Annotated in this window: 49 protein-coding genes and 2 pseudogenes (1 of these 51 cut by a window edge); 19 read left to right on the top strand and 32 right to left on the bottom strand. The window is 72.3% G+C overall.

All coding sequences use genetic code 11. The features are described 5' to 3' along the window. The 4 genes from ABD198_RS08860 to pgfA form a co-directional block, all read right to left on the bottom strand. Positions 1-4,302, bottom strand: a 4,302-nt coding sequence (locus ABD198_RS08860) for a DUF3367 domain-containing protein (protein ID WP_343999182.1), incomplete at its 3' end; no start/stop codon positions are given. Next, positions 4,299-5,069: a class I SAM-dependent methyltransferase gene (locus tag ABD198_RS08865; protein WP_425580441.1), complete on the bottom strand. Its 771-nt coding sequence runs from the start codon at positions 5,067-5,069 to the stop codon at positions 4,299-4,301. The genes ABD198_RS08865 and ABD198_RS08860, both read right to left, overlap by 4 nt. A gap of 41 nt (positions 5,070-5,110) precedes the next feature. Next, positions 5,111-6,262 (bottom strand): glycosyltransferase family 4 protein, encoded by a 1,152-nt coding sequence (locus ABD198_RS08870; protein ID WP_343999184.1) that lies wholly within the window; start codon positions 6,260-6,262, stop codon positions 5,111-5,113. A 205-nt stretch (positions 6,263-6,467) separates the two neighbouring features. Continuing rightward, positions 6,468-7,463: a cell envelope lipid trafficking protein PgfA gene (gene pgfA / locus ABD198_RS08875; RefSeq protein WP_343999186.1), complete on the bottom strand. Its 996-nt coding sequence runs from the start codon at positions 7,461-7,463 to the stop codon at positions 6,468-6,470. A 203-nt stretch (positions 7,464-7,666) separates the two neighbouring features. Between pgfA and ABD198_RS08880 the strand changes: the two genes are divergently transcribed. From ABD198_RS08880 to ABD198_RS08895, 4 genes are all read left to right on the top strand, one after another. Then, complete coding sequence (locus ABD198_RS08880) at positions 7,667-7,819, top strand: hypothetical protein (RefSeq protein WP_343999188.1); 153 nt, start codon at positions 7,667-7,669, stop codon at positions 7,817-7,819. Positions 7,820-7,822: 3 nt separating this feature from the next. Continuing rightward, the gene (locus ABD198_RS08885) at positions 7,823-9,055 is read left to right on the top strand and encodes a PucR-like N-terminal domain-containing protein (protein WP_343999190.1); all 1,233 of its coding nucleotides are present in this window, start codon (positions 7,823-7,825) and stop codon (positions 9,053-9,055) included. Between the two features lie 182 nt (positions 9,056-9,237). Further along, complete coding sequence (locus tag ABD198_RS08890; RefSeq protein WP_343999192.1) at positions 9,238-10,011, top strand: IclR family transcriptional regulator; 774 nt, start codon at positions 9,238-9,240, stop codon at positions 10,009-10,011. Then, entirely contained in the window at positions 10,008-10,877 is an 870-nt protein-coding gene (locus tag ABD198_RS08895; protein WP_343999193.1) for an SMP-30/gluconolactonase/LRE family protein, read from the top strand. Before ABD198_RS08890 ends, ABD198_RS08895 begins: the two co-directional genes overlap by 4 nt. A gap of 186 nt (positions 10,878-11,063) precedes the next feature. Here the strand turns inward: ABD198_RS08895 and ABD198_RS08900 are convergent, their stop codons facing one another. The 5 genes from ABD198_RS08900 to ABD198_RS08920 form a co-directional block, all read right to left on the bottom strand. Then, positions 11,064-12,467 carry an NAD(P)/FAD-dependent oxidoreductase gene (locus tag ABD198_RS08900; protein ID WP_343999195.1) on the bottom strand — a complete coding sequence of 468 codons (1,404 nt, stop codon included), beginning with the start codon at positions 12,465-12,467 and terminating at the stop codon, positions 11,064-11,066. Next, positions 12,457-13,665 carry an MAB_1171c family putative transporter gene (locus ABD198_RS08905; RefSeq protein ID WP_343999197.1) on the bottom strand — a complete coding sequence of 403 codons (1,209 nt, stop codon included), beginning with the start codon at positions 13,663-13,665 and terminating at the stop codon, positions 12,457-12,459. Before ABD198_RS08905 ends, ABD198_RS08900 begins: the two co-directional genes overlap by 11 nt. A 49-nt stretch (positions 13,666-13,714) precedes the next feature. Then, positions 13,715-14,971, bottom strand: a complete 1,257-nt coding sequence (locus ABD198_RS08910; RefSeq protein WP_343999199.1) for an MAB_1171c family putative transporter — start codon at positions 14,969-14,971, stop codon at positions 13,715-13,717. Then, the gene (locus ABD198_RS08915; protein ID WP_343999201.1) at positions 14,968-15,477 is read right to left on the bottom strand and encodes a toxin; all 510 of its coding nucleotides are present in this window, start codon (positions 15,475-15,477) and stop codon (positions 14,968-14,970) included. Before ABD198_RS08915 ends, ABD198_RS08910 begins: the two co-directional genes overlap by 4 nt. A 109-nt stretch (positions 15,478-15,586) precedes the next feature. Further along, positions 15,587-16,822: an MAB_1171c family putative transporter gene (locus ABD198_RS08920; RefSeq protein ID WP_343999204.1), complete on the bottom strand. Its 1,236-nt coding sequence runs from the start codon at positions 16,820-16,822 to the stop codon at positions 15,587-15,589. A 228-nt stretch (positions 16,823-17,050) separates the two neighbouring features. Between ABD198_RS08920 and arfA the strand changes: the two genes are divergently transcribed. Beyond that, a complete protein-coding gene (gene arfA, locus ABD198_RS08925) occupies positions 17,051-18,559 on the top strand; it encodes an arabinosylfuranosidase ArfA (RefSeq protein WP_343999206.1) in 1,509 nt (502 codons plus the stop codon). A gap of 41 nt (positions 18,560-18,600) precedes the next feature. On the opposite strand, the gene ABD198_RS08930 is transcribed toward arfA, so the two are convergent. After that, positions 18,601-21,528, bottom strand: a complete 2,928-nt coding sequence (locus ABD198_RS08930; RefSeq protein WP_343999208.1) for a glycoside hydrolase family 35 protein — start codon at positions 21,526-21,528, stop codon at positions 18,601-18,603. A 269-nt stretch (positions 21,529-21,797) separates the two neighbouring features. On the opposite strand from ABD198_RS08930, the gene ABD198_RS08935 reads away from it, so the two are divergent. The 3 genes from ABD198_RS08935 (at position 21,798) to ABD198_RS08945 (ending at position 24,312) form a co-directional block, all read left to right on the top strand. Beyond that, positions 21,798-22,454, top strand: coding sequence for a DUF4360 domain-containing protein (locus ABD198_RS08935; RefSeq protein WP_343999210.1), 657 nt, complete (start codon positions 21,798-21,800; stop codon positions 22,452-22,454). A 124-nt stretch (positions 22,455-22,578) separates the two neighbouring features. Continuing rightward, entirely contained in the window at positions 22,579-23,058 is a 480-nt protein-coding gene (locus ABD198_RS08940) for a hypothetical protein (protein ID WP_343999212.1), read from the top strand. Positions 23,059-23,262: 204 nt separating this feature from the next. Beyond that, positions 23,263-24,312 carry a hypothetical protein gene (locus tag ABD198_RS08945; protein WP_343999214.1) on the top strand — a complete coding sequence of 350 codons (1,050 nt, stop codon included), beginning with the start codon at positions 23,263-23,265 and terminating at the stop codon, positions 24,310-24,312. Between the two features lie 136 nt (positions 24,313-24,448). Here ABD198_RS08945 and ABD198_RS08950 read toward each other — a convergent pair whose 3' ends face one another. From ABD198_RS08950 to ABD198_RS08985, 8 genes are all read right to left on the bottom strand, one after another. Beyond that, complete coding sequence (locus ABD198_RS08950; protein ID WP_343999216.1) at positions 24,449-26,212, bottom strand: pyridoxal phosphate-dependent aminotransferase; 1,764 nt, start codon at positions 26,210-26,212, stop codon at positions 24,449-24,451. A 207-nt stretch (positions 26,213-26,419) separates the two neighbouring features. Beyond that, complete coding sequence (locus ABD198_RS08955; RefSeq protein WP_343999218.1) at positions 26,420-27,568, bottom strand: aldose epimerase family protein; 1,149 nt, start codon at positions 27,566-27,568, stop codon at positions 26,420-26,422. Positions 27,569-27,674: 106 nt separating this feature from the next. Continuing rightward, positions 27,675-28,919, bottom strand: a complete 1,245-nt coding sequence (gene mmsB, locus ABD198_RS08960; protein WP_343999220.1) for a multiple monosaccharide ABC transporter permease — start codon at positions 28,917-28,919, stop codon at positions 27,675-27,677. Next, positions 28,916-30,466 (bottom strand): multiple monosaccharide ABC transporter ATP-binding protein, encoded by a 1,551-nt coding sequence (gene mmsA, locus ABD198_RS08965; RefSeq protein WP_343999222.1) that lies wholly within the window; start codon positions 30,464-30,466, stop codon positions 28,916-28,918. Before mmsA ends, mmsB begins: the two co-directional genes overlap by 4 nt. Positions 30,467-30,516: 50 nt before the next feature. Further along, entirely contained in the window at positions 30,517-31,629 is a 1,113-nt protein-coding gene (gene chvE / locus ABD198_RS08970; protein WP_425580440.1) for a multiple monosaccharide ABC transporter substrate-binding protein, read from the bottom strand. A gap of 88 nt (positions 31,630-31,717) precedes the next feature. Next, entirely contained in the window at positions 31,718-32,686 is a 969-nt protein-coding gene (locus ABD198_RS08975; RefSeq protein ID WP_343999226.1) for a hypothetical protein, read from the bottom strand. A gap of 110 nt (positions 32,687-32,796) precedes the next feature. Further along, complete coding sequence (locus ABD198_RS08980) at positions 32,797-33,804, bottom strand: zinc-dependent alcohol dehydrogenase (RefSeq protein WP_343999228.1); 1,008 nt, start codon at positions 33,802-33,804, stop codon at positions 32,797-32,799. Then, entirely contained in the window at positions 33,801-34,964 is a 1,164-nt protein-coding gene (locus tag ABD198_RS08985) for a mandelate racemase/muconate lactonizing enzyme family protein (RefSeq protein ID WP_343999232.1), read from the bottom strand. The genes ABD198_RS08980 and ABD198_RS08985 overlap by 4 nt, the downstream gene beginning before the upstream one ends. A 173-nt stretch (positions 34,965-35,137) precedes the next feature. Here ABD198_RS08985 and ABD198_RS08990 point away from each other — a divergent pair, with 173 nt between their 5' ends. Then, positions 35,138-35,944 (top strand): SCO2400 family protein, encoded by an 807-nt coding sequence (locus ABD198_RS08990; protein ID WP_343999235.1) that lies wholly within the window; start codon positions 35,138-35,140, stop codon positions 35,942-35,944. Between the two features lie 137 nt (positions 35,945-36,081). On the opposite strand, the gene ABD198_RS08995 is transcribed toward ABD198_RS08990, so the two are convergent. Beyond that, on the bottom strand, positions 36,082-36,513 hold the full coding sequence (locus ABD198_RS08995; protein ID WP_343999237.1) for a MarR family winged helix-turn-helix transcriptional regulator: 432 nt from the start codon (positions 36,511-36,513) through the stop codon (positions 36,082-36,084). Positions 36,514-36,613: 100 nt separating this feature from the next. On the opposite strand from ABD198_RS08995, the gene ABD198_RS09000 reads away from it, so the two are divergent. Both ABD198_RS09000 and ABD198_RS09005 read left to right on the top strand, forming a co-directional pair. After that, complete coding sequence (locus ABD198_RS09000) at positions 36,614-37,636, top strand: NADP-dependent oxidoreductase (protein ID WP_343999239.1); 1,023 nt, start codon at positions 36,614-36,616, stop codon at positions 37,634-37,636. A 93-nt stretch (positions 37,637-37,729) separates the two neighbouring features. Further along, a complete protein-coding gene (locus tag ABD198_RS09005) occupies positions 37,730-38,149 on the top strand; it encodes an organic hydroperoxide resistance protein (protein ID WP_343999241.1) in 420 nt (139 codons plus the stop codon). A 98-nt stretch (positions 38,150-38,247) separates the two neighbouring features. Here the strand turns inward: ABD198_RS09005 and ABD198_RS09010 are convergent, their stop codons facing one another. After that, positions 38,248-39,420, bottom strand: coding sequence for a serine hydrolase domain-containing protein (locus ABD198_RS09010; RefSeq protein WP_343999243.1), 1,173 nt, complete (start codon positions 39,418-39,420; stop codon positions 38,248-38,250). Between the two features lie 71 nt (positions 39,421-39,491). Between ABD198_RS09010 and ABD198_RS09015 the strand changes: the two genes are divergently transcribed. Continuing rightward, complete coding sequence (locus ABD198_RS09015) at positions 39,492-40,292, top strand: EI24 domain-containing protein (RefSeq protein ID WP_343999245.1); 801 nt, start codon at positions 39,492-39,494, stop codon at positions 40,290-40,292. Further along, a complete protein-coding gene (locus ABD198_RS09020) occupies positions 40,289-40,903 on the top strand; it encodes a LysE family translocator (RefSeq protein ID WP_343999247.1) in 615 nt (204 codons plus the stop codon). Before ABD198_RS09015 ends, ABD198_RS09020 begins: the two co-directional genes overlap by 4 nt. Here the strand turns inward: ABD198_RS09020 and ABD198_RS09025 are convergent. Together ABD198_RS09025 and ABD198_RS09030 are read right to left on the bottom strand one after the other, a co-directional pair. Further along, positions 40,875-42,131: a pyroglutamyl-peptidase I gene (locus tag ABD198_RS09025; protein WP_343999250.1), complete on the bottom strand. Its 1,257-nt coding sequence runs from the start codon at positions 42,129-42,131 to the stop codon at positions 40,875-40,877. The two genes, ABD198_RS09020 and ABD198_RS09025, sit on opposite strands and share 29 nt — an antisense overlap. A 304-nt stretch (positions 42,132-42,435) precedes the next feature. Then, positions 42,436-43,299: an SGNH/GDSL hydrolase family protein gene (locus ABD198_RS09030; protein WP_343999252.1), complete on the bottom strand. Its 864-nt coding sequence runs from the start codon at positions 43,297-43,299 to the stop codon at positions 42,436-42,438. A 304-nt stretch (positions 43,300-43,603) separates the two neighbouring features. On the opposite strand from ABD198_RS09030, the gene ABD198_RS09035 reads away from it, so the two are divergent. Then, complete coding sequence (locus ABD198_RS09035; RefSeq protein WP_343999254.1) at positions 43,604-44,098, top strand: DUF3145 domain-containing protein; 495 nt, start codon at positions 43,604-43,606, stop codon at positions 44,096-44,098. Positions 44,099-44,215: 117 nt separating this feature from the next. Here the strand turns inward: ABD198_RS09035 and fabF are convergent, their stop codons facing one another. From fabF to fasR, 5 genes are all read right to left on the bottom strand, one after another. After that, positions 44,216-45,487 (bottom strand): beta-ketoacyl-ACP synthase II, encoded by a 1,272-nt coding sequence (gene fabF, locus ABD198_RS09040; RefSeq protein ID WP_343999256.1) that lies wholly within the window; start codon positions 45,485-45,487, stop codon positions 44,216-44,218. A gap of 134 nt (positions 45,488-45,621) precedes the next feature. Beyond that, positions 45,622-45,870 (bottom strand): acyl carrier protein, encoded by a 249-nt coding sequence (locus tag ABD198_RS09045; RefSeq protein WP_004988657.1) that lies wholly within the window; start codon positions 45,868-45,870, stop codon positions 45,622-45,624. A gap of 78 nt (positions 45,871-45,948) precedes the next feature. After that, complete coding sequence (locus ABD198_RS09050) at positions 45,949-46,950, bottom strand: ketoacyl-ACP synthase III (RefSeq protein ID WP_343999258.1); 1,002 nt, start codon at positions 46,948-46,950, stop codon at positions 45,949-45,951. A gap of 21 nt (positions 46,951-46,971) precedes the next feature. Then, on the bottom strand, positions 46,972-47,886 hold the full coding sequence (locus tag ABD198_RS09055; protein WP_343999259.1) for an ACP S-malonyltransferase: 915 nt from the start codon (positions 47,884-47,886) through the stop codon (positions 46,972-46,974). 89 nt (positions 47,887-47,975) lie between these two features. After that, complete coding sequence (gene fasR / locus ABD198_RS09060; RefSeq protein ID WP_343999262.1) at positions 47,976-49,181, bottom strand: fatty acid biosynthesis transcriptional regulator FasR; 1,206 nt, start codon at positions 49,179-49,181, stop codon at positions 47,976-47,978. 161 nt (positions 49,182-49,342) lie between these two features. Between fasR and ABD198_RS09065 the strand changes: the two genes are divergently transcribed. Further along, entirely contained in the window at positions 49,343-50,053 is a 711-nt protein-coding gene (locus ABD198_RS09065) for a pirin family protein (protein WP_343999293.1), read from the top strand. On the opposite strand, the gene ABD198_RS09070 is transcribed toward ABD198_RS09065, so the two are convergent. Next, positions 50,016-50,840 carry a serine hydrolase domain-containing protein gene (locus ABD198_RS09070; protein WP_343999264.1) on the bottom strand — a complete coding sequence of 275 codons (825 nt, stop codon included), beginning with the start codon at positions 50,838-50,840 and terminating at the stop codon, positions 50,016-50,018. The genes ABD198_RS09065 and ABD198_RS09070 overlap by 38 nt on opposite strands. Before the next feature lie 128 nt (positions 50,841-50,968). Here ABD198_RS09070 and ABD198_RS09075 point away from each other — a divergent pair, with 128 nt between their 5' ends. Together ABD198_RS09075 and ABD198_RS09080 are read left to right on the top strand one after the other, a co-directional pair. Continuing rightward, entirely contained in the window at positions 50,969-51,436 is a 468-nt protein-coding gene (locus ABD198_RS09075) for a MerR family transcriptional regulator (protein ID WP_343999266.1), read from the top strand. Beyond that, on the top strand, positions 51,433-52,449 hold the full coding sequence (locus ABD198_RS09080) for an aldo/keto reductase (RefSeq protein ID WP_343999268.1): 1,017 nt from the start codon (positions 51,433-51,435) through the stop codon (positions 52,447-52,449). The genes ABD198_RS09075 and ABD198_RS09080 overlap by 4 nt, the downstream gene beginning before the upstream one ends. A gap of 112 nt (positions 52,450-52,561) precedes the next feature. On the opposite strand, the gene ABD198_RS09085 is transcribed toward ABD198_RS09080, so the two are convergent. The 3 genes and pseudogenes from ABD198_RS09085 to ABD198_RS09095 form a co-directional block, all read right to left on the bottom strand. After that, on the bottom strand, positions 52,562-53,410 hold the full coding sequence (locus ABD198_RS09085) for a DUF4429 domain-containing protein (protein ID WP_343999270.1): 849 nt from the start codon (positions 53,408-53,410) through the stop codon (positions 52,562-52,564). A gap of 66 nt (positions 53,411-53,476) precedes the next feature. After that, the gene (locus ABD198_RS09090) at positions 53,477-54,694 is read right to left on the bottom strand and encodes an alpha/beta hydrolase (RefSeq protein WP_343999272.1); all 1,218 of its coding nucleotides are present in this window, start codon (positions 54,692-54,694) and stop codon (positions 53,477-53,479) included. Between the two features lie 127 nt (positions 54,695-54,821). Further along, positions 54,822-54,989, bottom strand: a pseudogene (locus ABD198_RS09095) (TetR family transcriptional regulator); the annotation flags it as partial. A 2-nt stretch (positions 54,990-54,991) separates the two neighbouring features. Here ABD198_RS09095 and ABD198_RS09100 point away from each other — a divergent pair. Together ABD198_RS09100 and ABD198_RS09105 are read left to right on the top strand one after the other, a co-directional pair. Next, positions 54,992-55,455, top strand: a pseudogene (locus ABD198_RS09100) (MFS transporter); the annotation flags it as partial. A gap of 270 nt (positions 55,456-55,725) precedes the next feature. Then, positions 55,726-56,034 (top strand): small hydrophobic protein, encoded by a 309-nt coding sequence (locus ABD198_RS09105; protein ID WP_343999275.1) that lies wholly within the window; start codon positions 55,726-55,728, stop codon positions 56,032-56,034. A 107-nt stretch (positions 56,035-56,141) separates the two neighbouring features. Here the strand turns inward: ABD198_RS09105 and aceE are convergent, their stop codons facing one another. Further along, positions 56,142-57,032, bottom strand: the end of a protein-coding gene (aceE, locus tag ABD198_RS09110; RefSeq protein ID WP_343999277.1) for a pyruvate dehydrogenase (acetyl-transferring), homodimeric type. The gene runs 1,857 nt beyond the window's last position; only the last 891 of its 2,748 coding nucleotides appear in the window; its start codon lies beyond the right edge, outside the window — the gene reads right to left on this strand; its stop codon occupies positions 56,142-56,144.

The following is a 57,032-nucleotide window of genomic DNA, read 5'->3' on the forward strand; positions in this document are numbered from 1 at the left end:
GGTACGCGGCGGCGGTGAGGTGTCCGGCGGCGGTGAGGTGCGCGGGGGCGCGCCGGCCGGCGGGAAGCCCGGCGGGTGCGGTCCCGCGGCCGGGGCGGGAGCCGGCGCCACCGGCGGCAGCACCGCCGTCGCACCGGGGTCCCCGTCGTCCGCCTCCGCTCGCCCGTCCCGCACGCGCGGCTCGCCGATGCTCACCAACGCCGCGAACAGGCCGATCAGCGCCAGCACTTGGGCCAGATGCCCGAAGGCGCCCTCGCCCGCGCGCACCGGCTCGCCCGCGCCCGTCGCCGTCACCACTCCGGCCGCGGCGAGGGACACGAACGCGACCGGCGCGAGAACGCCCGGACGCCGCACGGCCAGCAGGGCCAGCGCCGGGACCAGCAGCGCCCACCAGCCCGCGACGACCACGCCGACCAGCGTCAGCGCCACCGCGCCCAGCCACAGGCCCGGCGCCGGGGCGGCCGGCTGCGGCTCGTCGGGGTTCCCGGCCCTGCGACGCCACAGCGCCAGCCCGATCAGCACCGCGATCCCGGCCCCGCTGCCGATCAGCGCCGCGTCGTACGTCGTGGCCGGCTCGTAGCTCAGCTTCACCGTGCCGCCCGTGCCGGCCGGGATCCGCCAGCCCTGCTGCCAGCCGTCCAGGCGCAGCGGGGTGAGCTTCTCGCCGTTCAGGGTGGCGGTCCAGCCCTCGTTGTAGTTCTCGAACGTGGTCAGGTACGAGGCCGCGCCGGAGCCGACGCTCACCTCGCGGCGGTCGCCCAGCCAGTCCCGGATCCGCAGCTCACGCCCGGACGCCGCGGCCTCCTGGAGAGAACCGCGGGTCAGGGTCACCTCGGTGAGCGCCAGCGGGCCGGCGTCGCCGCCCTCGACCCGGTGACCGCCCGCCGTCAGCTCCAGCTGCCGGTCGGCGCGGCCCTCCTGGCACAGCGTCATCTCCACCGGGCGCCGCTCCCTGAGGTCCCGGACGGTGCCCTTGACGCCCGTCTGGTACAGCTCGCCGTCGACCACCAGGTCCGGGCCCTTGCCGCACGGCAGCGAGAATGTCCGGGTCTCGGACGGCTGCGGGGTGCGGTACTGCTCGAGCGCCGGGATGTACGCCTCGGTCAGCCCCACCGGCAGCTGCAGGTCCTCGTCGACGACGGGGTTGTGCAGGGTGAGCGGCGCGGTCCGGGTGATGGTGATGTCCAGCCGGTCGGTGGTGATCGGCGGGAAGCGGACGATGCCGTTCTTGTCGGCCTCGGCGATGGCCGCGCCGTCCGGGGAGGAGATGTGCACCTCGGCGGCGCGGGCGGACAGGCCGCCCGCCGGGGCCAGCACGATCTCGCCGACCGACTGCTTGCCCTGCCAGGTGAGATGGATGGTGGGCCGGCCGCCCGCGATCCACGCCGTGGTCAGGTCGCCGTCGGTGAGGTTGCGCGCGGACAGGCCCGCACCCAGCCGTGCCACGGAGTCGGCGGTGGCGACGATCCGGTCGCGCTGCCGGGGCGCCACCTCGTACAGCAGCCGGTCCAGGGCCTCGCCGGGCACCGCCACCGCCTTCGCCCGGATCTCGAACGTGCCGCCCGCGGCCGTGGTGAACCGCCGGTGCAGCCCGTTCTCGGTGCCGGTGGCGGACAGTCCGGTGGGGTCGGCCGCCCGGTGCAGCGAGAAGACCTGGGTGGGGGAGGTGGAGTTCTCCGCGTCGGTGGGCAGCCGCAGCAGCCGGGTCACCTGCACCCGCGGCAGCTCCACCTCGGCGAAGCCCGCTCCGCCCAGCTTGGAGGTCCGGGCCTCGGAGTCGACGATGGTGAGCTTCATCCACCGCGTCTGCCCCTCGGGCGCCTTGACGCGCTGCTTGCTGCCGTCGGCCCGCAGGAAGCTGGTCTCGGAGCCGTTCTCGGTCTCCACCCGCACCTTGACCGGCGCGGCCCGCACGCCCTCCTGCGGCAGCGGGATGACGGAGAACGAGCCGGGCATGTCGTAGCGGCCGTTGAACTCGATCCGCAGCCACTGCCCGTCCGGCGAGGTCGCGGACCCTTCCGTCCACGCGGTCCCCGGGGCGCCGTCGAAGGCGTTGACCGGGTCGAACTGCGGCAGATGGAACAGCCAGTTGCCGTAGGAGGAGGCCGTCACCGAGCGGGCGCCGCGCAGTTCGGCCACCGTCTGGTGCACCTGGCCCTTCACCGGCAGGATCTGGTGCGGTCCCTCGCCGGCGTTCTGCGCGGCGTCCGGCGCGTTGCGCTCGTCGGCGGTATACGTGTACGAGGTGTTGGCGTTGACCAGCCCGAACCGGGTGTCCGCGCGCCGCATCCCGTCGCCGGTCACCTGCACCGGCGGGGTGCCAAGGCCGGGGTGGTGGTCGCCGGTCAGCACGGCGGGCCGCCCGCGCAGCCGGTCCGCCAGCGGCAGCAGCGCCTCGGGCCCGCCGGAGACCACGGCGGTCTCGGCGACCGGTGCCAGCCGGGCCTGGCCGGGCCGCGGAACGTTCTCACCCACCGGACGGTAGATCTCCACCGCCCGCTGCCGCGGATACAGCCCCTCCACCTGGAACGGCGTGCCGTCGGCGATCCGCCCGCCGGTCATCACCGGCCCGAGCCCGGTCACCCGCTGGTACCCGGACTGCTCCAGGGTCCGCTTGACCGTGGTCGTCGGCACATGCCCGATCTGGTCCGGGTCCAGGTCGTTGCGGACCACCACGTAGTACACGCCGGCCCGGCTCAGGTAGTCGGCCAGGCCCGGCACGGCGGCGCCGGTCATCAGCGCCTGCTCGACCGCGTCCATCGCCCGCCGGTTGCCCGGCGTGCCGAACGGCACGTAGTCGCGCTGCGCCCACCGTGACTGCGCCACCACGTCCAGCGGCTGGTCGATCGTGGAGCCCCAGGTGTGGATGCCGTGCGCGGTGGCCGGCACCACCAGGGCACGCGAGTCGGGGGAGTACTTCTCCAGCCAGTCGGCGGTGGCCTTCCAGTACTTGGGGATCTCCCGGAACGAACCGGGGCTGAGGACCGAGCCGTTGAGGTACGGCCAGGCCAGCCCCGGCAGGATCAGCACCGCGGCCACCAGCGGCGCCAGCCGCCGGCCCCGCCGCGCACGGTTCGTGAGCCGCCCGGCGCCGCCCGGCTCCCGCTGGGCCGGGCCCACCAGATGGGCCAGTCCGAGGACGAGCGCCAGCGCCAGACCGGTCTGGAACTTGTAGATGTTGCGGAACGGCGCCAGCCAGCCGTCCAGCCAGTCCTGCACCACCGAGTGGAACGGCGCCCCGAACGCGCCCCCGTACCCGGCGAGCAGGATCAGCGCCGCCACCAGCACCGTCAGCACCAGCCAGCGCCGCTCGGGCAGGTCCCGGCGGGCCAGTCCGGCGAGACCCAGCCCGGCCGCGAGGGCCGAGCAGACGATCACGATCACCGAGGCCGCCACCGCCCAGCCGGCCGGCAGCCACGCCTCACCGAAGTGCAGATACGCCACCCAGTTGCCGGCGCCGCGCAGCGCCTCGGTCGCCGCCATGGTGTCGGTGGTGGTCCGCGCGCTCTCGATGTACGGCAGGAAGTTCTCGCCGTAGATGCCGAGCAGCAGCAGCGGTATCCACCACCAGGCGGTGGCCACGATCACGGCCGGCACCCACCAGGCGATCAGCTTGCGCTGCCGCGGCCCCGGCGGCCGGGACAGCAGATACAGCCCCACCGGCAGCAGCGAGGCCAGCGTCGAGGCGGCGTTGACCCCGCCCATGCACGCCACCAGCAGCGCCGACCGCACGGCGGCCACCCGGGCCGAGTAGCGCTCGTCGGTCAGCGGCAGCAGCACCCACGGCAGCAGCGCGCCGGGCAGCGCGGCGGCCGAGGTGGAGCCGACCACGGTGGTGAACACCGGCCACAGGGCGTAGGCGACGGCGGCGAGCAGCCGCGAGCCCCGGCTGCCTGCGTTCAGCCGTTCGGCCAGCCGCAGCGCGCCCCAGAACGCCACCGACACGATCAGCGACATCCACAGCCGTTCGGCGACCCACACCGGCAGCTGGACCAGGTCGCACAGCCAGTAGAACGGCAGCATCGGCCACAGGTAGCCGATGTACTGGTCGGAGATCCCGCCGAAGGAGCCCCGGTCCTGCCACAGCTGCCCCAGGTCGGCCAGGAACTGGCCCGGGTCGGTGGTGACTCCGAGCTTGGTGTCGAAGGTCTGCCGCCCCGGCTCCGCCGCGACGAACAGCACGAACACCACGGCCCAGAACCCCACGAGCCAGCGCCGCGACCGCGGGCCCTCGGGAGGGCCGGAGGCGGTCGCGGTGAGGGGGACGGCTGCCGGAGGAGGAGCCTGGACCGTGGTCGTCATACGGGACACCGCCGGAGGATGAGGAGGAGGTTCCAGGTGGCGAACTCACGCAGGACCGGCGCCTTGACGACGGTCTCGGTGAGGAAGGGCCAGTAGCGGGAGCGCGCCGAGACGATCCGCACGTCGTCGCGGGCGCGCACCTGCCGCAGCGTGGTGCCGATGTGCACGGGGAAGAGGTTCACGCCGAGGGTGTGCTTGGCGTCCTTGCCGGTGCGCCGCTCGTAGCGGGCGCGGGCCCGCTCGGCGCCGAGGTAGTGCCAGGGGGCCCACTCGTGGCCGCCCCACGGGGAGAGCCAGTTGGTGAACGACACATAGATCAGCCCGCCGGGCCGGGTCACCCGGACCAGTTCGCTCAGGAAGGTCTGCGGGTCGCAGACGTGCTCCAGCACGTTGGAGGAGAAGGTGACGTCCGCGACGGCGTCGGCCAGCGGCAGCAGATACCCGTCGGCGACGACGGCGCCGTCCGGCGGCTTCTCGCCGAGTTCGCGCAGGTCGGGCTCGAAGAGGCAGGCGAGGGCGCCGCGTCTGCGGAACTCCTCGGTGAAGCAGCCGCTGCCGCCGCCGACGTCCACCACCACCCGCCCGGCCACCGGGCCGCCGTACGCCTCGACCTGGTCGGCGGCGTCCCGGGCGAGCAGCGAGTAGCAGCTCTGAGGATCGTCCTGCTCGCGCAGGAAGGCCTTGAAGAGCGCCAGGGACCGCGCGAACGAGGGGTCCTTGAAGGAGGTTCCGGTGCGCGGGGCGCGGTCCGGCCGGCCGCGGCGCACCGGCAGCCGCGGAAGAGCCGCCCGGACCCGGCCGAGGGGCGTCACGGCCGCCGGCTCCGCACCGCTTCGGCGGCCACCGCCCTGAACTGCCGCACCGTCCGGTCCCAGCGGTAGCGGGCCGCCCGGTCCCGCGCGGCCTTGCCCATCGCCTCCCGCCGCTCGGCGGACAGCGCCAGCGTGCACCAGGCCGCGGCGAACGAGGACTCGCCCCGCGCCAGCACCCCGGTCTCCCCGTCCACCACGGAGTCGCGCAGCCCCGGCACGTCGAAGGCGATCGCCGGTGTCTCCCGGGCCGCCGCCTCGGTGACGACCAGCCCCCAGCCCTCGACCGCGGAGGGGTGCAGCAGCAGCCACGCCGCGCACAGCAGCCGGTGCTTCTCCGCCTCCGAGACATGCCCGGCGAAGTCGACGTCAGGACCGGCCATCCGCTCCAGCCGCTCCCGCTCCGGCCCGTCCCCGACGATCACCAGCCGGCCGCCGGTGACCGGCCGCACCCGCTCCCACAGCCGCAGCAGCAGATCGATCCGCTTGTACTCGACCAGCCGCCCCACCGCCACGAACAGCGGCTCGGGTGACCGGCCGGTGAACGGACCCGGCTCCTCGACCCCGTTGTGCACGATCCGGATCCGCTCGCGTGCCACCCCGATGCCGCGCAGCGCCTGGGCCGTCGACGGGGAGACGGCGACCATCAGCCCGCCCGGCCGCGCGGCGCCCAGCGCCCAGTGCTCGAGTCTTCGCCCGAGCCGGGCCGCCGGCGCCAGCGGCCCGCCGAAGCGCATGCCCCACAGATCGGTGTGCACATGGTTGACCAGGCAGAGCGTGGGCCCGTGATGCCACAGCGAGGCCAGGTACGGCACCCCGTTGCAGACCTCCACCAGCAGATCGCAGTCGCCGACCTGCCGGGCGAAGGCGGAGCGGGCGCGCAGGTAGTGGCCGTAGGTGCCGCCCGCCGACACCACCCGGTAGTCGCGGAAGGCGGCCGGCCCCCCGCACAGCAGGGTGACCTGGTGCCCGAGCCTGGTCAGCCCGTCGGCGAGCCGGTCGACCAGCAGTTCGGAGCCGCCGGCGGAGGGATTCCCCAGGTCCCGGTGGGCGAGAAAGACGATCCTGCGCGGATGCGGGGGAGCCGCCGGGGGCTGCTGCGGCGCGCTGGGGGACGCGGGGCGCAGCATGGACGGAACGTGCTGGGGCATCGGTGCTCCAACTCGTGTCAGGGTGCGGAACTCAGCGTGGGGACACAGCCTGGGGTCGGTGTGGGTGGGGGGTGGGTTTCAGACCGGTGAGGGTGAGGTGGGGGCACTGTGTGCTCGGGTGGGGATTGGACAGTTTTCGCCCACACGTTCCCCACGGCTACTCACCGGGGTGACAAAATCCCGCTTTGTTCTGCCTGACGTTGTGTCATTTCGTGAGGGTCGGCTGGGGCACATCCGGCGTTCCGGATGTATCGGGTGTTCCGTCTCCCTTCCGTCCACGTGCCACCAGAACCCCGCCGGCCACCGCCAGCACGAATCCCGCCACCGCCGCCCCGATCGGCACCGTCACGCCGACCAGCCGCAGCTGCCCGCTGTCCCGCTTCGCCTGGCGCACGGCCTCCTTCTGCGTCTCGGTGGTGAACGCGATCCTCCCGGCGTCCAGCAGCACCGCCGCGTCCTTCTCCCCGCCCGGGGCGCGCAGGGTGCGCCTGGGGCCGGTCTGCGCGTAGATCACCCGGCCCGTGGCCTGGTCGACGACCAGCTCCACGCCGTGGTTGGCGTACCACTCCTCGGCCAGCACCTGCGGCCGGTCCGGCTGCCCGACGATGCTGCCGGGCACCAGCCGGGTCCCGGTCTTCGTCGGCGGCACGCTCCCGGTGAACTTGTAGCCGGTGTAGCCCTGGACCTTCTCCGTCCCCCGGTAGCGCAGCACCACCGTGTTGCCGAGCGTGTTGTCCCACCACCGGTAGGAGCGTTTCTGCACGTCGAAGGGGAACTTCAGGTACGCCTCGCCCTGGATGTAGGGCTTCTCCTCGCAGCAGTGCACCGGCTCGGTGCTCCTGCGGTCCAGCACCCAGCGGTGCACGTTCAGGTCCAGCGCGTCGTGCGGGTCGGCGGCCGGCAGGGACTTGTCCGTGTCGACCGAGGTGACCACGTCCCACACGGCGTTCCCGCTGCGCTCGGAGTCCGCGACGTCACCGCGCACCCGCTGGGTGACGGTGATCCTCTGGTCCGGGACCGTCTCGATCTTCTCGGTGTCGAAGACACTGCCGCGGCCGGTGTAGACCGCGGTGGTGTCGATGTCGATGGGGTTCACCGCGGCACGCGGTTTCACGTACCACGCCAGCAGGGGCGCCAGCACCAGCAGAAACGTGCCGAGACCCAGTATGAGCAGGGAGAATGGAGAAGCTGTACGGCGCATCCGGGCACTCCAGAGGCTTGGGACGGCGCGACGGGTCAGGTCGGTGCCGTGGAGGGGAAAGTGCGCATGCGGTATGGGGCGGGAACCGTAAGCGCCCCTTGACGGGGTGTCAATGTCATGCCGACACTGTTGGGCACGACTGGCAGAGGTGAGGGCACAGTGCCGGGGGTGGGGAACCTCCCGACAGAGAGGCTGACCCTGCGATGTCCAGACTGTTAGCCGCGGCGCTCGCCGTGGCGCTCGGCGCGGCCCTGGCCGTGGCCGCCGCGCTCGGCGCGGTGGCGCTGCTCGAGGCCACGCCCGACCAGCCCGACACACCCCTGATCACCTACGAGCAGGCGGGGCAGGGGAGCTGAGCCGTGCCCCCCTCCCGCACCCTGACCAGCCGGTCCGCCTGGAACGAGGTACCGCGCTACCAGGTGCGCCGGTTCGCCGAGATCGCCATGGCCGAGGCGCCCGGCCTCGCCGAGGAGATCATGAGCGAGATCCAGCGCGAGTACCCGCACCTGCCCGTGGTCCTCGACGACTCCGGCGAACCCATGGCCCTGGTCGGCATCCGCCGCGCCATCGAGGTGTTCGTCGAGCACCTGGAGAACAGCGAGGGCCGGCCCACCGTGCCGCCCGGGGTGTTCCAGGAGTTCGGGCGCGGCGAGGGACTCCACGGCCGCTCCCTGGACTCGCTGCAGGCGATCTACCGGATGGGGGTGCGCCTGGCCTGGCGCCGCTTCGCCGAGATCGGCCAGCGCGTCGACATCCCGCCGCCCGCCATGTACGAGCTGGTCGACGCCGGCTACGAGTACCTCGACGGGCTGGTCGACCAGTCGGTGCGCGGCTACGCGGAGGCCGCCGCCCGGCAGGCCGGGGAACGGCTGCGGCTGCAGCGCAAGCTGATCGAGCTGCTGCTCGCCGAGCACCACCGGGGCGATCCGGCCGACGCGCTCGCCGAGCGGGCCGCCCGGATCGGCTGGCCGCTGCCCGAGAAGGTCGCCGCCGGAGTGCTGCTGCGCCCGGCGCGCGAGGCCATGGCCCCCGCCGTCGGCCAGGGCGTACTGCTCGACATGGAGTACGAGCAGCCCCGCATGGTCGTGCCCGAACCGGACGCCGCCGGCCGCCCCGAGCTGCTGCACCGGGCGCTCACCGGCTGGTCCGGCGCGATCGGCCCGCCGGTGCCGCTCGCCGACGCGGCCAAGTCGCTGCGCTGGGCGGAGGCCGCGGTACGGCTGATGGAGCGGGGCCTGCTGCCGTCCGGGGAGGTGCTGCACTGCACCGAGCACACCGAGGCGCTGGTCCTGCTCCAGCCCGAGGAACTCATCGACGACCTGGCCCGCAGATGCCTCGCCCCGCTGGCCCACTGCGGCCCCACCCACGGCCGGCGCCTGGCGGAGACCCTGCTGGCCTGGCTGGAGACCCGCGGCGGCGCCCCCGAGGTCGCGGCCCGCCTGGGCGTCCACCCGCAGACCGTCCGCTACCGCCTGCGTCAGATCCGCGAGCTGTGGGGCGACGAGATCGACGACCCGGACCGCCGCTTCGAACTGGAACTGGTGCTGCGCGCCCAGCGCCTGCGCGGCGCCCTCGGCGACGACCGCCGCTGAGCCGCCCGGCCCGCCGGGTCACCGCCACCACCGATACCGACTCCGACACTCGTTGCCCGGTACCAACTCCGACACCCGTTGCCCGGCCGACGCGGCCTGGTTAGCCTGTGTTCGCCATTCCGACCGCCTGTTGATATTTCGAACGCATCGAAACGCAGGCCGAACACAGGAGGGGGCCGGTCGTGGGACGCCTCGTACCAGCCGTGACCCGGGCGCTCGACATACTCGAGCTCTTCCTCGACGGGGACGGCACGCTCTCCGCCCCCGAGATCGTGCGCAAGCTGCAGCTGCCGCGCACCACCGTGCACGAACTGGTGACCACGCTCGCCGCCCGCAAGTACCTCGTCCCGGTCAGCGACCAGCCCGGCCGCTACCGGCTCGGCGTGCGCCCCTACCAGCTCGGCGCCCGCTACGCCGAGCAGCTGGACCTCGCCGCCGAGGGCCGGCAGGTCGCCCAGGCCGTCGCCGAGACCTGCGACGAGACGGTTCATGTGGCCATCCTCGAGGACACCGACGTCATCTACATCGCCAAGGTGGACTCCACCCACGCCGTGCGCATGGTCTCCGCGGCCGGCCGCAGGCTGCCCGCCCACTGCACCGCCGTCGGCAAGATGCTGCTGGCCAGCCTCCCCGAGGAGGAGCTGACCGCGCGCATCCCCGACGGCGCGGAACTGGCCGCGATGACCCCGAACAGCATCACCGACCCGGCCGCGCTGCGCGAGGCCCTCGCCGGGATCCGCACCCGGGGCATCGCCGTGGAGACCCGAGAGTCCAACCCGGACGTCTCCTGCGTCGCCGCCCCGGTGCGCGACCGCACCGGCGAGGTGGTCGCCGCGCTGTCCATCTCCGTACCGATGAGCCGCTGGAGCGAGGAGCGCCGCGCCGAGCTGGCGCAGCTCGCCGCCAAGGGCGCCGCCGATCTGTCCGAACGTCTGGGCCACCGGAGCGCCGCATGACCCGCGCATTCGAAACCCCCGCATACGAGGTCGCCGTCCGCGCGGAGGCCACCCTGGGCGAGGGCCCCACCTGGGACCCGGCGACGGGCCGCCTGCTGTGGGTCGACATCCTCGCCTGCCGCATCCACACCTACGACCCCGCCACCGGCCGGCGCACCCTGCGCCGCACCGAGCAGCACATCGGCGCCGCCAAGCCCCGCACCGGCGGCGGACTGGTCCTCAACCTGCGCGACGGCATCGGCCTGCTCGACCCCGACGACACCTTCCGCTGGCTGCACCGCGAGGTGGTGCCCGGCCGCCGCGGCAACGACGCCGCCGTCGCCCCCGACGGCTCCCTGTGGGCCGGCACCATGCGCTACGACGAGGCGCCGGGCGGCGGCACCCTGTCCCGGATCACCCCGGACGGCGAGGTCACCACGGTGCTCGACGACGTCGCCGTCAGCAACGGCACCGGCTGGAGCCCCGACGGGCGGCTGATGTACTACATCGACAGCCCGACCCGCCGCATCGACGTCCTCGACCACGACCCGGCGACCGGGAGGGTGTCCGGCCGCCGCCCCTTCGCCGAGATCGAGGAGGGCGCCGGCTTCCCCGACGGCCTCACCGTGGACGCCGACGGCTGCGTCTGGGTCGCCCTGTGGGACGGCGGTGCGGTCCGCCGCTACACCCCCGACGGCACACTCGACCGCACCCTCACCTTCCCCGTGCCCCGGGTCACCGCCTGCGCCTTCGGCGGGGCGGGCCTCACCGACCTGTACGTCACCACGGCCCGTGTGGGCCTGACCGCCCCGCACCCGCTGGCCGGGTCGCTGCTGGTGATCCCGGGCATCGGCAAGGGGGTGGCGCAGCCGGCGTTCGCCGGATGAGCGACCCCAGGGTGCCTCGCTCGTCCTCAGCCGAGCCGTGACGGCGCGGTGCGTACGGTGATCCCCTCCGGTGCCGCCCCGGGCGCCCGAAGGCGCGCAGCAGCGCCGCGCCGCCCAGGGCCGCTTCGTACGCGTACGCCTGCATCCGCGGGGAGCGGAACCCTCTGCCTGACGGTTCCTCAGCTCTCAGACGCCCGGCAGCCCCGTGCGGTCCAGGCTGCGCAGCAGCTCGCGCTCGCCCGGCGTCAGCGGCGGCTCGGCCGACGGGGGCAGCGGGGAGCCCATGAGGGCGGCCAGCACCGCGCTCGGGTGGAACATGCGGGTGGGCGGCGTGCGCATGCTGGTGACATCCCAGAGCGCCGAGGCCGCGGCGTAGGAGCCGGTGGCCGCCCTCATCATGCGGCGCGTGTACGCCGTGACCAGCCGGTCGGCCGCGGTCGGCCGCCCGCCGCGCACCCCCGGATACAGCACGTCCTGCCCGACCGCCATGGACCAGGCCGTCTCCACCGGCTTGGCCGCCCCGCGCAGCACCCGCCGGGCCAGACCGGGCGCGGCCGGGCCGCCGCGCGCCAGTTCCCGCCCGAGCACCTGCGCGCCGAACGCGGCCACCGACATGCCCTGCCCGTACACCGGGTTGAAGGTGCCGAGCGCGTCCCCGAGGACCACGAACCGCTCCGGCCACCGCGCCGACTTCTCCAGATAGCGGCGCACATTGCTGGTCGACCGGCTCAGATGCACGTCCGTCAGCGGCTCCGCACCGGAGATCAGCCGGCCCACCACCGGGTCGGGCAGGTCGAGCGTGTAGCGCAGGAAGCCCTCCGGGTCCGCGGGCGGCTCACCGCCCCGGGTGCCGCCGCAGCTGACCATCCACCGGCCGTCCTCGATCGGCATGACCATCCCGCTGCGGCCGGGACGCCGCGCGAACGGGTCGGCGTGCACGATGGTCAGCGGGAACCTCTCCGCGCCGTCCGGGGTGCGGAAGATGCGGGTGGCGTTGACCAGCCCGGAGTCCACGGTCCGCTCCCGAATGCCGGTGATCCCGAGCGCGTCCAGCCAGGAGACGACCCGGGTGCCGCGCCCGCTCGCGTCGACCACCAGGTCCGCCTCGAGGTCCCCCTCCTCCCCGGGCGCCCCGGTCCGCACGCCGGTCACCCGCTGCGCGGTGCCGGTCAGCCCCACGGCCGCCGCCCGGCGTATCTCCACCCGGGTCTGCTCCAGCACCGCCGTGCGCACCACCCAGTCCACCAGCGCCCTGCTGCAGGTGAGCATCACCGGCCCCTCGCGCTTGAAGCGGCGCAGCCAGCCCTCCGAAGTGAGCGCGAGCATGCCCGAGTTGAGGGGTATCTCGTGCGCCCCGGCCGCGAGCAGCCGTTTGCGCACCCCCGGCACCAGCTCCTCCATGGCGGCGATGCCGCCCGCCATCAGCAGATGAGCGTGCCGCCCCTGCGGCAGGCCCCGGCGGTGTCCCGGGCGGTCGGGCAGCTCGTCGCGGTCCAGCACGATCACCTCGTCCACACCGGCATCGGACAGGACGGCCGCGGCCAGCATCCCGGCCAGTCCGGCACCGATCACGACAGCTCTACGCGACATGGGGCTCCTCGGGTTCTGCCATGGTTCCGGCCATGGGCGGCGGCACCGCGCCTTCGGGCGCGGCGGGTGCGGGGGGCAGGCGGTCCAGCGCCCGGGCCAGTTCCACCAGCCCGCTCGGGCCCGGGACCTCGGTGGCGTGCAGCCGGTAGCTGCGGCCGGTCTCCGGCGGTTCGTCACGGGCGGCGGCCCGGCGCGCGGCGTCGGCCAGCATGGCCGCCTCCGCCTGAAGACGGGCCTCGTGGGGGGAGCGGCCCGTGCCCAGGGCGGCGTCCCGCACCCGCTCACGGACCCCGTGGTCGAAGTACGGCGCCAGGGTGAGCAGGGCGTCGTGGATCGACACCTCACGCCACTGGAGCCGGGCCTGGGGCAGCTGCCACCATGCGGCGGGCGGCCGGGGGGCGGTCGACGCCGCCCGCACCAGCGTCCACAGCGGGGCCAGCCGCCGGTAGTCGCGCCGCGCCTGCCACTGCGCCCGGACCGGCGGCACCAGCCGCGGCAGCACGAACCCCGCCGAGCACACCAGCGCGCCCAGCGACGCCATCGGCGGGGCGACATCGGTGGACAGGAAGTCCAGGTCGCGATCCGACCAGCGCGCCGCGACCGCCGTGTACTTGGTCAGCTGGAACCCGGTCAGGTCCAGCAGCACGCCCAGCAGGATCAGCCGCAGCCCGGTGCGCAGCAGACCGGTGACCTCGCGGGCCCACTTCAGGCACACCACGCACACCGCCAGCATCGCGGCGCTGTGCCCGGCCAGGTAGAGCAGGATCATCTCCCGCATGAACGGGGTGTTGGCGTAGTAGGTGTCGAGGTCCCGCAGCCGCTCGGTGTCCGCGTCGGAGAGCGCGAACAGCACCACGATGGCCAGCACCAGCAGCCCGTAGGCGGCGATGCTGCGCAGCACCAGGCGCCGCACCAGGGGGCGGGGGCCGCCGCGCCAGTTGATCAGCAGCACCAGCATGCTGCAGCTGTACGCGGAGAGCATGCCGTAGGTCAGCGGCGCACCGAAGTTGGGCGTGCCGGTGAGGGAGTTGACCGCGGACAGGGTGGGGGGCGCGGCGCACACGAAGACCAGGGAGCCGAGCACGATCGCCACGCAGGTGGACAGGTTGAGCGGATTGCGCACCACCGTGCTGGGGCGGTACAGCAGCACGGCGGACATGCCGAACACGACCGCGGCGAGGTAGACGACGAGACTCATGCCGGCCGGCTCCTCTTCGCCGGGCGGCGGCCGGTCCTGACCGTGCGCATCATCCGGTGCCCGTCGTCGTGACGCTCGGCACGGTCCCCGAGGGCGAGGGCGAGGGCGAGGGCGAGGACGAGGGCGAGGACGACGGCACGGCGGCGGGCGCGCCGGCGTCACCGGGCGCGGACCCGGCGGGCGGGGCGGGGTCCGTCAACGCGTCGGCCACCCGGGCCAGGAGGGCCGGACCCGGCACCCGGTCGAGCGCACGGCTGCCGGGGCGGGGGGCTCTCCGGTCGGCGCCGGCCTCCTCCCGCACCGCCGCCGTGATCACCGCGGCCCAGGCCGCCGCCTCGGCCCGCTCCGGCTCGCCCGTGGCGCCGAGCACCTCCCGGCGGGTCCGCTCGTACAGGCCGCGGTCGAAGTACACGTCCAGGTGGCTCAGCGCGTTGTGGATGCTGGTCTGCCGCCACACCAGACGGGTGGTGGGGGAGGCGAACCGGGGCCGGGGCAGCCGCAGCCGCCGCCGGACCAGCACCTCCTCCAGGGCCTTCTCCAGCGGCGCCAGACGCGCATACGCCCGCCGCGCCTGCCGGGCCTCCGCCAGCGCGGGGGCGAGCAGCGGGACCAGCACCCCGACCACCGTCAGCAGCGCCCCGAGGCCCGCGGCCGCCGGGGACACGGTGGTGCCGAGCGCCGACCAGTCCCGCCCGGTCCAGCGGGCGGTCACCGCGGTGAGCTTGCAGACGCTGTACCCGGCCCCGCACAGCGAGCCCGACCCGAGCAGGGTCAGTCCGAGCCGCAGCCCGCCCCGCACCCGGCCCGCCCAGCGCAGCGAGCACACCGAGGTGACGGTCGCCGCGACCAGATGGGCGACCAGGTACAGCACGATCATCTGGGCGAGGAACGGCGTGGTCGCGTAGTAGGTGTCCAGGTCCGTTCGGCGCTCCTCCGGCGCGTCACCGAGGGCGAACAGCACCGCGATGCCGAGGACCACACCGGCGTAGGCGGTGATCCAGCGGCGGGCGGTGCGGTGCACCCGGGGACCGCCGCGCCAGTACACCACCAGCACCTGGGAGGCCGCGGCGTACGCGGTGATCGCCGCGTAGGTCAGCGGCGCGGCGAGGTTCGGCGTGCCGCTGAGCCGGTTGATCACGCCGACCGTGGGCGGCGCGCCGAGGAAGAAGCACAGCCCCGCCAGGCCCAGCAGCGCGCAGATGGCCCGCAGATACGGGTCACGGCGGTGCCGCAGCAGGTCCGGGGCCTTCACCAGCAGGCCGAGCCACAGGACCGAGCAGCTGAGGTAGTTGATCAACCCGCTCATCTCCTGGCCCCGCGGTAGTTGAGCGCCGCGCCGATGCGTCCGGCGAGGTCCTGCGGGTCGTCGTCGCCGCCGTCGCCGGTCCGTGCGGCGGGATCAGGTACGGCGGAGGCGTCCAGCCAGGTGCGCAGCCGGCGGCCCATCAGCATGCCGAAGCGGTCGGCCTCCTGTTCCTCGGCCAGGCTGAAGTCGCTGCGGGCGGCGACCGGTTGACGCGCCTCGCCGGAACGCGGCGCGGCGGACCGGCGGTTCATGTGCCACACCTCGTGGCACAGGATCACGATCTGGTGCCAGACGGCCGCCCGCTCGTCCACCACGACGTCGTCGTGGTGCTCCCGCTCCAGCCACAGCCCGCTCGCGGTGTGCGGCGGGAACTTGGCCCGGTGGACGACGACTTCACGTCCCCGCCAGGCGCTGACGGACTTCACCAGCTCCTCGAACAGCACCTCGGGATCGGCCGGGACCCGCACCCGGATGGGGTCGATGAGGGCGTCAGCGAGACGACGCATCTCCTTCCTGGTACGCACCGCTGTCTCCCTGTTCCCCTGGGCGCCGCTCGGTCACCCGTGCAATATGCCAACTCCGGTCCCGATCCTGCCACCGCCCCCGCGCCCGGACTCACTCGGTGACCACCGCGGGCTCCTTCAGGGCACCGGCCGCGGCCCGCACCGCCCGGATGTCGTCCGGGCGGCGCAACTCCCTTGACACGGCGCCGATCTCCAGCAGCAGCTCGGTGGTGTCCCGGCCGCCCTCCGCGTCGCCGTCACCCGCCTCCGGGCGCCGGTCCACGGCGTCCAGGATCGCCACCGCCGCCGCGAGCGCCTTGGCCCGCTCCGGGGCGAACCCCAGGCCGAGCGCGGCCTCGTGGCACCGCCGGTGCAGGGACTCGTCGATGTGCCGGGCCAGCGGCAGCAGCACGTCCCGGATGAAGGTCTCGCGCCGGGTCAGCCGCAGCTCGGGGCTGGAGTGCCAAGTGAACGGCACCCCGCTTCCGTTGACCTGCCTCATCAGCAGGTACAGGGGCCGCAGCTGGTGGTGGACCAGCCGGATCCACCAGCGTTCGTGCAGGTACTGGCCGGCGTGCGGCAGGATGAAGCCGATCGCGATCGACACCGCGGACGCACAGGCCAGCGCGGGCGCCACGTCCAGACTGAGCCAGTCCAGGTCGTGGCCGGTCCAGCGGGCCACGACGGCGGTGAGTTTGGCCGCGTCGAAGCCCAGGTTGAGCGCGTAGCCGGCGCCCAGGAACTTCAGCCCGCCGCGCAGCCAGGCGTCCAGGCCGTCGGTGCGGATCCAGTTCCAGATGAGCTTCGAGGTGATGAGCGCCGCGGTGGTGTGGGCGAGGAGGTACAGCAGGATCTCCTCGCGCATGAACGGGGTGTTGGCGTAGTAGGTGTCGAGGTCCCGGGTGCGTTCCACCGGGACGTCCGCGAGGGCGAACAGCACCCAGAGCGCGACGATGACACCGCCGTAGGACCACAGCACCCAGCGGGTGGTGCGGCGGGTCGAGGCGGAGTGGTCGGACAGCCCGTTGCGCCAGGCGATGATCAGCACCAGGCAGCAGGCGCAGAACGCGGTCAGCAGCGAGTACACCCAGGGCGCCGCGATGTTCGGCACGCCGGTGACCCGGTTGACCCAGACGATGGTCGAGGGCGCGACGAAGACGAACACCGCGCAGGCGAGCAGCAGCAGACCGCCGACCGCGCGCAGCAGCGGGTCGTTCCACAGCCGGATGATGGTGGGCAGTTTGATGGCCAGGGCGGCCGCCAGGACGCCGGCCGGGATCCACCAGAACGACGTGTAGAACTCGCTGAGGTACGACGCCGGGCCCAAGGCCGCGTCCGCGAACTCCATCGCGCCCTCGCTCTCATGTCCCGCTGTCCACAGGGACGTTCGAGCCTACGCGCATGGATGTGTCCGCGTCAGGCACGTCCCAGGTTCTTGTCCGAACCATTGACGTGCCCTTCCGTCCTCCGTACGGTCCTCGTTCGAAGTGACGTGCACCGTACGGAATATCGAACGATGTGTGTCCGGGGTGCCGCCCGGCTCGTGGTGTCCGACCGACCGTCCCGAAAGGCGCAGATGCGTACCGCCCGCCTCACCCTCCACCCCGCCTTCACCGTCGGGCGGGTCAGCCCCCGGCTCTTCGGCTCCTTCGTGGAACACCTCGGCCGCTGCGTCTACACCGGCATCTTCGAGCCCGGCCACCCCACCGCCGACGCGGCCGGGCTCCGCCGGGACGTCCTCGCCCTGGTGCGCGAGCTCGGCGTCACCGCCGTCCGCTATCCCGGCGGCAACTTCGTCTCCGGCTACCGGTGGGAGGACTCGGTCGGTCCCGTCGAGAACCGCCCGCGGCGGCTGGACCTCGCCTGGCGCTCCACCGAGACCAACCGCTTCGGACTGGCCGAATACATCCGCTTCGTCCGCGAGCTGGGCCCCGGGGCCGAGCCCATGATGGCGCTCAACCTCGGCACCCGGGGCGTGGCCGAGACCCTGCAACTGCAGGAGTACGCGAACCACCCCGGCGGCACCGCGCTGTCGGACCTCCGGGCGGCCCATGGCGACAAGGACCCCTACCGCATCCGGCTGTGGTGCCTGGGCAACGAGATGGACGGGCCCTGGCAGACCGGGCACAAGACCGCCGCCGAGTACGGGCGTCTCGCCGCGGAGACCGCCCGTGCGATGCGGCAGTTCGACCCCGGCGTGGAACTGGTCGCCTGCGGATCCTCGGGCCGGTCGATGCCCACGTTCGCGGAGTGGGAGGCGACGGTCCTGGCGGAGACGTACGACCTGGTCGACTACATCTCCCTGCACGCCTACTACGAGCCGCTGGACGGGGACATCGGCTCCTTCCTCGCCTCGGCAACCGACATGGAGTCCTTCATCGAGGGCGTCGTGGCCACCTGCGACCACATCGGCGCGCGGCTGAAGTCCAGGAAGCGGATCAACCTCTCCTTCGACGAGTGGAACGTCTGGTACATGTCCCGTTGGCAGCAGCAGACGGCCACCCCGGAGGACTGGCCCGAGGCTCCGCCGTTGCTGGAGGACACCTACAGCGTCACGGACGCCGTCGTCGTCGGCTCGCTGCTGATCGCCCTGCTGCGGCACGCCGACCGCGTCACCATCGCCTGCCTCGCCCAGCTGGTCAACGTCATCGCCCCGATCAGGACCGAGCCCGGCGGGCCGGCCTGGCGGCAGACCACCTTCTTCCCGTTCGCGCAGGCCTCCCGCCACGGCCGCGGCGAGGTCCTCGACGTCCGCGTGGACTCACCCGCCTACGACACCGCCCGCTACGGCGAGACGGACCTGCTGTACGCCACCGCGGTGCGCGCGGACGACGGCACGGTCACCGTCTTCGCCGTCAACCGCAGCCGCACCGAGCCGCTGCCCATCGAGGCCACTCTGGGCGGCCTCGGGCTCACCACCGTCGTCGAGCACAGCGCCCTCGCCGACACCGACCCCGGTGCGTGCAACACCCGCGACGATCCCGAGCGGGTCGCCCCGCACCAGGTCCACGGCACCACCGTCTCCGGCGGCCGGCTCACCGCCGAACTGGAGCCGCTGTCCTGGAACGTGATCCGGCTCGCCTGAACCGCGAAGGTGTTCCCGCTCGCCCGCTCGCCCGCACGCGCTCACCGGCCGCGAGAGCCGGGAGAGCCGGGGGAGCCGGGAGAGTCGGGGGAGCCGGGAGAGTCGGGGGAGCCGGGAGAGTCGGGGGAGCCGGAGGAAGCGGGGGAGCCGGAGGAAGCGGGGGAGTCGGGGGAGCCGGGGGAGTCCACCGCCTTGACCGGAACGCCTCCCGTCGCCGTCCCCAGCAGCGTCAGCCGTACCTCGCCCGGGCCCGCCGGTGTGGTCCCGTCCGCCAGGACCGCCAGCGCCAGGGTGTTGGAGCCACGGGTGCGCAGGATCCCGTTGGGCAGGACGAAGGTGTGCTGGGGTCCCACGTCGTTGATGTACTGGCCGAGGTTCCAGCCGTTGAGGAAGACCTGCACCCGGTAGGCGCGCTTCGGGTCGTCGTTCAGCACCAGGCCCACCGAGGCGTCCAGATCCTTCGGCACCGACAGCCGGAACTCCGTCCGGTACCAGGTCACCCCCTGCCGCCGGTCCTCCTGCTCCCGCGGCAGCTTCACCGGCTTCCAGTCCCCGTCGTCGTGCCCGGGCAGATGCCAGCCCCGCCGCTCCCCGTACAGCCCGCCGTTGTTCAGCGGCCCGCGCACCCGGTCGGGCTTCGCGGCGCCCTGGATGCGCCAGCTCACCGACGGTGAGGCACCCTCGAACTCCACCGACATCAGCCCGCGCGCCGCCCCGGAGGCGCCCTCGGCCGCCTCCTCGCCGGCCCGCTGCATCGGGCGCACCAGCACCGACAGCACATGGGTGCCCGGCGTGCGCAGCCGCCCCGGCACCTCGAAGCGTGCCGTGGCCGTCCAGTGACCGCGGTCCGCCGACTTCCCGTCCGGCTCCGGCATGCGGTGGGTGCCCAGCGGCTCCCCGTCCAGCCAGGCCATCAGCAGCCCCTGCGTCCCGCCGGCGTAGGACAGGGCCACCGACTCCACGGCGCCCGCGTCCTCGAAGCGGCCCCGGTACCAGACGTCCCCGTAGTGGAAGCCGTAGTCGTCGGCGAAGAGCACCGGGCCGCCCTCGGGCACGGGGGTGCTGCCCCGGCTGGAGGTGCGGTCGGCGGTGGGCCAGTCGGAGTCGTCGAAGTCCGGCCGGGCCTCCGGGTTCTCGGCGCGCCGCCGCCAGCGGTCCAGGGCGGGCAGGGAGACCTTCGGCGCGGCCGGCATCAGGCCCTCCAGCACCAGGCTGCCGGTGCGGCCGGGCCGGGTGCGCAGCGGCTGCCCGTTCCAGGTGACGGCGGTGACGCCGCGCGGCGCCCACACCTCCAGACCGGTCTCGCCCACCACGTCGCCGGTCAGGTGCAGGGTGGAGCCGCGCACGGTGGCCTCGCGCAGCAGGGCGGGGCCGTAGACCAGCAGGGAGCCGGACGGGGTCTCGCGGGGCCACAGCCGCAGCGCGGTCGCGTCGTCGGCGAACAGCAGCAGCATGGGCGTGTCGGAGTCGCCGCCCTCCACCAGGACCCGGGAGGGGCCGCCCACGCCGAGCGGCACCACCACATTGAGCCGCCCCCGGTGGAAGGACCAGGCGGGCTCCGGGTCCATGCGGGTGGTGGTGGGCATGGTCTCGCAGTCCAGGGCGAGTTGTGCCGTCTCGCCCTTGCGGCCGGCGAACACCGCGATGTCCTGCCGGCCGACGGACAGGCTCATCATGGGCTGCGCGGTGGTGTACGCGACCTTGCGGTGCCCGATCTTCAGGCCGGAGGCGAGCAGCTTGGTGTCGCCGGCCGCCACGGTGACCGGCACCTCGATGCCGGTGTCCGGCAGCTCGGCGGTGACCTGCTCACCGGAGTCGTTGCGCACCACGCAGAACTCGGCCCCGGTGTCGGGGTTGCTCAGCCGGCGCACCGTCAGCCGCTCGTCCCTCACCGGTACTTGCCGTGCCGGTCCCAGCCGGGCCAGGTCGGGGACGGTGCGCAGCAGATGCCCCAGCTGGTGCCCGGCGGCGGCCTTGGGCGTGATGCGGCGGGCCTCGTCGAGCGGGGCGCCGTAGTCGTAGGAGGTGCAGACGCCGGGGCCGGGCAGCCAGCCCCAGGAGGTGCCGCCGAAGCCCATACGGACGTTGTGCACGCCGACCCCGTCGGCGAGGTGGGTGAGCGCGGTGCGGCGCACTTCCCGCGCGTCCCGCTCCGCGGACACCTGGGCGTACCCCCTGCCGCCGGAGGTGACCCCGCCCCAGGCGTCCGGCCGCCCGGTCTCCACCGCCTGCGGCACCCACAGCCGCTCCAGCCCGCCACCGCGCCGCAGCAGCGGTACGTCGATCCGGTCGCCGAGCACCTTGCGCGCCAGATGCTCCCGGACGGCCTCGTCGGCGGCGTCCTCCACCTCGTACAGCAGCACCGTGCCGCCGCCCGCCGTGTACAGATGGCGTACGGCGATGGCGTCCACGGCGCTCAGCCACTCGTCTGCGTGCCGCAGATACGCCGGGTCCGCGGACCGCGCCCGGCCAGCCTCCACCGACAGCCAACCCGGAAGGCCGCCCCCGTCCAGATCGGCGGTCCCGAGGTACGGGCCGGGACGCAGCACCACGTACAGCCGCTCCTCGGCCGCCGTACGCAGGAACAGGTCCAGGTCGCGCACGCCGGTGAAGTCGTGGACGCCGGGCGCGGGGGAGTGGTGGTTCCAGGCCACGGGCACCGTGACCGCGTTGTGCCCCAGCGCGCGCAGCTTCTGCAGCACGTCCCGCCACAGGGACGGGCTGGGCAGGCGGAAGTAGTGCACCTCCGCCGACCACAGCACCAGGCGGCGTCCGTCGACCAGCAGCGAATACCGGTCGTGGCCGACCCGGTGCCGCCTGCCGTCCGCGCCCGGCGCGGCGGGCGGCGGGCCCGTGGGCACGACACGCGCCGTGCGGGGACCGGTCGCCGCCCCGCCGCTGCCGGCCAGCGCGAGACCGAGCGCGGCCGTACCGGCCAGAGCGGTGAAAGTTCGCCTGCTGAGCTCCAAGGGAGCGCCTCCTGCTGCGGTGCCACACGTGGTGCTGGTGGGCCATTGTCCCTGAACGGGCCACCCGCCGTTCACAACGGGGCATCCGAAACGCCTGTTTCGCCCTGGTGTGCCGAGTGGGAAGTGAATGGCCGGAGTTGACCCTGTCCGGCCCACCCTGCCCTTCATACGATGCCACCGCTCCCGGCCTTCACAGCGTCTTCATGCCTCCTTCACGAAGGCCGGGAGCGCATGTGTGACTTCACCCCCCACCGAATGGATGGAGACCCATGGCAACGGGCCTGCTCCTGACCGCCGCGGCGGCGTCCGCGCTCCTCACCGCCGCGCTGCCCGCGCACAACCCGTCCCCCGGTTTCGTCGACCCGCCGCCGGACAAGATCGTCATCAAGGTCGCCACGGTGAACGGCTCCGGCTGCCCCCAGGGCGCCGCCGCGGTCGCCGTCTCCGAGGACAACACGGCGTTCACGGTCACCTACAGCGACTACCTCGCCCAGGCCGGCGGGGACTCGCCCCCGACCGCCTTCCGCAAGAACTGCCAGCTCAGCCTGATCGTCCACGTCCCGCAGGGCTTCACCTACGCCGTGGCCAGCGCCGACTACCGAGGCTTCGCCTCCCTCCAGAAGGGAGCCACCGGCACCCAGAGAGCCTCGTACTACTTCCAGGGCTCGCCGAACACCGAGTACCGCAGCCACCCGTTCTCCGGCCCCTACGAGAACAACTGGCAGGCCACCGACGAGACCGACTGGGCCCAGCTGGTGTGGGCCCCCTGCGGCGTCCAGCGCAACTTCAACATCAACACGGAGCTGAGAGTCAACCCGGGCACGGCCCGCGACAAGGTCAGCTTCATGACCATGGACTCCACCGACGGAGACATCAGCACCATCTACCACCTGGCCTGGAAACAGTGCCCCGGCAAGAAGAAGTAGCCCCGGCAGAGAGCAACGACCCACCCCCTGACGGGCGGCCCGCCGCCACCGGCACCCGGCGGGCCGCCCCTGCCCCTCTTTCGGGCGATGGCGCGACGGCTGCTTTCAAAGTAGTTTCAAAGTCATGGGCACCGAGAACGCGGCCGTGAACTTCTCCGAGCTGGTCAACAAGAACAAGAAGACACTCGCCCGGCTCAAGGAGACACCGAGACTGCTTCTGCACCGCAGGGACGGCGAGGATCTGGTCCTCACCACCGCGGCACGGGCCGAACAGGACCAGACCGTGGTGTCGGCGGCGACCCGGATGCTCGCCGCGATCGCACGCCGCGAACCGGGCAGCATGGAGCTGCTTCTCGACCTCCTGCCGGACGCCTTCCCCTGGGTCCGCTTCCTGCCCGAGTCCGATCTGCACGCCTTCGCCGTCGAACTCGTCGACACCATGCGCGCTGCCGACTCGGTCGGCAACAGCGCCGCCGTCGCCCAACTGCTCATCGCCTGGCAGCACACCGCCGAGGTCCACTCCGACCCGGAGCTGCTGGCCGCCCTGACCAGGGACCACGACGAGGACTACGGCCCGGCCCCGGACCCGAGGGGTGCCGCATGACGCCGGCCCGCGGCGACCGCGCCGCACCTCCGGCCCCGCGCGGCCACTGGGAAGTCCGCCTCGCTCCGCCCCTTCATTCTCCTCATTGCCGGAACCCGGCAACCGGCAGGAGCCCGGGGCTGCCGTGGGCGGGGCTGATGCGGGCGGCCGTCGGCCCCGTAGCGTCGGTCTCACCGAACGGCGGTGCGACGGTGGGAGGTACGGGTGCGGAAGACGGTACGGGTGTGGCAGGCGGCGCTTCCCGTCGGCATCGGCCTTGTCGTGCTGCTGGTCTGTGCCTGGCTCTTCAGCACCGTGCCGGACCATCAGGCCGAGGAGCGCGCGTACCGGGCCGCCAGGCCGGTCTCCGTGCCGGCCAGGGTGGAGGCGAAGGTCGACGAGGTCTGGGGCAAGAGCACCCGGCACTGGCTGCATGTCACCGAGCGCGGCAGCGAGCGGCGGCTGCGGATGAGCGACGTCGGCGACGACATCTACGGGCGTGTGCGTCCCGGCGACCGGGTGACCGTCGAGTACTGGCGCGGCGAGATCCGCGCGGTGACCTTCGACGGCGTCACCCAGCAGACCCACGAGTCCCCGATCGGCGACTGGCGGATGCCGCTCGGCATCGGCCTTGGGCTGGTGCCCGTGGGTGTGCTGCTGGTGTGGACCGGCTGGTACTACCGGTACCGCTACCCGACCGCCCCGAAGGGCCGGCACACGCTGATGCCCGGCGCGGTGTGGGCGGCGGGCTTGATGGAGGGCACCATCGCCTTCCTCGCGTCCGGAGCCGACACGGTCCGCGACGCGCTCCTGGTGGCCGCCTGCGGCATCCCGCCGTCCGCCGTGATCGGTGCGCTGACCTTCTGGCTGGTGTGGCGGCGGATCCGCAAGGCGGACGACACGTCGGACATCGTCCCCGTCATCCCGGCCTCCCGGATCACGGTGAGCGCGACGGTCCACGGCGACGTGCCCTACAGCCGCTACGGCTGCAACCTGCTGGTGCTGGGCGACGGCCCGCCCGCGACCACCCCGGACCCGGCCGGCCGTGTCGCCCGCGCCGAGCTGCCGGACACGCTCACGGTGGAGCGGGTACGAGGCTGGCGCCTCGGCGAGGACCCCGACGCCTGGCCCGGCACCTACAAGTACAACGGCGTGGTCATCGAGTGCCGCGACGGCGAGAAGCAGGTCCTCATCGCCTCCCGGAGGCGTGATGCGCCTGTGATCCTCGGTGCGTTGCTCAACCGCTCGGCCGCCGGCGAAACGGTGCAGACTTGACCTCCGAGTGTGGAGGGCTGCGACGACGCCATCGACGGCTGCGAGAACTGACAAAGGGTGCGCTGTCAGGCGCGGTGACGGCGACCGGAGCTGAGGGCGACCGCCCGTGGGCCTCGCCTCTCCCCGTTCGCTCGTGTCAGCCCGCCTGCTGGCCCATGCCCGCCTCCGGCCACTGCTGGGCGCCTGGCCAGCCGCCGGCCGGGGCCGGGGTGAGGCCGTTGGTGCCGCGGACCTGGGCGGCGGTCAGGCCGCCGCGGGCGGGGACGCCGGGCGGGGTGAGGCCGGTGGGGGGCGCGGTCTGCGCGGGGGTGGGCAGGGGCGCCGGAGCGGGGAACTGGGCCGCGGCCGGGACGGGTTCGGGGACGGGCTGGGGTGCCGGTTGCGGCGCGGGCTGGGGCACCGGCTGTGGAACCGGCTGCGGGGCGGCGGCCGGCTGGGGGTACGGCTGGGGCATGCCCTGAGACCCCTGCATGCCCTGAGCGACCTGAGAACTCTGCGGGCCCTGCGCGGCGGAAGAGGCCGCGCGTCCGGAGCCCATGGAAGCTGCCGCCGGCATCGGCATCCCGTCGTTCGCGCCCGCCGGGGCGGCGGACGCGGCGGCGGGGAGCGGCATGCCGGTGCCGGCGGCCGGGGCGGCGGCGAGTCCCGGGGCGCCGGCACCGGCGGTCTGGGAGGTGAGCGCCCGCATGCCTCCCCCGTTGGTCTCGCTCACCAGGCGGTCCACCGCCGCCGTGCCCGAGCTGTAGCCGGTCCCTGTGGACTGCTCGGGCACGGCGGCTCCCCTCCTGGACGTCCCGTAGAGCACCTGTTCCAGGCCGGACACCAGGCGACGCACGTCCACCTGGGGGCGCACCACGAGCCGCAGGAAGCGGCTGGAGGATCCGATCTTGTTGCCGCACTCGCGGACCAGGATGCGGTGCTCGGTGAGCAGCCGGTCCCGGACCACGGTGCCCTCGGCGCCGACCGGGAGGCGCACGAAGAGGAAGTTGCCCTGCGAGGGGTAGACCGTCAGGCCCGGCAGGGCGGAGAGCTGGCCGGACATGTCCATCCGGTCCCGGCGCACCTGGTGGAGGCTCTGCTGGTACTCCGTCTGGTGCTCCTTCAGCATGAACACCACGTGCTCGGCGAAGGAGTTGAGGTTCCACTTGGGCAGCATGGAGCGCACCCGGCCCGCCAGCGCGGGGTTGGCGACCAGGTAGCCGAAGCGGATGCCGTGCAGGCCGAAGTTCTTGCCGAGGCTGCGCAGCACGATGACGTTGGGCCGCAGCATCGCCTCCTGGACCACGCTGGGTTCCGCCTCCGCGTCGGCGAACTCCAGGAAGCTCTCGTCGATCACCACCAGGTCCAGGTCGGCCATGGCGTCCATGAACTGCACGATGGCGTGCTTGTGCAGGAAGCCGCCGTCGGGGTTGTTGGGGTTGCAGATGACGGCGACCCGGGTGCCCCGCGCCCGGATGAACTCGGCGTACTGGGCGAGGTCCAGGGCGAAGCCGCTGGACTCCTGCAGCGGGAACATGTCGACCCGCTTGCCGGTCTCCATCGGCTGGTCGGTCCAGCGGCCGAAGGTGGGCACCGGCACGGCGAGCGACTCGCGGACCAGCAGATGGTCGATCCAGGTGATCAGCTCCGTGGAGCCGTTGCCCATGGCCACGCACTGCGGCGGCAGCTGCAGCAGACCGCACAGCTCGGCCGTGATGGTGTCGGCGCTGCTCGGGTAGAACGTGATGATCTCCCGCAGCCGTGCCGCCATGTCCTCGAACATGGCCGGGGTGGGGAAGTACGGATTGCAGGGGATGCAGAAGTCCACCGGCCCGGCCCCGTCGCTCTCCCGCGTCAGCGCCGCCATCGACGGGCTGTGTGCCGCGGTGGTGCGGAACAGCGAGGTGACGTTGTCGGCCAAGGGAACCTCCGTGTGCGGCGGACCCGGTGGGGAAGGAACGGGCCCGTCATGCGTGGGTGGCCCGCGCGGGGGAGCACGGGCCACCCTGGAGTACGAAGCCGGCCGGGGGGCCGTTCAACGCATGTGAGGAGAATGTGACGGCCCGCAGCTCAGGGGGAACCCGCGAGCAGGAGGGGCCACCGCTCCGGAGCCGAAGAAGACACGGGCTCAGGAGCCGAAGGAGTGGACCGTCGTCGTGCGGTAGGTCTCGCCCGGACGCAGCACGGTCGACGGGAACGACGGCTGGTTGGGCGAGTCCGGGAAGTGCTGCGTCTCCAGGCACAGCCCGTCGCCCTGCCGGTAGACGTTCCCGCCGGTGCCCACCAGGGTGCCGTCGAGGAAGTTGCCGGAGTAGAACTGCAGCCCCGGCTCGTTGGTGCTGATCCGCAGGGTGCGGCCGGAGGACGGGTCGCGCAGGGTCGCCGCGAGCTCCGGGCGGTGGGTGATGCCCTTGTCCAGCACCCAGTTGTGGTCGAAGCCCTGCCCGTAGAGCACCTGCTGGTGCGCGGTGCGGATGTCCCGGCCGATCGGCTTGGCCCGGCGGAAGTCGAAGGGGGTGCCCGCGACCCGCGCCGGCTCACCGGTGGGGATGAGGCCCTGGTCGACGGGCGTGAACCGCGAGGCCTCGATGGACAGTTCATGGTCGTAGATGGTGCCGCTGCTCTCGCCGGCGAGGTTCCAGTAGACGTGGCTGGTGAGGTTGACGACGGTGGGCTTGTCGGTGGTGGCCCGGTAGTCGATGCGCCAGTCGCCGTTGCGGGTGAGGGTGTAGGTCACCTTCACCTTCAGCGTGCCCGGGTAGCCCATCTCGCCGTCCGCGCTGGTGTAGTACAGCCGCAGCCCGGTGTCCGGCCCCTCGGTGAACGGCTCGACGTCCCACACCCGCTTGTCGAAGCCCTGCGCACCGCCGTGCAGGCTGTTCTCCCCGTCGTTGACGGAGAGCTGGTACGCGGTGCCGTCCAGGGTGAAGCGGCCCTTGCCGATGCGGTTGCCGTAGCGGCCGATCAGGGCGCCGAAGTAGGGGCTGGAGGCGACATAGTCGTCGAGGTTGTCGAAGCCGAGGGAGACATTGGCGTACCGCCCGCGCCGGTCGGGCACCTCCAGCGACTGCACGATGCCGCCGTAGGACAGGACCTTCATCCGGGTCCCGCCGTTCTGCAGCGACCAGCGGTACACCTTCGTACCGTCGGCGAGCTCGCCGAAGAGTTCCTTCACGGGCTTCCTGCCTCCCGAGGCGTGTGCGGTGCCGCCCGCTGCGGCGCCGGTGAGTCCGGCGGCGGCCGCGCCGGCGATGAGGGTGCGTCTGTTCAGTTCCATGCGGCAGCTCCTGACGGGGGAGCGGGACGACACCTCGGGGCGGGGAGAGTGCGGGGCCGGTCAGGACGGCCCCGCGCTCCCCCCGCGTGCGAGGGGCCCCGACGCTCTACGAACCGACCTTGCGCTTGTTCCACACGTCGAACCCGACCGCGGCCAGCAGCACCAGGCCCTTGATGACCTGCTGCCAGTCGGTGCCGATGCCGACGAGGTTCATGCCGTTGTTCAGCACACCCAGGACCAGGCCACCGATGATCGCGCCGAGCACGGTGCCGACGCCGCCGCTCATCGACGCACCGCCGATGAAGGACGCCGCGATCGCCTCCAGCTCGAAGTTCAGGCCGGCCTTGGGGGAGGCCGCGTTGAAGCGGGCGGCGAACACCAGTCCCGCCAGGGCCGCGAGCATGCCCATGTTCAGGAAGACCAGGAAGGTCACCTTCTTGTCCCGCACGCCGGACAGCTTGGCCGCGGGCAGGTTGCCGCCGATGGCGTAGATGTGGCGGCCGATGACGGCGTTGCGCATCACATAGCCGAAGCCGACCAGCAGCACACCCAGGATCAGCAGCACGATCGGCGTGCCCTTGTAGCTGGCCAGCAGCAGCGTCACCACGAGGATCGCCGCGGTGAGCGCGACCAGCTTCAGCGCGAACAGCTTGGCCGGCAGCACCTCCAGCGCGAACTCCTGCTGCCGCCGCCGGTCACGGACCTCCTGATAGATCACGAACGCGATCAGTGCGAGGCCCAGCAGCAGGGTGAGGTTGTGGTAGTTGGTCTCCGGGCCGACCTCCGGCAGGAAGCCGTTGGCGACCTTCTGCAGCCCCCGGGGGAACGGGCCGAGGGTCTGGCCCTCCAGGAAGATCTCCGTCAGACCGCGGAAGGTCAGCATGCCCGCCAGGGTCACGATGAACGACGGTATGCCGCCGTAGGCGATGAAGAACCCCTGTATCGCGCCCGCGAGGGCGCCCACCGCCAGACAGAGCACCACGGCGACCGGCCAGGGCAGGTCGTTCTTCACCATGAACACCGCGGCCATCGAGCCGACGAACGCGGTCAGCGACCCCACCGACAGATCGATGTGCCCGGAGATGATCACCAGCATCATGCCGATGGCCAGGATCAGGATGTAGCTGTTCTGCAGCACCAGGTTGGACACATTGCGCGGCAGCAGCAGGTCGCCGTCGGTCCACACCGCGAACAGCGCCACGATCAGGCCGAGCGCGATCAGCATGCCGTACTGCCGCATGTTGCGGCGCATGCCGTCCAGCACCAGCTTCAGCAGGCCGTCGCCGCCGGCCGGCCCGCCCTTCCCGGCCGGCGCGGGCGCCGGAGTTCTGGCGGTCACATCGGTACTCATCGGGTTACCTCTTTGTCCTTCGTCATCTGACGCATCAGCGCTTCCTGGGAGGCCTCGGCCCGCGAGAACTCACCGGTGAGCCGTCCGGCGGCCATGGTGTAGATGCGGTCGCACATGCCGAGCAGCTCGGGCAGCTCGGAGGAGATGAAGACGACCGCCTTGCCCTGGGCGGCCAGCTTGTCGATGACCGTGTAGATCTCGTACTTGGCCCCGACATCGATGCCACGCGTCGGCTCGTCGAGGATCAGCACATCGGGACCCGCGAAGATCCACTTGCTGAGGACGACCTTCTGCTGGTTGCCGCCGGACAGCTTGCCCACCGGCTCGAAGACGGTGGGCGCCTTGATGTTCATGGACGTGCGGAAGCCCTCGGCGACCTGCCGCTCCTGGTGCTCGTCCACCACGCCCCGCCGGGCGACCTTGTGCAGCGCGCTGAGCGAGATGTTGCGGCCCACGGTGTCGATGAGGTTCAGCCCGTAGTGCTTGCGGTCCTCGGTGACATACGCGATGCCGTGCGCGACCGCCTCCGGGACGGTCCTGGTGCGGATCTCCCTGCCGTCCTTCAGGACCGTGCCCGAGGCGTGCCGGCCGTAGGTGCGGCCGAAGACGCTCATCGCCAGCTCGGTGCGGCCCGCGCCCATCAGGCCGGCGATGCCGACGATCTCCCCGCGCCGCACGGTCAGGGACACGTCGTCGACGACCTTGCGCTGCTGGTCGATGGGGTGGTGCACGGTCCAGTTGCGGATCTCCAGCGCCGGGGCCGCGCCCTCCTCCGGCTGGTGCGGGGTCCGCTCCGGGAAGCGGTGCTCCAGATCGCGGCCCACCATGCCGCTGATGATCCGGTCCTCGGTGGTCTCCGGTGCCTTCACATCGAGCGTCTCGATGGTCCGCCCGTCCCGCAGGATCGTCACCGAGTCGGCGACCCTGCGGATCTCGTTCAGCTTGTGGGAGATGATGATCGAGGTGATGCCCTGGTCCTTCAACTGCAGGATCAGGTCCAGGAGTTTGCCGCTGTCCTCGTCGTTGAGCGCGGCGGTCGGCTCGTCGAGGATGAGCAGCTTCACCTTCTTGGACAGGGCCTTGGCGATCTCCACGAGCTGCTGCTTGCCGACCCCGATGTCGGCGACCCGGGTCTCCGGGTGCTCGTCGAGACCGACCCTGCGCAGCAGTTCGGTGGCGTGCCGCAGGGTCTCGTTCCAGTCGATGAACCCCCGGGTGGCGTGCTCGTTGCCGAGGAAGATGTTCTCCGCGATGGAGAGATAGGGCACCAGGGCCAGCTCCTGGTGGATGATCACGATGCCGTGCTGCTCGCTGGCCCGGATGTCCTTGAACCGGCAGACCTCCCCCTCGAAGAGGATCTCCCCCTCGTAGGTGCCGTAGGGGTGGACGCCGGAGAGGACCTTCATCAGGGTCGACTTGCCGGCGCCGTTCTCCCCGCAGATGGCGTGGACCTCGCCCTGCCGGACGGTCAGGCTGACGTCCGACAGCGCCTTGACGCCGGGAAAGGTCTTTACGATCGAGCGCATCTCCAGGACGGGTCCCGCCATGGTCGTGCCTTCCGGTCGGTGTGGATCCGTGAATCGTCGGGTGGCGGCGGTTACTTGAGGTCCGATTCCTTGATGTAGCCGGAGTCGACGACGACCTCCTGGTAGTTGCTCTTGTCGACGGCGACCGGCTCCAGCAGGTACGACGGCACGACCTTCACCCCGTTGTCGTAGGTCTTGGTGTCGTTGACCTCGGGCTTTTTGTCGTTGAGCAGCGCGTCGACCATGTTGGAGGCCACCTTGGCGAGCTCCCGGGTGTCCTTGTAGACGGTCATCGACTGCTCGTCGGCGATGATCGACTTCACCGAGGCGACCTCGGCGTCCTGGCCGGTGACGATCGGCAGCGGCTTGGCCTTGGAGCCGTAGTCGTCCGACTTCAGCGCCGACAGGATGCCGATGGAGATGCCGTCGTACGGCGAGAGCACCGCGTGCACCCGGTCGGTCTTGTAGGCGGAGGTGAGGATGTCGTCCATGCGCTTCTGCGCGGTGCCGCCGTCCCAGCGCAGGGTGGTGACCTGGTTCAGCTCGGTCTGGCCGGACTTGACGACGAGCTGCTTCTTGTCGATGTACGGCTTCAGGACGTTCATCGCGCCCTGGAAGAAGTAGCGGGTGTTGTTGTCGTCGTTGGAGCCGGCGAACAGCTCGATGTTGAAGGGGCCCTTCTTGCTGCCGTCCTTCAGGCCCAGCTTCTCGACGATGTAGCTGCCCTGGAGCTCGCCCACCTTCTCGTTGTCGAAGGAGGCGTAGTAGTCGACGTTCTCGGTGCCGAGGATCAGGCGGTCGTAGGAGATGACCGGGATGCCGGCGTCCTTGGCCTGCTGGAGGACGTTGTTCATCGACTTGTTGTCGATCGCGGCGATGATCAGCGCCTTCACGCCCTGCGTGATCAGATTCTCCACCTGGGAGACCTGCTGGTCCGGGTCGTCCTCGCCGTAGACCAGCTTGGTCTTGTAGCCCTTGGCCTCCAGGTTCTTCTTGACGTTGTTGCCGTCGGCGATCCAGCGCTCGGAGGACTTGGTCGGCATCGCGATGCCGATGGTCGCCCCCTTCGCGCCTCCCTTGTCCTCCTCGCTGCCGCCTTCGCTGTTCTGGCCGCAGGCCGAGAGGGTCAGGGCGAGACAGGCGGCGGTGGCTATGGCGGCGAGGGCGGCTCTGCGGTTACGCATGATCATCATCCTTGATGAGAGGCCGAGAAGAGATGTGTGGGATTGTGCGCGGCTGTGTGGGCTTCTGTGAAGTCGAGTTTCCGGAACGTTATGACGAGGTGCCGAAACGGACCAGATCGCCCGGCAGGCGCGAACCGAGCGGCGCCATCTCGCCGTCGGCGCCGTGCCGGGCCAGCAGATCCAGGGCCAGCCGCCCGCGCCGCACCCGCTCCTTGGCCGTCGCCAGGGCGAGTTCGCGCAGGTGGTGGCCGTACGGATAGATACCGGGGGCCTTGGACAGGCCGAATTTCAGATACAGCGGGGCCCCGCGCCGGATGAGCTCGGCGACCTCGTACATGCGCACATAGCCGCCGAGGTCGTCCGGAGCCTCGATGTACATGTCCATCGGGGTGGCCGAAACTCGTCGTATCTCGGTGACATGACCGAGCGTCAGATCGCTCGGCACATTGATCGAGTCGGCGCCGAGCCGCTCGTACACCGCGTACGCCGCCGGATTGACCGGGCCGACGAGCGCGGAGACCTTGAACGTGGTGTCGGCGGGCAGCAGCCCGGCCGTGCGCGCCCGGTGCAGCGTCCACAGCACGCCCTCGTCCGCCACCAGCAGGCACTTCACGCCCAGCTCGGTGGCGCGCACGGCGTCCTCGACGCATCCGGCCACCGCGTCGTGGCCCCGGGCCCGCAGCCCGGCGCCCCGTGAGTCCGTGCGGGTCGAGCCGCCGATGTCCCAGGTGCCGCGCGGGCCGGTGAACAGGCACAGCTCGATGCCCCGTTCGGCGGTCGCCTCCACCATCTCGGTGATCTCGGCGTCCGTCAGCATCCACACCCCGCTGCCCTGGCTGATCCGGTGGACGGGGACGTCGAGACGGGCCGCCTCCTTCAGGACGACGGCCAGCGCCTCGGGCCCCTCGCAGGAGGGGATCTCGGTGCGCCAGCGTCCGCCGCCGGGGAAGGAGTGCGGCGAGGCGTCGGCGGGGTCGGGGTCGGGGGCGCCCAGGCCGAGCGCGGAGAGCACCTGCTCACCGGGCCGGCGGGGTGCCGTGGTGGAAGGGTCGGTCACGGGGGGTCCTTCGTCGGGGTCGGTAGGTGTCGTTCGATATACCGGACGGTGTTCGGAAGCTGGTCTGTGGCTCGCTGAGCGGGCGACCGGGCCGGCCCGGGGGCACGGGACTAGGGGCGCAGCAGCACCTTCCCCACCTTCGGATCACCGGACCCCACCAGCTCGATGGCGCGGCCGAAGTCGTCGAGCGGCAGGTGGTGGGTGACGAGCGGCAGGGGATCGAGGAGCCCGGCCGCGAAGACCCGCACCGCGTGCGCCCAGGCGGCGGGCGGAGCACCGAACACGGTCCGCACCTCCAGCTGCCGTACGACGAGGTCGGTCGGGTCGAGCCCCTCGGCACCCGGGGCCGGGATGCCGGTCAGGACCAGACGGCCGCCCCGGCGGAGCAGACCGGCGGCGGTGCGGGCCGCGTCCGCGGACCCGGCGGCCTCGACGACGACATCGGCGTCACCGGGGAGTTCCTCGCCGGCGGTGCGGAAGCGGGTCGCGCCGAACCGGTGGGACAGCTTCTCGCGGTCGCGCCGGGTGCCCACCACCAGCAGGTCGGCGGGGGAGTACGCCCTCAGGAACTGCACCGCGAGCATGCCCAGGGTGCCGGTGCCGACGACGGCCACCCGCTCGCCGGGACGGACGTCCGCCTTCAGCACCGCCGCCGCGACGCAGGCGGCCGGCTCCAGCAGGGCGGCGGCAGTGAGGTCGGCGTCGTCGGGCAGGGGGTGCAGCAGCCGGGCCGGCACGGTGAGCGTGGGGGCCATGGCGCCGGGCTGGGTGAAGCCCGTCTCCTCGTAGCCCGCGTCGCACAGGGTGGTCTCGCCCGCATGGCAGCGGTCGCAGACCTGGCAGTTGCGGAAGCCCTCGCCGGTCACCTTGCGGTGCAGCAGGGAGGCGGGGACACCGGGGCCGGTCCGCTCCACGGTGCCGGACCACTCATGGCCGGGGGTGAGCGGGTAACGGACGTAGCCCTCCGGGCGGTTGCCCTGGTGGACCTCGCGGTCGCTGCCGCAGATGCCGGCGGCGTGCACCCGGACGAGCGCCTCGCCGGGGCCGGGCTCGCGCGGGGTGTGCGGGACGAGACGGTGGACGCCGGGCGCGTCGATCACCACTGCGGTGCCGGTCATGCGGTCCCCTTCGGCTTGCGCTGCTCCCAGCCCTCGGCCCACAGGTCGAACCGGGCCTGCTGCTGCGGGAACTCGGCGGCCGCCTCCACGTCCAGCTCCACGCCGAGCCCCGGCGCGTCGGAGAGGTGGAAGCAGCCGTCCTCCGGATCCACCTGCGGGGCGCCCTTCACCACCTTCTTGATCTCCGCGTCCGCGAAGTCGTTGAAGTGCTCCAGGACCTTGAAGTTCGGCGTGGTGAAGCCGACCTGGAGGGAGGCGGCGGTGAGCACGGAGCCTCCTACGTTGTGCGGCGCCACCAGCATGTAGTGGGTCTCGGCGGTGGCGGCGAGCTTGCGGGTCTCCCAGATGCCGCCGATATGTCCGACGTCCGGCTGGAGGATGTCGGCGGCCTGGTTCTCGAACAGCTCACGGAACTCGATGCGGTCGTGGATGCGCTCCCCGGTGGCGATCGGCATGTCCACCTTGGCGGCCACCTTCCGCAGCGCCTTGAGGTTCCCCGGCGGCACCGGCTCCTCCAGCCAGGCCGGCCGGAAGGGGGCCATTTCATGGGCGAGGCGCACGGCGGTGGCGGGGGAGAAGCGGCCGTGCATCTCCAGCATCAGCTCGGTCTCGGGGCCGACGGCGTCGCGGACCGCCTCGATGAGGGAGACGGCGTAGAGGGTCTGCTCGTGGTCCAGCTCGAAGTGACCGGTGCCGAAGGGATCGATCTTCAGGGCCCGGTAGCCGCGCTCCCGCACCTGCCGGGCGGCCTTGTGGTACGCCTCCGGGGTGCGCTCGGTGGTGTACCAGCCGTTGGCGTACGCCTTGACCCTGTCGGTCACCTTGCCGCCGAGCAGCTGCCACACCGGCACGCCGAGCGCCTTGCCCTTGATGTCCCAGCAGGCCATCTCGACCACCGCGATGCCGGACATCACGATCTCCCCGGCGCGTCCGAAGTCGCCGTACTTCATGCGCCGGACCAGCGCCTCGGTGTCGAAGGGGTCGGCGCCGCGGATGTGGTTGACCTCGGCCTCCTTCAGGTAGCCGAGCAGGGCGTCGGTGTGGCCGAGCATCCGGGTCTCACCGACGCCGGTCAGGCCCTCGTCCGTGTGCACCTGAACGTAGGTCAGATTCCGCCAGGGCGTTCCGACCACATGGGTGCTGATTCCGGTGATGCGCACGGTTGCTGCCCCTTTGAACGTTCGATATTTCGGCACACGTTCGAAATTCTGGCGAGACAGTAAGGACGGGCGGCGAGGGTGTCAATGGGGCGTGCATGAAACGGCCGTCTGTACGAAAGATTCACAGGAAGGTCTAGGAAGAGGACGTGACCGGAACCTAACCTTCCCGCGTCATGGACTACTGCCACCCCTGCCAACGGCACCTGAACGGCGCGCTCGCCTGTCCTGGCTGCGGCGCGCCCGCACAGGTCCCCGTTCCTCAGCCGGTGCCGGTCCCCGAGCCCGTGGTGCACCGGGAAGAAGCCCCGTACGGGCACGCGGAGCACGAGGAGACCGCGGAGCCGGAGCGGCCCGTGGCGGAGACGCGGCAGGGTGGCAGGCGCGACCGCAGGGCGGCGGCACAGGGAGCCGGCCGGCGGGACCGCAGGGCCGAGACGCAGGCCCCCGGCCGGCGGGACCGTGACGCGGAGGCGCACGGCGTCAGCCGCCGGGACCGCAAGGCGGCCGCCCACCGGCGCCGCCGCCGGCGGACGCTGCTGGTGGCCGCCGGATTCGTGCTGGCCGCGGGCGGACTGTCGCTGGCGGAGCTGGGCATCGCCGCGCCCGGGTCCACGCCGACCCCCGCCGCGGCGGGGGACACCTCCGCGGACGGCGGCGCCACCGAGGTGGAGCCGGACGAGTCGCCCAAGGCCTCGCGCCCGGCCGGGGGTGCGGCGACCGCCCCGTCGTCGAGCACCTCGGGGTCGCCCTCGGCGTCGAAGTCGCCGAAGGAGAAGGAGTCCGAGAATCCGGAGAAGGACAAGCAGTCCGAGGCGCCGGACCCCGACCCGGAACCCGCTCCCGCGACGACGCCCCCGGCCCAGCCGCAGCCGACCACGGAGGCCCCGAAGCCCCCGCAGCCGGACCCCACGACGAAGCAGCCGGACCCGGAGCCGACCCCCACCCGCAGCTGCGACCGCTTCCTGTGGTGGTGCGTGTAGGACCGCTGACCTGAGAGGGCCCCGCCTTTCCTGACCGTCCTGAGGGGACCCCCGCCTTTCCCGACTGCCCTGAGGGGACCCCCGCTTTTCCCGACTGTCCTGAGGGGACCCCCGCTTTCCTGCGGGGGGCACCCCGCTCAGGACTCCGCCAGCATCCTCCTGAGCGCGTCCCGCAGCGCGATCCGCTCCGGCTCGGACAGTCCCGCCAGCGGCTCACGGGCGAACCGCAGCGAGTCCTGGAGGCTGCGCGCCACCCGGCGCCCCTCCTCCGTGGCCACCGCCAGCTTCACCCGCCGGTCCGCGGGGTCGGGCCGGCGCTCCACCAGGCCCCGCGCCTCCAGGCGGTCCACGATCCCGGTGACGTTCGACGGCTCGCACTTCAGCCGTTGCGCCAGCCTGCGCATGGGCAGCGGCTCCAGCGACAGCAGACTGAGCAGCCTCGCCTGCGCCCCGGTCAGCGCGTGTCCGGCCGCCGCCGACTCGTACTCCTCGTGATAGCGGGCCACGACCGAGCCGATGAGGTCGACGACCTCCAGGGTCAGCGGATCGGGGGTGCGAGGTGTGGGCATGGTCTCCAGGGTACCCGTTTGCTTGACAGCATGAAATATTCAGACGCATGGTTGTTTCAGGTAGTGAAGTATTTTTGGGTTTTCCCGAGGAAGGCACTCCATGACCGACACCCCCGCACTCCCCGCCGCCGGCCGTGAATGGCATCTGCTGAGCCGGCCCGTCGGCTGGCCGAAGCCCGAGAACTTCGCCCTGGTCGAGGCCGAGGTCCCCGCCCCCGGCGAGGGCCAGGTGCTGGTGCGGAACGAGTACCTCTCGGTCGATCCCTATATGCGCGGCCGTATGAGCGACGCGAAGTCCTATGTGGCCCCCTTCGAGCTGGGCAAGGTCATGCAGGGCGGCGCCGTAGGTGAGGTCATCGCCTCCAACGCGGAGGGGATAGCGGTCGGCGATCATGTGCTGCACTTCTTCGGCTGGCGCGAGTACGCCGTCGTGGCCGCGAAGAACGCCGTCAAGGTGGACCCGGACGCCGCGCCCCTGTCCGCGTACCTGGGCGTGCTCGGCATGACCGGGCTCACCGCCTACGCGGGCCTGCTGCGCACCGCCGCCTTCAAGGAGGGCGACTCGGTCTTCGTCTCCGGTGCCGCGGGCGCCGTCGGCAGCCAGGTGGGCCAGATCGCGAAGCTGAAGGGCGCCTCCCGGGTGATCGGGTCGGCCGGGTCCGACGAGAAGGTCAAGCTTCTGACCGAGGAGTACGGCTTCGACGCGGCCTTCAACTACAAGAACGGCCCGGTGTCCGAGCAGCTGCGCGCCGCCGCCCCGGACGGCATCGACGTGTACTTCGACAACGTGGGCGGCGAGCACCTGGAGGCCGCCATCGGCGCGCTCAACGAGGGCGGCCGTATCGCGGTGTGCGGAATGATCTCCGTCTACAACGACACCGAGCCCGCGCCCGGCCCGCGCAACCTCGCCCGGCTCATCCAGACCCGCGGCCGCATCGAGGGCTTCCTCGTCGGCGACCACTACGACCTGCAGCCGCAGTTCGTGGCGGAGGTCGGCGCCTGGGTGCGCAGCGGCGAGCTGAAGTACCGGGAGACCGTGGTCGAGGGCATCGAGAACAACCTGGAGGCGTTCCTCGGCGTCCTGCGCGGGGACAACACCGGGAAGATGATCGTCAAGCTCTGAGCGTTCCCGGGGTTTTCGTCATGCGGTAAATTCTTTCCGAAACCGTCGTGATCGTGGGCGCGAGTCACGCCGGACCCAGGAGGAACGCACCGTATGCCCATTCAGCAGTCCGACGTTCTCTACACGGCCGTCGCCACCGCGCAGGGCGGCCGGGACGGGCGGGTCGCCACCGACGACGGCAGGCTCGACGTGATCGTCAACCCGCCGAAGGAGATGGGCGGCAGCGGCACCGGCACCAACCCGGAGCAGCTGTTCGCCGCCGGGTACAGCGCCTGTTTCCAAGGCGCCCTCGGCGTGGTCGCCCGTCAGGAGGGCGCCGACGTCTCCGGCTCGACCGTCACCGCCCGGGTCGGCATCGGCAAGAACGACGACGGCTTCGGGATCATCGTCGAGATCGAGGCGGACATCCCGAACATGGACGCCGCCCGCGCCCGCGCGCTGATCGAGAAGGCGCACCAGGTGTGCCTGTACTCCAAGGCCACGCGCGGCAACATCAGCGTGACGCTGCGCTGAACGCACGTCCCGTCCGGTCGTGAGGGCCGCTCCCGGTGTCCCCGGGGGCGGCCCTCACGCATGAGCCGGGGTTTGTCTTCCCGTGCGTGCCGCGGGGCCTACGCGTGGGCCGGAGACGCCTCCGCCGTCGCCAGGGCGGCCTGGTGGACCGCGCGCACCAGGCGCTCGTTCTCCGGGGCCGGGCCGGACGGGTAGGCGCAGCGGCGCCTGGTGTAGCCGTAGGCCAGACCGGTGCGCGGGTCCGCGAACGCCTGGGAGCCCGCCGTCCCGCTGTGCCCGAACGACCCGGCGCCCAGGCACGGGCACCAGGTCTCGGCGGTCGCCTCGAAGCCGAGCGCGTAGGCGCGGTGCGTGTCGGTCACCAGGTCGTGGCCGGCCGCGTGCAGCCGGCCCAGCCCGGCGATGGTGTCCGGCTTCAGCAGCGCCTCGCGCTCACCGGTCTGGCCGAGCGCCGCCGCGTACAGCTGGGCCAGCCCGCGCGCCGAGGCGACCCCGCCCACCGACGCCGGGCCGCGGGAGCGGATCAGCGGGTCGTTCGGCAGGCTCGCCACGTCGGTGGGGTCGGGCGCGTTGCGGTTGTGGGCGATCGCCTTGAGGCTGCCGGGGCCGTCCAAGGCCGCCTCGAGTTCGATCCGCTGGGTCGGGGTGGGCTCCAGGGGACGGGTCGGGCGGAAGCGGGGCTCGTGCGCGGCGGGCAGGCCCAGGAACATGTCCAGGGCGTAAGGGGATCGGACGCGGTCCTCGTAGACCCGCTGCAGCGAGTGGCCCGTGGCGCGGCGCACCACCTCGGCGGCGAGGGCGCCGATGACCAGCTCGTGATGGCCGAAGGCGGTGCCGGGGCGCCAGAACGGACGCTGGTCGGCCAGGCGCTCGGCCAGGGCGCGGTCGTCGGCCAGCTCGTCCCGGGTGAAGCCGCCGTCGGTGCCGACCACGCCCGCGCGGTGGGTGAGCAGATCCCGCAGGGTCAGCCCGCCCTTGCCCTCCGCGGCGAACTCCGGCCAGTAGTAGGTCACTTTGCGGTCCAGCTCCAGAGTGCCGTCCTGCACCAGCACCGCCACCGTGAGGAAGGCGGCACCCTTGGTCGAACCGTGCACGGCGTAGAGGGTGTCGGGGCCGCTGCCGGCCGACCACAGGTCGACCACCCTCCGGCCGCCCACCCAGACGCACAACTGACCCTCGTAGTCGGGGCGTTCCGCCGCCACGAGCGCCGCGAACTCCTCCCGCACCGCCTCGAAGCCGTCGGCCACGGTGCCATGGATCTCCTGCGTCATCCGCCACCTCCTGGGCTCTGTACACAGCGGTACGCAGGCGACAGAGCGTTCGACTCACATATGGTTTCCCCATGCGCGATCTTGGGGTGGGTCTCCGGTTCCTGCTGAGGGGCCAGCGGTGGGTGGTCCGGCACGGCAAGCAGTTCGGATTCGGGCTGCTGCCCGGGCTCATCACCCTCGTCCTGTACGCGGCGGCGCTGGTCGCGCTCGCCCTGTGGGGCGAGGACCTCGTCGCCTGGGCGACGCCGTTCGCCGACGACTGGCCGAGCCCGTGGGCGGGTCTTTTCCGCGGCTTCCTCACCGTGGTGCTGTTCGCCCTGGGCCTGCTGCTGTCGGTGCTCACCTTCACCGCGGTGACGCTGCTCATCGGGCAGCCCTTCTACGAGAGCCTGTCGGAGAAGGTCGACGAGGACGTCTCGCCCGACGGCCACGCGCCCGAGTCGGGCCTGCCGCTGTGGCGGGAGCTGTGGATCTCCGCCCGGGACAGCCTGCGGATCGTGCTGCGGGCGCTGGTGTGGGCCGTGCTGCTCTTCGCGCTCGGCTTCATCCCCGTCGCGGGCCAGACCGTCGTCCCGGTGATCGGCTTCTTCGTCACCGGCTTCTTCCTCACCGAGGAACTCACCGCCATCGCCCTGCAGCGCCGCCGCGTCGAACTGCGCGACCGGCTGGCCCTGCTGCGGTCCCGCAAGACGCTGGTGTGGGGCTTCGGCACTCCGCTGGGACTGGCGTTCCTCGTCCCGTTCGTGGCCGTCTTCCTGATGCCGGGCGCGGTCGCCGGGGCCACCCTGATGGCGCGCGAGCTGCTCGGCGAGCCGATCGCCGAAGAGGACGACGAGGAGCAGGCGGCGGAGGAGGAAGGGGTCTCCCGGTGACCGAGGTGCTCGCCGTCGCCGTCATCACCGTCCTCGCCGTGGTCGCGCCCGGCGCCGACTTCGCCATGATCGTGCGCAACAGCTACCTCTACGGCCGCCGGACCGGGCTGCTCGGCGCGGCCGGGGTCGCCGCCGGAGTGCTGGTGCACGTCACCTACACGATGCTCGGCGTCGGCCTGCTGATCGCCTCCTCCGCCTTCCTGTTCACCGTCATCAAGCTCACCGGCGCCGCCTACCTCGTCTACATCGGCGTGCGCACCTTCCGCACCCGCGCCGAGGTCACCGTCGACCTGGAGCGGCGGGGCGGACTCACCCCGTTCGCCGCGCTGCGCACCGGCTTCCTGACCAATGTGCTCAACCCCAAGACGACCCTCTTCGTCGTCTCCACATTCGCCCAGGTCGTCGGCCCGGACACACCGGTCGTGCAGCAGGTGGGCTACGGGCTGTTCATGTCGCTGGCCCACCTGCTGTGGTTCGGCGCCGTCGCGGTGTTCTTCTCCCACGACCGGATGCGCACCCTGATGCTGCGCGGCCAGAAGCTCCTCAACAAGCTCATCGGATCCGCCCTGGCCGGCCTGGGCGTCAGCCTCGCGTTCGCGCCTTCTCACTAGCCGACGCGGCCACGCCCACGATCGCGCGCACCTGGGTGATGATGTCCAGCCGGTTGCGCACGAACTGCGGGTCGGTCACCTCGGTGGTGTTGCCGGCGCCGAACTGCAGCACGGGCGTGTGCACATGGCCGCCGGGCAGCTTCTCGTGCAGGCCGAGACGGTCGCGCAGCAGGGTGGCCCGGTAGGCGATCTCGTTGGACAGGTAGTTCCCGCCCCCGCCCGCGCGGGCCGTGGAGCCGGGCGTGGGCCCGTCGGGGCGGACCACCGGCTCGGTGCCGCCGGCCGGGATCTCCGTCACGCTGGTGTTGTCGTACACCGGGAAACGCCCCGTGTCAGCGGCGACGATGTCCGCGTACGGCAGCGTGGTCGACGTCCACTGGGGCTGTGTGGCCGGATCGGCGACCGGGACGGTCTCGGTGCGGGAGACGTTCTCGTTGTCCGGGAAGCCGCCCCGCCAGGCCCCGTTGGTGCGCTCCACGTCGAAGCGGCCCGGCCGGCCCTGGCTGACCGTGGTGAACAGGTCGATCCGCGGCAGATGCGGCTTCAGGGCCCGCTCCACCGTCTGCTCGGTGAAGTCCCGCCAGCGCACCGGGAACACGGCCGTCTCGATGCGCGCCGGACCGTCGGCGGTCTCGATCACGGTGCCGTCCAGGGCGAGCGCGGTGGCCCCCGACGGGTTGGAGATCCGGATGTCGCGGTCCAGGGTGAACGGGTCGAACCCGGTGACCAGAATCCGCCGCAGCTTGCCGCCGTGCGGGTAGCGGATCGTGGTCTGACCGCGCGAGGTGCGCTCCAGCTCCTCGAGAAGCCGCGCACGCTCGGCGTCGGTGAGCTGGAAGGACGGCTCCCAGGTCCGCAGCTCGCGCGTCATGCTCAGCCGCGCCCAGTACAGCGGCCGGTCGTCGTCCCGGCTGAGGTCGCCGCCCGCCGGGCCCCGCTCCTGCGCCCGCGCCACCGCCCGCCGCCACAGAGCCGTGCCCTGGTGCTCGACGATCCGCCGGGCCTGCTCGTAGGACGTCGCCCGGTGCAGCCGCCGGGTGAAGTCCGCAGCCACCGCGTCGAATCCGGAGCGGCGCAGAATCTCCTGCGGGGCGGCCCGGTCGAGGCGCTGCTCCTCCACGGTGGGGGAGGGGGCGGCGTCTCCGGCGGCGCTCGCGGTCACCGGCGCGGTGAGCGAGGTGAGCAGCGCCAGACCGAGAGCGCCGACACCAACGCGTCCAGATATCAAGGCGGTTGGACCTTCCGTCGTCGTGGGGTACGTACCGGAGGCCGCAGTATGTCAGCCGCCCGCCCGGCCCGGCAGAGGTCCGCAGGACGACCTCAAGAGGACCTCAGGCGACCTCCGGACGCCCGGGCGACGACAAGGGTGCGCTTCTTCGGTCATGTGTGTGAAAACTTCGTACGAATTCCGGCCCGGGACCCGATCGCGGGGCACGGGCCCGGCGGGACGGTTAACGTCGGTGGCCGGGGGCACCCAGGAGCAGCCCCGGTCCGGGACCCTGACCTCGGGCCGGGGCTCAGGGCTTTTCCGCTCAGGGCTTCTTCGCCGTGACCGTCCGGTAGGCGATCTCCGCGAGCCTCGCCTGCCCGTCGATGCTCGGATGGAACCAGTCCCAGCGGCTCAGCTGCGCGGTCCCGAAGCGGTACGCGTGCACCGCGCCGCCGTCGAACCGGCACCGCCGGTCCTCGGCGCACACCTCGGCCAGCGCCTCGTTGTAGTCCGCCACCCGCCGGCTCACCGTCTCCCGGCGCTCGACGGCCGCCGCGTCCAGCGCGTCCGGGTCGCCCAGCATCGACGGGCAGATGCCGAGCTTCCACACCTGCTTGCCCAGCGCGCTGGTCCGCCCCGTCGACCACAGCCGCTTCAGATCCGGCACGCTCGCCACATACACCTGCGCCTTCGGCAGCGCCGCGCGCAGGGTGCGCATCGCCTCCTCGAAGCCGGCGCGGAACTCCTCCACCGGGGTCATCTTCGAGGTGCTGGACCGGCAGGCGTCATTGGCCCCGGCCATCACCGCCACCAGCTGGGGCTTGCGCCGCACCGCACGGGCCATCTGACCGGGCAGATCCGCCATCCGCGCCCCGGTCACCGCGTAGTTCCAGCTGCGCTCGGCCGCGCCCGCCTTCCCCAGCAGCCGCACGGCCAGACTGTTCACCCTCTCGCTGCTGCCCGTCGCCCAGGACACCTCGGGACAGTCCGTGAGCACCGCGCAGGCGTCGAAACCCGTGGTGATGGAGTCCCCCACCGCCGCGATCGAGGACGGGCTGGTGTCCCACACCGGAGGCTTCGGCTTCGGCGACGGCCTGCCCAGCTTCGCCTCCGTGCCCGAGGGGGCCGGCTCGTCGCCGCCGGTCGCGTCGCACCCCGCCACGCCGAGCAGACCGGCCGTCAGCACGGCTGCGACAGTACGTGCGCCGCGCCTGCGCCTGCCCTGGTGCACTTCTCTCGCCTCCCCGCGCGTCGTGACAACACCGTCCCCCACCCATTAACAACGCACGCGGGTTCCCGCTCGACCGGAGGGAACGTCCGGCACCCGTACTAGCGTCCTGCCGGGTGAATGGTGAAAGTTTCCCGGCACTGGGACCGACGGTACGTCACACTCCTTGCGCCGTCGCAGGGTAGCCTCGCCATCAACGTGGCCCGCCCGGCCACCGCCGCCAGCCCGTTGTCAAGATGTCCCGCTCAGCCCGGAGGTTCCGGTGACGACACGTGGAGTTCTGTACGTGCACTCCGCTCCGCGCGCGCTGTGCCCGCACGTCGAGTGGGCCGTCGCCGGTGTGCTCGGCACGCGCGTCAGCCTGGACTGGATCCGCCAGCCGGCCGCCCCCGGCACCTGGCGCTCGGAGTTCTCCTGGCAGGGCCGGCCCGGCACCGCCTCCAAGCTCGCCTCCGCCCTGCGCGGCTGGCAGCTGCTGCGCTTCGAGGTCACCGCGGAGCCGTCGCCCAGCGCCGAGGGCGAGCGCTACAGCTGCACCCCGGACCTGGGCATCTTCCACGCCGTCACCGGCATCCACGGCGACATCCTCATCCCCGAGGACCGGCTGCGCGCCGCCCTGCAGCGGGCCAAGGCCGAGGAGGCCGACCTGGAGGCGGAGATCGCCAAGCTCCTCGGCAAGCCCTGGGACGACGAGCTGGAGCCGTTCCGCTACGCCGGCGAGGGCGCCCCGGTCCGCTGGCTGCACCAGGTGGTCTGACGGCCCCTGCGGCGCAGCCGGGGGCAACCTGTCACCGGCCCCGTGCACGGCACATGGCCCGGCCTCCTCACGGAGACCGGGCCATGATCAGTCGGGTCGGCCGTCACACGGCCGTTCTCACACGGTACGGAACGCCAGCACCACGTTGTGGCCGCCGAAGCCGAACGAGTCGTTGAGCGCGGCGATCCGCCCGTCCACCGGGAGCTTGCGCGCCTCGCCCCGCACGACGTCCGCGTTCGCCTCGGCCTCGGGGTCGATGTTCTCCACGTTGATGGTCGGCGGGGCCACCCGGTGGTACAGCGCCAGCACGGTGGCGACCGTCTCGACACCGCCCGCGCCACCGAGCAGGTGACCGGTCATCGACTTGGTCGCGGAGACCGCGATGTGGTCGGTGTCGTCGCCGAACACCTTCCGCAGCGCCTTCAGCTCGGCGATGTCACCGGCCGGCGTGGAGGTGGCGTGCGCGTTGACGTGCACGATCTCCGCCGGGTCCAGGTCCGTGCGCTCCAGCAGGTTCTGCAGCGCGTGCGAGATGCCCCGGCCCTCGGGCTCGGGCTGCACGATGTCGTGGCTGTCGGCGGAGATGCCCTGCCCGACCGCCTCCGCGTACACCCGGGCGCCGCGCCGGGCGGCGTGCTCGGCGGACTCCAGGACGATCACACCGGCGCCCTCGCCGAGGACGAAGCCGTCACGGGCCACGTCGTAGGGGCGGGAGGCGCCCTGCGGGTCGTCGTTGTTCTTGGACATCGCCATCATGTTGCCGAACGCGGCGATGGGCAGCGGGTGGATCGCCGCCTCCGTGCCGCCCGCGACGACGACGTCGGCGCGGCCGGTGCGGATCATCTCGATGGCGTAGCCGATGGCCTCCGCGCCCGACGCGCACGCCGAGACCGGCGTGTGCACGCCCGCGCGGGCACCCACGAACAGGCCCACGTTGGCGGAGGGGCTGTTCGGCATCAGCATGGGCACGGTGTGCGGGGAGACACGGCGGACGCCCTTCTCCTTCAGCACGTCGTACTGGTCCAGCAGGGTCGTCACGCCGCCGATGCCGGAGGCGATGACCGCACCCAGCCGGTCGGGGTCGACGTCGGCGCCCTCGCCGGCCTTCGTCTCGAAACCGGCGTCGGCCCACGCCTCCTTCGCCGCGACCAGCGCGAACTGCGCCGAGCGGTCCAGGCGGCGGGCCTGCGGCCGGGGGATGACCTCGGTGGGCTCCACGGCCACGGGGGCCGCGATACGGACCGCCTGCTCGGCGGCCCACTCCTGCGTCAGGGGCTTGACACCGGAACGTCCGGCGACCAGGCCCTCCCAGGTAGAGGCTGCGTCGCCACCCAGCGGTGTGGTTGCGCCGATACCGGTGACGACCACGGTGCGATTGGTCGAGCTCACGGGAATTCTTTCTCCAACGGATACGAGGATTCGTACGGCGCCACCGCCGGGTGGCGGGGCCGGGGCTCCCGGCCGCCTCGGGCCTTGCCGCGCGGATCCGCGCGGACCCGGGCGGACGGAAGGCCCGGCAGGGCTCAGGCCTGGTGCTTGAGGATGTATTCGGTCGCGTCGCCGACGGTCTTGAGGTTCTTGACGTCGTCGTCCGGGATCTTGACGTCGAAGCGCTCTTCGGCAGCGACGACGACCTCGACCATGGACAGCGAGTCGACGTCCAGGTCGTCGGTGAAGGACTTGTCCAGCTGGACGTCCTCAACCGGGATGCCGGCGATCTCGTTCACGATCTCCGCGAGACCGGCGACGATCTCTTCCTGAGTGGCGGCCATGGTGGCGCTCCTTCGCTGTGATTCCAGAGGGTGTGGCGTTGATGTCCGTCCCGGACCGGATGATCCGGCACGGAGTGCCTAGGGGAGGGTAACGACAGTCGCGGCGTAGACGAGACCCGCCCCGAAGCCGATGACGAGCGCGGTGTCGCCGCTCTTCGCCTCGCCGGTCGCCAGGAGCCGCTCCATCGCGAGCGGGATCGAGGCGGCCGAGGTGTTGCCGGTGGTGCGGATGTCACGGGCGACCGTGACGTGCTCCGGCAGCTTGAGGGTCTTCACCATCGAGTCGATGATCCGCACATTCGCCTGGTGCGGGATGAAGACGTCCAGGTCGTCCGGGGCGATACCGGCCGCGTCCAGCGCCTGCTGAGCGACCTTCGCCATCTCGAACACGGCCCAGCGGAACACCGCCTGGCCCTCCTGCGTGATCGCAGGGAACTTGTCCACCGTGCCGTCGCGGTAGTCCGTCCACGGCACGGTCTGCTTGATGGTGTCGGACTTGTCGCCCTCGGAGCCCCACACGGTCGGGCCGATCGCCGGCTCCTCGGAGGGGCCGACCACGACCGCCCCCGCGCCGTCGCCGAACAGGAAGGCCGTGGCCCGGTCCTCCAGGTCCGTCAGGTCGCTGAGCCGCTCCACGCCGATGACGAGGACGTACTCCGCGGAACCCTCGGCGATCATGCCCTTGGCGAGGGTGAGGCCGTAGCCGAAGCCGGCGCAGCCGGCGGAGATGTCGAAGGCGGCGGCCTTGTCGGTGCCCAGCTTGTCGGCGATCTCGGTGGCGACCGCGGGGGTCTGCTTGAAGTGCGAGACCGTGGAGACGATCACGCCGCCGATCTGCTCTGCGGAGATGCCCGCGTCGGCGAGTGCCTTGCCGGACGCCTCCAGCGACATCGCGGTGACGGTCTCCTCGGGACCGGCCCAGTGCCGGGTCTCGATGCCGGAGCGGGAGCGGATCCACTCGTCGGAGGAGTCGATCCTCTCCAGGATCACCTCGTTCGGCACGACCCGGGTGGGCCGGTAGCCGCCCACGCCGAGGATGCGCGCGTACGGGGCGCCCTTGCTGGGCTTGATCTTCGCCATGCGGGGGCTCCTTAAGGGCGATCAGGCGGTGTGCTCGGCGATGAGCTCGCGGGCCGCGTCGAGGTCGGCTGGGGTCTTCAGGGCCAGCGTCTTGACGCCGGGCAGCGCACGCTTGGCGAGACCGGTCAGGGTGCCGCCGGGGCAGACCTCGAGGAGCGCGGTGACGCCCAGCTCCTTGAAGGTCTCCATGCACAGGTCCCAGCGCACCGGGTTCGCCACCTGGCCGACCAGGCGCTCGAGCACCTCCGTGCCGGACGCGACGGCCTTGCCGTCCTTGTTCGACACGTAGGTGACCCTCGGGTCGGCCGGGGTGAGGTCCGCGGCGGCCTTGGCCAGGGTGTCGACGGCGGGGGCCATGTGGTGCGTGTGGAAGGCGCCGGCCACCTTCAGGGCGACGACCTTGCGCACGCCCTCGGGCTTGTCCGCCTCCAGGGCGGCCAGCTGCTCCTTGGTGCCGGCGGCCACGATCTGGCCCGCGCCGTTGATGTTCGCCGGGGTCAGGCCCAGCTTCTCCAGGTGCGGCACGGTCACCTCGGGGTCGCCGCCGAGCAGCGCCGCCATGCCGGTCTCGGTGATCGCGGCGGCGTCGGCCATCGCCAGACCCCGCTTGCGGACCAGGCCGAGCGCGGCCTTGTCGTCGAGGACACCGGCGAACGCGGCGGCCGTGATCTCACCGACGCTGTGACCGGCGACCGCGCCCGGGGTGATGTCACCGAGTGCCGCGGCGGACAGCAGTCCGGCGGCGACCAGCAGCGGCTGGGCGACGGCCGTGTCGCGGATCGCGTCCGCGTCGGCCTTCGTGCCGTAGTGGGCGAGGTCGAGGCCGATGGCGTCGGACCAGGCGGCCACACGGTCGGCGGCACCGGGAAGGTCGAGCCATTCAGTCAGGAAGCCGGGCGTCTGGGCGCCCTGGCCGGGAGCGACGAGTACGAGCACTCTCACACTCTCTCTTGGGGACGGCAGAAGCCGCCCGTGAGGACAGGGACGAAGAACACGAAGGGGTTTTGTGGAGCCCCGACAAAAGACTAGAGCTGGAGATCACTATCGGCCAGACGCCCCAGGATCAGGGCGATTCGCAGCGTGAACGCGGAACGCACGTCGGAGGGCGACCAGCCGGTGACGTCAGTCACACGTCGGAGCCGGTAGCGCACGGTGTTGGGGTGCACGAACAGCATCCGCGCGGCGCCCTCGAGACTGCTCGCCTGCTCCAGGAAGACGCTCAGCGTCTCCAGCAGGGCGGCCCCGGCCTCCTCCAGCGGTCTGTAGATCTCCTCCACCAGCTGCTCGCGGGCGCTCGGGTCTCCGGCGATCGCGCGCTCCGGCAGCAGGTCGTCCGCCAGCACCGGACGCGGGGCGTCCTGCCAGGCGGAACACGCCTTCAGACCGGCCGCGGCGGCCTGCGCCGACCTGGTCGCGGCCTGCAGATCCGGCACCACCGGACCCGCCACCACCGGCCCCGGCGCGAACGGGCCGATCAGCGACTTGGCGACGGCCAGCGGGTTGTCGCTGCCGCCCGCGATCACCACCAGACGGTCGCCGAGCACCCCGGTGAGCACCTGGAGCTTGGCGTGCCGGGCAGCCCGCCGGATCGCCTCCACGGTCAGCTCGGAGTCGCCGTCGGGCGCGGTGCCCAGCACCACGCAGACGTGCTCGGGCGAGTTCCAGCCGAGCGCGGCGGCCCGTGAGACGGCACCCTCGTCGGCCTCGCCGCTGAGCACGGCGTTGACGACCAGCGACTCCAGGCGCGCGTCCCAGGCACCCCGTGCCTCGGCGGCCTGCGCGTACACCTGCGCGGTGGCGAAGGCGATCTCCCGCGCGTACACCAGCAGCGCCTCGCGCAGCACGCTCTCGTCGCCCGGCGCCGCCACCTCGTCGATGGCGGACTCCATCACCTCGATGGTGGTCCGCACCATCTCCACGGTCTGCCGCAGCGTGATCGCCCGGGTCAGCTCGCGCGGCGCGGTGCCGAAGACGTCGGTGGAGATCGCCTGCGGTGCGTCCGGGCGCCGGAACCACTCGGTGAACGCGGCGATACCGGCCTGCGCGACCAGTCCGATCCAGGAACGGTTCTCCGGTGGCATCGCCCGGTACCAGGGCAGCGTCTCGTCCATCCGCGCGATCGCCTGCGCGGCGAGAGAGCCGGACGACTTCTCCAGCCGCTTCAGCGTCGCGGCGTGCGGATGAGCGGACCGTGCGGCGGAATGGGGCTTGCTGGTCTCTGGTTCGGGCACGGGACAAGACTGCCTTATCAGGACGGGTGCGTGCTGTGCCGGGGTTGGAGAAGGGCCGGAGAAGACGGTGCCGCAGGCGGCCCGCCCGCTCCGGCGGTGGCGGGCCCTTGCCGAGGGCCGGTCCGGGCCGGGCGCCGGCGGCGGCTACCGTGGGGCGTGTGATGGACGTACGGCGGGCCGGTGAGCGCTACCGGGGCGGGGACCCCGGGGCCGGGATGGAGAGCCTGCACGCCTTCTCCTTCGGCCCCCACTACGACCCGGACAACCTGCGCTTCGGGGCCGTGATCGCCTGCAACGAGGAGCGGCTCGCCCCCGGGGCCGGGTTCGACGAGCACCCGCACAGCCACACCGAGATCGTGACCTGGGTGGTGGAGGGCGAGCTGACCCACCGGGACTCCGCGGGCAACGAGAGCGTGGTGCGCCCCGGGGACGTGCAGCGGCTGAGCGCCGCCTCCGGGGTGCGGCACGTGGAGCGCAACGACGGGACCGGGCCGCTGACCTTCCTGCAGATGTGGCTGGCGCCGCTGGAGCCCGGCGGGGAGCCGTTCTACGAGGTCGTCCGCGGCATCGCCGACGCCACCCCCTACGCCGTTCCGGAGGCGGGCGCCATGCTGCATGTGCGGCGCCTCGCGGCCGGCGAGCGCACCGCCGTCCCGGACGCCGCCCACGTGTACGCCCACGTGGTGCGCGGCGAGGTGACCCTCGGCGGCGAGAGGCTCGGCGCCGGCGACTCCGCGCGCATCACGGACGCGGACGGCATCGAGGCGGTCGCGGCGGGCGCCCCCGCCGAACTGCTGCTCTGGGAGATGCAGCCCGCCCCCCGGGACAGCACACCTAGGCCCCTCGCAGCTCCGCCAGCACCGCGTCGGTGAAGGGCGGCCAGGCCTCGATCGCCCAGGGCCCGAAGGCCCGGTCGGTCAGCGCCACACAGGCCGCGCCCGCGTCCGGGTCGATCCACAGGAACGTGCCCGACTGCCCGAAGTGACCGAAGGTGCGGGCGGAGGACGTAGCGCCCGTCCAGTGCGGGGACTTGCCGTCGCGGATCTCGAAGCCCAGACCCCAGTCGTTGGGGTTCTGGTGGCCGTAGCCCGGGAGCACGCCCTTGGTGCCCGGGTACTGCACCGTCATCGCCTCGGCGACCGTGCGCGGGTCGAGCAGCCTCGGCGCCTGCACCTCCGCCGCGAACCGCAGCAGATCCCCGACCGTCGACACGCCGTCCTTGGCGGGCGAGCCCTCCAGCGACGTCGAGGTCATCCCCAGGGGCTCCAGCACCGCCTGCCGCAGATACTCGGCGAACGGGATCTCCGTCGCCTTCGCCACATGGTCGCCCAGCTGCTCGAACCCGGCGTTGGAGTACAGCCGCCGCTCCCCGGGCGCGGAGGTGACCCGGTGCTCGTCGAAGGCCAGACCCGAGGTGTGCGCCAGCAGATGCCGCACCGTCGAGCCCTGCGGACCGGCCGGCTCGTCCAGCTCGATCGCGCCCTCCTCGTACGCCACCAGCACCGCGTACGCCGCGAGCGGCTTGGTGACCGAGGCCAGCGGGAAGGGCCGGTCGGCCGGGCCGTGGGTGCCCAGCACGGTACCGTCCGCCCGTACGACACCCGCCGCAGCGGTGGGAACCGGCCAGTTCTCGATCGACGCGAGGCTCTTCAACGACATGGCGTCGAGCCTAAGCGCTTCCCGCGGGGACCCCGGCAAGGGGGCTGCCGGGCTCCCGCGCGCCACGGGCCGAATTCTCACCGATCTCGCTTGCTTGGAGTGCACTCCAGGGTTCTAGCGTTGAGCCCATGACGGTGACGGAGACCACGGGCGCCACGACCGACATCTGCGCCGGACCACCGGAACACGGTGACCGGCGGCCGGACGGCGCGGACAGGTACACCATCAGTGAGGTCGCCGCCCTCACCGGGCTCTCGGCCCACACCCTGCGCTGGTACGAGCGCATCGGACTGATGCCGCACGTCGACCGCTCCCACACCGGCCAGCGCCGCTACACCAACCGCGACCTGGACTGGCTCGCCCTCGTCGGCAAGCTCCGGCTGACCGGGATGCCGGTCGCCGACATGGTGCGCTACGCCGAGCTGGTGCGCGCCGGCGACCACACCTACCGGGAGCGCTTCGAACTGCTCGAGGCGACCCGCGAGGACGTCCTCGCCCGGATCGCCGAACTCCAGGGCACGCTCGCCGTGCTCGACCGGAAGATCAGCTTCTACGCGGACGCCGGACAGTCACCGGCGCCGGAGAGGACCCGATGACCCCCGCACGGATCGGCACGGCACCCCTCGGCACGAACGGCCCGCAGGCGGGCGTCCAGGGCCTCGGCTGCATGGGCATGAGCTTCGCCTACGGCCCCGCCGACGCGGACGCCTCCCGCGCCACCCTGGAACGCGCCCTCGAACTCGGCGTCACCCTCTACGACACCGCCGACATGTACGGCTCGGGGGAGAACGAGCGCTTCCTGGCGCCGTTCTTCAGGGCCCACCGCGACGAACTGCTCGTCGCCACCAAGTTCGCCCTGGCCCTCGACCCCGAGGACCCCACCCGCCGGATCATCCGCAACGACGGGCCCTACATCCGCCAGGCCGTCGAGGCGAGCCTGAAGCGCCTCGGCGTCGATGTCATCGACCTCTACTACATGCACCGGCGCGATGTGAACGTGCCGATCGAGGAGACCGTCGGCGTGATGGCCGAGCTGGTGCAGGAGGGCAAGGTCAAGCAGCTGGGCCTCAGCGAGGTCACCGCCGGTGAGCTGCGCGCCGCCCACGCCGTGCACCCCATCGCGGCGGTGCAGTCGGAGTGGTCGCTGTTCAGCCGCGACATCGAGGCCAGGGTCGTCCCCGCGGCCCGCGAACTGGGCGTCACCCTCGTCCCGTACTCGCCCCTCGGCCGCGGCTTCCTCACCGGCTCCTTCGCCGACGCCGACAAGGACCTGACCCCGGACGACTTCCGCCGCCGACTGCCCCGCTACACCGGCGAGAACGCCGCCGCCAACCGGGCGCTCCTCGCCCCCCTGCGCACCGTCGCCGAGGCCCACGGCGCCACCCCCGCCCAGATCGCCCTCGCCTGGGTCCACCAGCAGTCCCAGGTCCACGACGTACCCGTCATCCCGATCCCCGGCACCCGCAAACCGGAACGCGTCGAGGAGAACACTGCCGCAACCCGCATCCACCTCACGCAAGCAGAGCTCGACCTCTTGTCCCCGATCGCCGACCAGGTGGCCGGCACCCGCTACGCGGACATGTCGTTCACCTCCGCAGGCAGGGAGTAGCGCAACTTCCTTTCAGGGGCGCGGGGCTCTGCCGATATGCGGCTCCGCCGCGTGGGCGCGACCAGCCACGACGCACCCGCAGATCACAACGCACCGAACCCGGCAGATGCCCCTATAGCTCCGCCAACAACTCCGCCTTCTTCGAAGCGAACTCCTCATCCGTCACCAACCCCGCCTGATGAAGCTCCCCCAGGTGACGAATCCGCTCAGCAATATCCGCGGGATCGCGCCGCGCCGCCGGCGCGATCCCCGCCGGCACCGGCTCACACGTCCGCACAGCCGCCAGCACCGCCGCAGCGAACGGCAGTGACTCGTGCACCGGCCCGTACCCGAGCCCGAACACCACCGCCGCCGGGTCCTGGTCCGGCTGCGCCGGACTCGGCCCCGCGTCCCTGCGCAGCAGCCGCAGATGCCCCTCGAACACCTCCGGCGACCGCCACTCCACCCCGCTCAGCTCGCCCACCGGGAAGCGCTGGTCGCCGGCCTTCCACTTCGCCGACGAGGCCCCGGTCCAGAACCACCGGAAGGAAACGGCCGAGCCGTCGAACGAGGCCTTCCCGTCGTACGCCTTGAAGCTCAGCGGCGGCTTGGGCGCGTCCACCAGGTGGCGTTCGGCGGGGCCCGACTCGGTCAGCGCGGAGCGCAACTCGTCGGCGTAGTACTCCGCGAGCGTCTCGCGCTCGGCGGGCAGCACCAGACGGTACGGGTCGCTGCTCTCCTTCAGCTGCCCGGCCGCCGCCTCCATCAGCGGATCCGCGCCGGGCCGTGGCTCCATCCGCAGGACCACCGTGCCGCGCCTGCCCGGTGTGAGGGTCACTCCTTCGACCGCTTCCAGCGGCACCCGCCGCTCGCCGAGCGCCTGGAACAGCTTGGGTGTTCGAATCCCCCGTTCGTAGCGGATGAGCACGGAGTCGGACTCGAACTCCCAGGCGGCATGAAATCCGGCCAGTACGTCACCCATGCGGCTCATCGTATGCGGCACGTGCTTCTTCGTCCCCTCCCCGCGCAGACCGCAGTTTCTCCGTCGCTACGCGCGTCCGGATGCCGTCGTGGTGGACAAATTCGCCCGGCAGCCCCCGCTTTCGTCGGCGCAGTCCACCGAGCGGTACGCGCCAACTCCGATTTCTGCGAAATTGCGCAGACTGTCCGTATTCGGCTCGAAATACCCGCCGTGTCCCTTGGCTTGACGGGCCGACAGCACCCGCGCCCCGAAGGCGGGGGACACCGGATCGGCGCCGTGGCCCAGACCGCCGACCTCCAGGTACGGCACGTCCTGCACCCAGTCGTCGGCGTCCCGCATCGCCCACACCTGAGCGGAGGTGCGCAGCTGGGCGGCGCGCTCCACGCGCATGCCGGGGCTGCCGGCCACCGCGATGTCGGCGACCCGCGAGGGCAGCTCGGGGGCGGCGAGTCCGCACACCACGGAGCCGTAGCTGTGGCAGAACAGCGAGACGGGGGACACGCCGGGCAGTCCGCGCAGCATCGCGTTCAGGCGTACCGCGCCCTCCTGTGCCCGCATCGCGGTGGCGGCGTCCATGCCCAGGCCGCTGGGCGCGGTGTAGTCGGCCCAGGCGATGACGGCGGTACGGGTGCCCGGGTCGGCGTCGCGCTGCGCGGTGTACAGGGACCTGGCCATGCCGACGGGGGCCGAGTACTCGCGGTACGTGCGCTGGAAGGTGAGCAGATCGGTGTCGACGCCGGGGACGACCACCGAGACGCGTTCCGCCTTGCGGAGGTTGCCGATGACTTCCGCGACGCGGCCGGAGCCGGAGGGGTCGAAGGCGAGGATGTGGCGGCCGGGGCGCATCAGGGCCTCCAGGCGGCCGAGCCTGCGGGCGGCCTGGCGCTTGCCCTCGGGCGTCAGGCGCTCGTCGTGGATGCGTTCGCGCTCGACCTCGCGGGCCTTGTCCAGGGCGATGCGGTTGGCGCGGTAGCGCAGATCGACGGGGGCGCCGTTCATGTTGCCCACGGCGAGCGGGTAGCGGCGGGCGAGGGCGGCGCGCTGTCCGTCGGTGAGCGAGGCGAAGAAGCGGGACAGCCGGGACGGCGCCGAGTCCGGGTCCGGCAGCTGCCACCCCGCTATCCGGCCGCGCTCCCAGGCGTGCAGCGATTTCTCCAGCTCCGTGGCCTCGCGATGGTGGCGCATGACGGTCCAGCCGGTGGTCGTCAGCATCACGAACACGACGGCCAGCGCCAGCAGCGCGCGCCAGACGTTGAGTTGCGGGGTGGTGTCGAAAGAAGTCACTGGGAGGACACACTAGGAGAACGAGACGGTCTCTCGTCAATCAAGTGACTGGTATCACGTTTCAGTGTGTCGATACGAGGATCAATGCGGGGCTCACCACGGAATCGACCCGTACGCCCGTCCCCGGTCAGCTCGTACGCCAGTCCCCCGCGAGGGCAGGGCCCACCTGGTCCAGGTACGTCGCCATCAGATCGCGCATGGCGGCGAGGCTCAGGTCCTCGCCTGCGGACCACAGCCGTTCAGTGACCCGGATCACCCCGCCGAACGCGGCGACCAGGATGCGCGGCCGGGGGTCGGTGGTTCGCCGTGCTCGGCCTCGGCCTCGCCCCGGTCATGGTCGGCGCCACCGAGGTCATCGTGGGCAACGCGCCCATGGAGCTCTCCGGCGTCGCCGGCGGTCTGCAGCAGGCCGCCATGCAGATCGGCGGCAGCCTCGGCACCGCCGTCCTCGGTGCGGTGATGGCCTCCAAGGTCGACTCCGACCTCGAGGGCAACTGGACCGAGGCCGGCCTCCCGCCGCTCACCCCGGAGCAGTCGGGCCAGGCGCCGAGGCCGTCCAGGTCGGTGCGGCGCCGGTGCCGAAGGGCACGCCCGAGGCGATCGCCGCGAAGATCACGGACGTCGCCCACGACACCTTCATCGCCGGCATGCATCTGGCCTCCCTGGTCGCCGCCGGGGTCGCCGTGGTGGCGGTGCTGGTCGCGTTCCTCACCCAGCGGGGGGCGAACGCGGAGGCCGGCGCAGGAGCCGGCCACATCTGACGGGCCCTCGGGACCGAGTTCGCTCATCCGGGTGAACGCACGCGGTGCCCCCTCCTCCGGGAGGTCCCGCAGGTCACAGTGGGCCAAGTCCTCCGCAAAGCCGGAGGGCGACGGCTGCGGCGCGCTGCTGGAGGGGGGCAGCGCGCCGGGCAGCGTCCCGTCCGCCGCTTCCCGGCGGGCACTCGCACGGGCATTCACCGCCCGTACCGGGGCACCCGACATGTCAACACCGCGACATTCCAACTGATCACGGGAATCAGGGAGTTGACGATGGTGAGCTTCGGCGGCGGCACCCGCAGGCATCCCCGCTCACACGGCCGTACCTGGTCACGGAGGGCTGGGCCGGACCGGGCGGCGCTCGGCATCGCCGGACTCGTCTGCGCCGTCGCCGGATTCTTCGCCCTCGGAATCGTGCTCGGCCCCGTCGCCATGATCTGCGGCCGGCTCGCCCTGGGCCGCAGCTGGGCGGGCTCCCGCCCGGTGCCCGCGCTGGTCGCCCTCGTCCTGGGCGCCATCGACACCCTGCTGGCGCTCCTCTGGCTCGCCGGTACGGCCCCGCCGGGCGCCGGACTGCTCTGACCGCCGGCGGACGGCAGACATCAGGAGCAGACACCAACAGGGGCGGGCCCCCGGCAGGGTGAGCCGGGGGCCCGCCCCTCGTCCGTTGCTGTCTCCGCCCCGCAGGGTCAGGCGTCGCCGCCCGCCACCCCCGGGTCGGCCGCGGAGACGTCGAGCAGCTGGTAGCGGTCGATGGCCTGCTTGAGCACCGACCGGTCGACCTTGCCCTCACGGGCCAGCTCGGTCAGCACCGCCACCACGATCGACTGCGCGTCGATGTGGAAGAACCGCCGGGCCGCCCCCCGCGTGTCGGCGAAGCCGAAGCCGTCCGCGCCCAGCGACTGGTACGTCCCCGGCACCCAGCGCGCGATCTGGTCCGGCACCGACCGCATCCAGTCGGACACCGCGACCACCGGACCCTGCGCCCCGCTCAGCTTCCGCGTCACATACGGCACCCGCTGCTCCTCCTCCGGGTGCAGCAGGTTGTGCTCCTCGCAGGCCACCGCCTCGCGCCGCAGCTCGTTCCAGGAGGTCGCCGACCAGACGTCGGCCCTGACGTCCCACTCCTCGGCGAGGATCCTCTGCGCCTCCACCGCCCAGGGGACGGCCACGCCGGAGGCGAGGATCTGCGCCGGCTTCGAGCCCGAGGTGCCCTCGCTGAAGCGGTACAGGCCCTTGAGGATGCCCTCGACGTCCACGTTCTCCGGCTCGGCCGGGTGCTGGATCGGCTCGTTGTAGACGGTCAGGTAGTAGAAGACGTCCTCGCCGTGCGGGTGCTCCTGGTCGCTGCCGTACATCCGGCGCAGACCGTCCTTGACGATGTGGGCGATCTCGTAGGCGAAGGCCGGGTCGTAGGCGACACAGGCCGGGTTGGTGGAGGCCAGCAGATGCGAGTGGCCGTCCGCGTGCTGCAGGCCCTCACCGGTCAGCGTGGTGCGTCCCGCGGTGGCGCCCAGGACGAAGCCGCGTGCCATCTGGTCGGCCATCTGCCAGAACTGGTCGCCGGTGCGCTGGAAGCC

The sequence above is a fragment of the Streptomyces thermocarboxydovorans genome (assembly GCF_039524635.1).
In the GTDB taxonomy this organism is placed as follows: Bacteria; Actinomycetota; Actinomycetes; order Streptomycetales; family Streptomycetaceae; genus Streptomyces; species Streptomyces thermocarboxydovorans.

Bases quoted from the DNA above. Each gene is read 5' to 3' on its own strand.
- ABD198_RS08870 (WP_343999184.1), bottom strand. From the start codon at position 6,262: ATGCCCCAGCACGTTCCGTCCATGCTGCGCCCCGCGTCCCCCAGCGCG.
- pgfA (WP_343999186.1), bottom strand. From the start codon at position 7,463: ATGCGCCGTACAGCTTCTCCATTCTCCCTGCTCATACTGGGTCTCGGC.
- ABD198_RS08880 (WP_343999188.1), top strand. From the start codon at position 7,667: ATGTCCAGACTGTTAGCCGCGGCGCTCGCCGTGGCGCTCGGCGCGGCC.
- ABD198_RS08895 (WP_343999193.1), top strand. From the start codon at position 10,008: ATGACCCGCGCATTCGAAACCCCCGCATACGAGGTCGCCGTCCGCGCG.
- ABD198_RS08900 (WP_343999195.1), bottom strand. From the start codon at position 12,467: ATGTCGCGTAGAGCTGTCGTGATCGGTGCCGGACTGGCCGGGATGCTG.
- ABD198_RS08905 (WP_343999197.1), bottom strand. From the start codon at position 13,665: ATGAGTCTCGTCGTCTACCTCGCCGCGGTCGTGTTCGGCATGTCCGCC.
- ABD198_RS08910 (WP_343999199.1), bottom strand. From the start codon at position 14,971: ATGAGCGGGTTGATCAACTACCTCAGCTGCTCGGTCCTGTGGCTCGGC.
- ABD198_RS08915 (WP_343999201.1), bottom strand. From the start codon at position 15,477: ATGCGTCGTCTCGCTGACGCCCTCATCGACCCCATCCGGGTGCGGGTC.
- ABD198_RS08920 (WP_343999204.1), bottom strand. From the start codon at position 16,822: ATGGAGTTCGCGGACGCGGCCTTGGGCCCGGCGTCGTACCTCAGCGAG.
- arfA (WP_343999206.1), top strand. From the start codon at position 17,051: ATGCGTACCGCCCGCCTCACCCTCCACCCCGCCTTCACCGTCGGGCGG.
- ABD198_RS08935 (WP_343999210.1), top strand. From the start codon at position 21,798: ATGGCAACGGGCCTGCTCCTGACCGCCGCGGCGGCGTCCGCGCTCCTC.
- ABD198_RS08940 (WP_343999212.1), top strand. From the start codon at position 22,579: ATGGGCACCGAGAACGCGGCCGTGAACTTCTCCGAGCTGGTCAACAAG.
- ABD198_RS08955 (WP_343999218.1), bottom strand. From the start codon at position 27,568: ATGGAACTGAACAGACGCACCCTCATCGCCGGCGCGGCCGCCGCCGGA.
- mmsB (WP_343999220.1), bottom strand. From the start codon at position 28,919: ATGAGTACCGATGTGACCGCCAGAACTCCGGCGCCCGCGCCGGCCGGG.
- mmsA (WP_343999222.1), bottom strand. From the start codon at position 30,466: ATGGCGGGACCCGTCCTGGAGATGCGCTCGATCGTAAAGACCTTTCCC.
- chvE (WP_425580440.1), bottom strand. From the start codon at position 31,629: ATGCGTAACCGCAGAGCCGCCCTCGCCGCCATAGCCACCGCCGCCTGT.
- ABD198_RS08980 (WP_343999228.1), bottom strand. From the start codon at position 33,804: ATGACCGGCACCGCAGTGGTGATCGACGCGCCCGGCGTCCACCGTCTC.
- ABD198_RS08990 (WP_343999235.1), top strand. From the start codon at position 35,138: ATGGACTACTGCCACCCCTGCCAACGGCACCTGAACGGCGCGCTCGCC.
- ABD198_RS08995 (WP_343999237.1), bottom strand. From the start codon at position 36,513: ATGCCCACACCTCGCACCCCCGATCCGCTGACCCTGGAGGTCGTCGAC.
- ABD198_RS09000 (WP_343999239.1), top strand. From the start codon at position 36,614: ATGACCGACACCCCCGCACTCCCCGCCGCCGGCCGTGAATGGCATCTG.
- ABD198_RS09005 (WP_343999241.1), top strand. From the start codon at position 37,730: ATGCCCATTCAGCAGTCCGACGTTCTCTACACGGCCGTCGCCACCGCG.
- ABD198_RS09010 (WP_343999243.1), bottom strand. From the start codon at position 39,420: ATGACGCAGGAGATCCATGGCACCGTGGCCGACGGCTTCGAGGCGGTG.
- ABD198_RS09015 (WP_343999245.1), top strand. From the start codon at position 39,492: ATGCGCGATCTTGGGGTGGGTCTCCGGTTCCTGCTGAGGGGCCAGCGG.
- ABD198_RS09045 (WP_004988657.1), bottom strand. From the start codon at position 45,870: ATGGCCGCCACTCAGGAAGAGATCGTCGCCGGTCTCGCGGAGATCGTG.
- ABD198_RS09050 (WP_343999258.1), bottom strand. From the start codon at position 46,950: ATGGCGAAGATCAAGCCCAGCAAGGGCGCCCCGTACGCGCGCATCCTC.
- ABD198_RS09065 (WP_343999293.1), top strand. From the start codon at position 49,343: ATGGACGTACGGCGGGCCGGTGAGCGCTACCGGGGCGGGGACCCCGGG.
- ABD198_RS09070 (WP_343999264.1), bottom strand. From the start codon at position 50,840: ATGTCGTTGAAGAGCCTCGCGTCGATCGAGAACTGGCCGGTTCCCACC.
- ABD198_RS09075 (WP_343999266.1), top strand. From the start codon at position 50,969: ATGACGGTGACGGAGACCACGGGCGCCACGACCGACATCTGCGCCGGA.
- ABD198_RS09080 (WP_343999268.1), top strand. From the start codon at position 51,433: ATGACCCCCGCACGGATCGGCACGGCACCCCTCGGCACGAACGGCCCG.
- ABD198_RS09085 (WP_343999270.1), bottom strand. From the start codon at position 53,410: ATGGGTGACGTACTGGCCGGATTTCATGCCGCCTGGGAGTTCGAGTCC.
- ABD198_RS09105 (WP_343999275.1), top strand. From the start codon at position 55,726: ATGGTGAGCTTCGGCGGCGGCACCCGCAGGCATCCCCGCTCACACGGC.